48 protein-coding genes are annotated in these 57671 nt (G+C 69.6%); 7 read left to right on the top strand and 41 right to left on the bottom strand.

Translation table 11 applies throughout. From position 1 onward, the window contains the following. Nucleotides 1-16 precede the first annotated feature (16 nt). The gene (locus tag VS93_RS13290) at nucleotides 17-661 is read left to right on the top strand and encodes an HNH endonuclease family protein (protein WP_046470261.1); all 645 of its coding nucleotides are present in this window, start codon (nucleotides 17-19) and stop codon (nucleotides 659-661) included. Between the two features lie 79 nt (nucleotides 662-740). Here VS93_RS13290 and lhgO read toward each other — a convergent pair whose 3' ends face one another. The 33 genes from lhgO to VS93_RS13130 all read right to left on the bottom strand — a co-directional run bounded on the left by lhgO (nucleotide 741) and on the right by VS93_RS13130 (nucleotide 38687). Beyond that, nucleotides 741-1955 carry an L-2-hydroxyglutarate oxidase gene (gene lhgO / locus VS93_RS13285; RefSeq protein ID WP_046470260.1) on the bottom strand — a complete coding sequence of 405 codons (1215 nt, stop codon included), beginning with the start codon at nucleotides 1953-1955 and terminating at the stop codon, nucleotides 741-743. A 42-nt stretch (nucleotides 1956-1997) separates the two neighbouring features. Then, entirely contained in the window at nucleotides 1998-2306 is a 309-nt protein-coding gene (locus VS93_RS13280; protein ID WP_052745730.1) for a DUF742 domain-containing protein, read from the bottom strand. 231 nt (nucleotides 2307-2537) lie between these two features. Next, on the bottom strand, nucleotides 2538-4532 hold the full coding sequence (locus VS93_RS13275) for a sensor histidine kinase (protein WP_052745729.1): 1995 nt from the start codon (nucleotides 4530-4532) through the stop codon (nucleotides 2538-2540). Between the two features lie 267 nt (nucleotides 4533-4799). Then, nucleotides 4800-5729 (bottom strand): sirohydrochlorin chelatase, encoded by a 930-nt coding sequence (locus VS93_RS13270; RefSeq protein ID WP_046470257.1) that lies wholly within the window; start codon nucleotides 5727-5729, stop codon nucleotides 4800-4802. A gap of 127 nt (nucleotides 5730-5856) precedes the next feature. After that, nucleotides 5857-6453: a GTP-binding protein gene (locus tag VS93_RS13265; RefSeq protein WP_046470256.1), complete on the bottom strand. Its 597-nt coding sequence runs from the start codon at nucleotides 6451-6453 to the stop codon at nucleotides 5857-5859. Continuing rightward, nucleotides 6434-6787: a DUF742 domain-containing protein gene (locus VS93_RS31630; RefSeq protein WP_394298819.1), complete on the bottom strand. Its 354-nt coding sequence runs from the start codon at nucleotides 6785-6787 to the stop codon at nucleotides 6434-6436. Before VS93_RS31630 ends, VS93_RS13265 begins: the two co-directional genes overlap by 20 nt. A 161-nt stretch (nucleotides 6788-6948) precedes the next feature. Further along, the gene (locus VS93_RS13255; protein WP_046470255.1) at nucleotides 6949-7377 is read right to left on the bottom strand and encodes a roadblock/LC7 domain-containing protein; all 429 of its coding nucleotides are present in this window, start codon (nucleotides 7375-7377) and stop codon (nucleotides 6949-6951) included. Then, nucleotides 7377-7868, bottom strand: a complete 492-nt coding sequence (locus tag VS93_RS29175) for a hypothetical protein (protein ID WP_156184816.1) — start codon at nucleotides 7866-7868, stop codon at nucleotides 7377-7379. The genes VS93_RS13255 and VS93_RS29175 overlap by 1 nt, the downstream gene beginning before the upstream one ends. Beyond that, nucleotides 7865-10129: a sensor histidine kinase gene (locus VS93_RS13250; protein WP_156184815.1), complete on the bottom strand. Its 2265-nt coding sequence runs from the start codon at nucleotides 10127-10129 to the stop codon at nucleotides 7865-7867. Before VS93_RS13250 ends, VS93_RS29175 begins: the two co-directional genes overlap by 4 nt. 396 nt (nucleotides 10130-10525) lie before the next feature. Further along, nucleotides 10526-12001, bottom strand: coding sequence for an argininosuccinate lyase (argH, locus tag VS93_RS13245; RefSeq protein WP_046470254.1), 1476 nt, complete (start codon nucleotides 11999-12001; stop codon nucleotides 10526-10528). Nucleotides 12002-12057: 56 nt separating this feature from the next. Continuing rightward, nucleotides 12058-13257 (bottom strand): argininosuccinate synthase, encoded by a 1200-nt coding sequence (locus VS93_RS13240; RefSeq protein ID WP_046470253.1) that lies wholly within the window; start codon nucleotides 13255-13257, stop codon nucleotides 12058-12060. A 135-nt stretch (nucleotides 13258-13392) separates the two neighbouring features. Next, the gene (locus tag VS93_RS13235) at nucleotides 13393-13926 is read right to left on the bottom strand and encodes an arginine repressor (protein WP_046470252.1); all 534 of its coding nucleotides are present in this window, start codon (nucleotides 13924-13926) and stop codon (nucleotides 13393-13395) included. Further along, on the bottom strand, nucleotides 13923-14876 hold the full coding sequence (argF, locus tag VS93_RS13230) for an ornithine carbamoyltransferase (protein WP_046470251.1): 954 nt from the start codon (nucleotides 14874-14876) through the stop codon (nucleotides 13923-13925). The genes VS93_RS13235 and argF overlap by 4 nt, the downstream gene beginning before the upstream one ends. Further along, on the bottom strand, nucleotides 14873-16096 hold the full coding sequence (locus VS93_RS13225) for an acetylornithine transaminase (protein ID WP_046470250.1): 1224 nt from the start codon (nucleotides 16094-16096) through the stop codon (nucleotides 14873-14875). The genes argF and VS93_RS13225 overlap by 4 nt, the downstream gene beginning before the upstream one ends. Beyond that, nucleotides 16093-17013 (bottom strand): acetylglutamate kinase, encoded by a 921-nt coding sequence (gene argB, locus VS93_RS13220; RefSeq protein WP_046470249.1) that lies wholly within the window; start codon nucleotides 17011-17013, stop codon nucleotides 16093-16095. The genes VS93_RS13225 and argB overlap by 4 nt, the downstream gene beginning before the upstream one ends. A 35-nt stretch (nucleotides 17014-17048) precedes the next feature. After that, nucleotides 17049-18212 carry a bifunctional glutamate N-acetyltransferase/amino-acid acetyltransferase ArgJ gene (argJ, locus tag VS93_RS13215; RefSeq protein WP_046470248.1) on the bottom strand — a complete coding sequence of 388 codons (1164 nt, stop codon included), beginning with the start codon at nucleotides 18210-18212 and terminating at the stop codon, nucleotides 17049-17051. An 84-nt stretch (nucleotides 18213-18296) separates the two neighbouring features. Then, nucleotides 18297-19325, bottom strand: a complete 1029-nt coding sequence (gene argC, locus VS93_RS13210) for an N-acetyl-gamma-glutamyl-phosphate reductase (RefSeq protein ID WP_046470247.1) — start codon at nucleotides 19323-19325, stop codon at nucleotides 18297-18299. A 213-nt stretch (nucleotides 19326-19538) separates the two neighbouring features. Further along, nucleotides 19539-20981, bottom strand: coding sequence for an NAD(P)/FAD-dependent oxidoreductase (locus VS93_RS13205; RefSeq protein ID WP_046470246.1), 1443 nt, complete (start codon nucleotides 20979-20981; stop codon nucleotides 19539-19541). Between the two features lie 200 nt (nucleotides 20982-21181). After that, the gene (locus tag VS93_RS13200) at nucleotides 21182-21715 is read right to left on the bottom strand and encodes a MarR family winged helix-turn-helix transcriptional regulator (RefSeq protein ID WP_046470245.1); all 534 of its coding nucleotides are present in this window, start codon (nucleotides 21713-21715) and stop codon (nucleotides 21182-21184) included. A gap of 181 nt (nucleotides 21716-21896) precedes the next feature. Next, nucleotides 21897-23123 carry an aminotransferase family protein gene (locus tag VS93_RS13195; RefSeq protein WP_082126861.1) on the bottom strand — a complete coding sequence of 409 codons (1227 nt, stop codon included), beginning with the start codon at nucleotides 23121-23123 and terminating at the stop codon, nucleotides 21897-21899. Between the two features lie 412 nt (nucleotides 23124-23535). Next, a complete protein-coding gene (gene pheT / locus VS93_RS13190) occupies nucleotides 23536-26061 on the bottom strand; it encodes a phenylalanine--tRNA ligase subunit beta (protein ID WP_046470243.1) in 2526 nt (841 codons plus the stop codon). Further along, nucleotides 26061-27179: a phenylalanine--tRNA ligase subunit alpha gene (gene pheS, locus VS93_RS13185; RefSeq protein WP_046470242.1), complete on the bottom strand. Its 1119-nt coding sequence runs from the start codon at nucleotides 27177-27179 to the stop codon at nucleotides 26061-26063. The genes pheT and pheS overlap by 1 nt, the downstream gene beginning before the upstream one ends. A 125-nt stretch (nucleotides 27180-27304) precedes the next feature. After that, nucleotides 27305-28351, bottom strand: coding sequence for a sensor histidine kinase (locus tag VS93_RS13180; RefSeq protein WP_046470263.1), 1047 nt, complete (start codon nucleotides 28349-28351; stop codon nucleotides 27305-27307). A gap of 480 nt (nucleotides 28352-28831) precedes the next feature. Beyond that, nucleotides 28832-29665 carry a TrmH family RNA methyltransferase gene (locus VS93_RS13175; RefSeq protein ID WP_046470241.1) on the bottom strand — a complete coding sequence of 278 codons (834 nt, stop codon included), beginning with the start codon at nucleotides 29663-29665 and terminating at the stop codon, nucleotides 28832-28834. A gap of 24 nt (nucleotides 29666-29689) precedes the next feature. Continuing rightward, a complete protein-coding gene (gene rplT, locus VS93_RS13170; protein ID WP_046470240.1) occupies nucleotides 29690-30073 on the bottom strand; it encodes a 50S ribosomal protein L20 in 384 nt (127 codons plus the stop codon). Nucleotides 30074-30272: 199 nt separating this feature from the next. Beyond that, on the bottom strand, nucleotides 30273-30464 hold the full coding sequence (gene rpmI / locus VS93_RS13165; protein WP_046470239.1) for a 50S ribosomal protein L35: 192 nt from the start codon (nucleotides 30462-30464) through the stop codon (nucleotides 30273-30275). A 261-nt stretch (nucleotides 30465-30725) separates the two neighbouring features. Next, a complete protein-coding gene (gene infC, locus VS93_RS13160) occupies nucleotides 30726-31340 on the bottom strand; it encodes a translation initiation factor IF-3 (protein ID WP_046470238.1) in 615 nt (204 codons plus the stop codon). A 377-nt stretch (nucleotides 31341-31717) separates the two neighbouring features. After that, complete coding sequence (locus tag VS93_RS13155; RefSeq protein WP_046470237.1) at nucleotides 31718-32554, bottom strand: shikimate dehydrogenase; 837 nt, start codon at nucleotides 32552-32554, stop codon at nucleotides 31718-31720. Further along, on the bottom strand, nucleotides 32554-34683 hold the full coding sequence (gene mltG / locus VS93_RS13150) for an endolytic transglycosylase MltG (protein ID WP_046470236.1): 2130 nt from the start codon (nucleotides 34681-34683) through the stop codon (nucleotides 32554-32556). Before mltG ends, VS93_RS13155 begins: the two co-directional genes overlap by 1 nt. Further along, entirely contained in the window at nucleotides 34680-35159 is a 480-nt protein-coding gene (gene ruvX / locus VS93_RS13145; RefSeq protein WP_046470235.1) for a Holliday junction resolvase RuvX, read from the bottom strand. Before ruvX ends, mltG begins: the two co-directional genes overlap by 4 nt. A 140-nt stretch (nucleotides 35160-35299) precedes the next feature. Then, on the bottom strand, nucleotides 35300-37978 hold the full coding sequence (gene alaS, locus VS93_RS13140; protein ID WP_046470234.1) for an alanine--tRNA ligase: 2679 nt from the start codon (nucleotides 37976-37978) through the stop codon (nucleotides 35300-35302). Continuing rightward, a complete protein-coding gene (locus VS93_RS13135; RefSeq protein WP_046470233.1) occupies nucleotides 37978-38298 on the bottom strand; it encodes a hypothetical protein in 321 nt (106 codons plus the stop codon). Before VS93_RS13135 ends, alaS begins: the two co-directional genes overlap by 1 nt. Continuing rightward, nucleotides 38295-38687, bottom strand: coding sequence for a DUF948 domain-containing protein (locus tag VS93_RS13130; protein ID WP_046470232.1), 393 nt, complete (start codon nucleotides 38685-38687; stop codon nucleotides 38295-38297). The genes VS93_RS13135 and VS93_RS13130 overlap by 4 nt, the downstream gene beginning before the upstream one ends. Before the next feature lie 423 nt (nucleotides 38688-39110). Between VS93_RS13130 and VS93_RS13125 the strand changes: the two genes are divergently transcribed. Beyond that, nucleotides 39111-40655, top strand: coding sequence for a serine/threonine-protein kinase (locus VS93_RS13125; protein ID WP_046470231.1), 1545 nt, complete (start codon nucleotides 39111-39113; stop codon nucleotides 40653-40655). A gap of 24 nt (nucleotides 40656-40679) precedes the next feature. Here VS93_RS13125 and VS93_RS13120 read toward each other — a convergent pair whose 3' ends face one another. From VS93_RS13120 to VS93_RS13105, 4 genes are all read right to left on the bottom strand, one after another. Further along, nucleotides 40680-41999 (bottom strand): replication-associated recombination protein A, encoded by a 1320-nt coding sequence (locus VS93_RS13120; protein ID WP_046470230.1) that lies wholly within the window; start codon nucleotides 41997-41999, stop codon nucleotides 40680-40682. A 70-nt stretch (nucleotides 42000-42069) separates the two neighbouring features. Continuing rightward, on the bottom strand, nucleotides 42070-44091 hold the full coding sequence (locus VS93_RS13115; protein WP_394298818.1) for a SpoIIE family protein phosphatase: 2022 nt from the start codon (nucleotides 44089-44091) through the stop codon (nucleotides 42070-42072). 540 nt (nucleotides 44092-44631) lie between these two features. Then, nucleotides 44632-46404, bottom strand: a complete 1773-nt coding sequence (aspS, locus tag VS93_RS13110; RefSeq protein ID WP_082126858.1) for an aspartate--tRNA ligase — start codon at nucleotides 46402-46404, stop codon at nucleotides 44632-44634. A gap of 269 nt (nucleotides 46405-46673) precedes the next feature. Beyond that, nucleotides 46674-47357: an MBL fold metallo-hydrolase gene (locus tag VS93_RS13105; protein WP_046470227.1), complete on the bottom strand. Its 684-nt coding sequence runs from the start codon at nucleotides 47355-47357 to the stop codon at nucleotides 46674-46676. Nucleotides 47358-47946: 589 nt separating this feature from the next. Between VS93_RS13105 and VS93_RS13100 the strand changes: the two genes are divergently transcribed. Beyond that, nucleotides 47947-49179 carry a DUF349 domain-containing protein gene (locus VS93_RS13100; protein ID WP_046470226.1) on the top strand — a complete coding sequence of 411 codons (1233 nt, stop codon included), beginning with the start codon at nucleotides 47947-47949 and terminating at the stop codon, nucleotides 49177-49179. 51 nt (nucleotides 49180-49230) lie between these two features. Here the strand turns inward: VS93_RS13100 and VS93_RS13095 are convergent, their stop codons facing one another. From VS93_RS13095 to VS93_RS13080, 4 genes are all read right to left on the bottom strand, one after another. Next, a complete protein-coding gene (locus VS93_RS13095; RefSeq protein ID WP_046470225.1) occupies nucleotides 49231-49587 on the bottom strand; it encodes a cupin domain-containing protein in 357 nt (118 codons plus the stop codon). A 48-nt stretch (nucleotides 49588-49635) separates the two neighbouring features. After that, complete coding sequence (locus tag VS93_RS13090; protein ID WP_046470224.1) at nucleotides 49636-51822, bottom strand: RelA/SpoT family protein; 2187 nt, start codon at nucleotides 51820-51822, stop codon at nucleotides 49636-49638. Between the two features lie 604 nt (nucleotides 51823-52426). After that, entirely contained in the window at nucleotides 52427-52957 is a 531-nt protein-coding gene (locus VS93_RS13085) for an adenine phosphoribosyltransferase (RefSeq protein ID WP_046470223.1), read from the bottom strand. Nucleotides 52958-53089: 132 nt separating this feature from the next. Continuing rightward, nucleotides 53090-53317 carry a hypothetical protein gene (locus VS93_RS13080; RefSeq protein WP_046470222.1) on the bottom strand — a complete coding sequence of 76 codons (228 nt, stop codon included), beginning with the start codon at nucleotides 53315-53317 and terminating at the stop codon, nucleotides 53090-53092. A gap of 155 nt (nucleotides 53318-53472) precedes the next feature. Here VS93_RS13080 and VS93_RS13075 point away from each other — a divergent pair, with 155 nt between their 5' ends. From VS93_RS13075 to VS93_RS13060, 4 genes are all read left to right on the top strand, one after another. After that, nucleotides 53473-54342 (top strand): helix-turn-helix domain-containing protein, encoded by an 870-nt coding sequence (locus VS93_RS13075; RefSeq protein WP_046470221.1) that lies wholly within the window; start codon nucleotides 53473-53475, stop codon nucleotides 54340-54342. Beyond that, entirely contained in the window at nucleotides 54339-54527 is a 189-nt protein-coding gene (locus VS93_RS13070; protein WP_046470220.1) for a DUF397 domain-containing protein, read from the top strand. Before VS93_RS13075 ends, VS93_RS13070 begins: the two co-directional genes overlap by 4 nt. Before the next feature lie 112 nt (nucleotides 54528-54639). Further along, nucleotides 54640-54912 carry a hypothetical protein gene (locus tag VS93_RS13065; protein ID WP_046470219.1) on the top strand — a complete coding sequence of 91 codons (273 nt, stop codon included), beginning with the start codon at nucleotides 54640-54642 and terminating at the stop codon, nucleotides 54910-54912. A gap of 46 nt (nucleotides 54913-54958) precedes the next feature. Further along, a partial coding sequence (locus VS93_RS13060; protein WP_046470218.1) for a DNA methyltransferase occupies nucleotides 54959-57671 on the top strand: 2713 nt, incomplete at its 3' end.

Raw genomic sequence — 57671 nt, 5'->3', positions numbered from 1 at the left:
CTGCTTGGAGACTCATATGCCAGTGACCACCCGCCGTCTCGCCGGTGCGTCGACCGCCGGATTGGGGATGTTCGCCCTGTTGGTGGGCTCGGCCTCCCCCGTCCAGGCCGCCCCTCCCCCACCGCCGAGCCTCGCGGAGGCCCGATCGCAGCTCGACAGTCTCACCGTGGCGTCCGAAGAGGACGTCCCCGGCTACAGCCGCGACCTCTTCCCCCACTGGTCGGCGGTCGAGGGCAACTGCAACGCACGCGAAATGGTGCTGCAGCGCGACGGCGACAATGTCGAGGTGGGAGGCAACTGCTACCCCACATCCGGCTCCTGGACCAGCCCGTTCGACGGTGAGGTCACCGACGATCCCTCACAGGCCAGCGTCGACCATTTCGTCCCGCTGAAGGAGGCCTGGGACTCCGGTGCCGGCGATTGGTCCACCAGTCAGCGCGAGGAATTCGCCAACGATCTCGACACCCCCCAGTTGTGGGCGGTGAGCCCGTCCAGCAACAGCTCCAAAGGCGACAAGGACCCCTCCGAGTGGATGCCGACCGAGACCGGCATCCACTGCGACTACACGAGGAGCTGGATCAACGTGAAATACGAATGGGACCTCACCATCGATCCCGCGGAGGAGGGGGAACTGGAGGAGCTTCTCGACTCCACCTGCTGACCCTCTGACGGGCGCACCGGCGCGCGGGCGTTCCGCCCGCGCGCCGGTGCGCGTTACCTGCCCCGTAGTGCGCGACCCGTCAGCGGGTGCTCAGCACCTTCTCGCCCAGGTACTCGCCGATGGCCAGGGCGGAGGTCGCCGCCGGGGAGGGGGCGTTGCGGACGCAGACCACCCGGCCCCGGGTGTCGATGGCGAAGTCGTCGAGAAGGGTCCCGTCCCGGGTAAGCGCCTGGGCGCGCACTCCCGCCGGAGCAGAGCACAGGTCCTCCGCTGTGATCTCGGGAACCAGCCTGCGGGCTTCGCGCGCGAAGGCGGCGCGGGAAGCCGACACCACCATTTCGCGGGCGCCCACCGTCCAGTGGGCGCGGGCCAGCCGCCAGAGTCCCGGCCAGGCCAGGGTCTCGGCCAGGTCGCGCCGGAGAACGTCGCGGACCCGGTACCCCTCTCGCGCGGTGGCCAGGATGGCGTTGGGGCCGGCCATGACCTCTCCGTGGACGTGCCGCGTAAGATGCACGCCGAGGAACGGGTACCGCGGGTCCGGGACAGGGTAGATCAGGCCGCGCACGAGGTGCCGGCGCTCCGGGACCAGCTCGTGGTACTGCCCCCGGAAAGGGACGATGCGCGGATCGGTGTCCGCCCCCGCCATGCGGGCCAGCCGGTCGCTGTACAGCCCCCCGCAGAGGACGACGGTGTCGAACCACCGCTTCACGCGCTCACCCCGCGGATCACCGGTGAGCACCTCGGCGCCATCGGCGTCCTGGCCCAGCGCGATCACGGGACTGTCGAGCAGGACCCGGCCACCCGCCCTGCGGACATCGTCGGCGAGGGACTCCGCGACCGCGATGAAATCGGTGACGGCCGTATGCGGAGAATGCAGTCCCCCGGTTCCTTGGACGCGCGGTTCGAGCTCCCGCAGCCCTTCGGGACCGAGCCGGCGCACACCCGGGACTCCGTTGGCCTCGGCCCGGCGTTCGATGGCGTCCAGCCGCGCGGAATCGTCGGCGCTCCGGGCCACGAGGATCTTGCCGACCTCCTCGTAGGGCAACTCGCGCTCCGCGCAGTACTCGCGCAGCAGCCCTACCCCGCGCCGGCACAGCGTGGCCTTGAGCGAGCCCGGCCGGTAGTACAGCCCTGCGTGCACGACACCGCTGTTGTGCCCGGTCTGATGGGCGGCGACCCGATCCTCTTTCTCCAGCACGGTGACCCGCGCGCCGGGCCGGTTCACCGTGACCCACCGCGCCAGCGCCAGGCCGACGATCCCCGCGCCCACAATGCCGATCCGTTCGATACCCACGCGCCGCAAGGTAGCAGTGCGCTCCCTCCGGGACGCGCCGGGTCACAGGGAACGGAGCCCGGTCAGGACCGCCTGCAGGAGATCGTCCTCGCTGGGCTCGTTCGAGGGGACGCACAACACGAGGGCGCCCTCGGCGACCATCCGGGAGGCGAGCAGCCTCGTCACGCTCATCGGCAGTTCCAGGTGGGCGGCGAGCTCGACGACGGTGTGCGGGCGGCGCGCACGGTCGAGGATCTTCTCCCGCTCCGGCCGCAGGACGTCCCGGGGTTCCGGAGAGCGGGCGGCGGTCACCAGGCTCGTCAGCTCCAGCTCTGGGAGGGGAGCAACACCCTTCTCTCCCTCGTCCCCGATCTGGACGGCGAAGGGGCGGAGCAGCTTCCCGGCCCGTCGCCCTCCACCGCCCTCAACGGAGACGCTGCGCGCCGCAAACCCTCCGGCCCGTCGCCCTCCACCGCCCTCAACGGAGACGCTGCGCGCCGCAAACCCTCCGGCCCGTCGCCCTCCACCGCCCTCAACGGCTCCGCCGTCCGCGCGCGGGGCGTCTCGCGGGATGCCCCGTCCGGCTTCTCGTGCGCTCCTCCACTACCCATCACCGGTTCCACCTCCGGGAGATCTGGGCACGGCGGCGGGGCGCTGGCCCGGCAGCACCATCATCTCCTCCGTCACGTCGCCGTCGTCCGTGCTCACCGGCTCCAGCAGCTCCTGGGGCAGAACCACCGTGGCCCGCGTCCCTCCGTAGGGCGAGGGGAACAACCGCACCTTGACACCATGCCGGGCGGCCAACCGGGCCACGACGAACAATCCCAGGCGCGGTTCGTCCGGCAGCGCCATCACGTCGAACTCGGGGGCCTCGGCCAGTGTGCGCGCGGCCGAGGCGTACCCCTCCTCGGTCATACCGATGCCCCGATCCTCGACGTCGACCGCGATCCCGCCCGCGACCGGCCCGCAATTCAGGTCGACCTGCGAACCTGCCGGGGAGAACTGGGCGGCGTTCTCCACGAGCTCGGCGATGAGGTGTACGACATCGGCAACGGCCAGGCCCCGCAGCCAGACCCGCGGAGCCGAGGTGAGGCGGACGCGCTCGTAGTCCTCGGTCTCGGAAACGGCCGCGCGCAAGACGTCCACCAACGGGAGCGGGCGGCGCCAGCGGCGGGCGGACGAGGCCCCGCCGAGGATTATCAGGTTGTCGGCGTACCTGCGGGCGCGCGTGGCCAGGTGGTCCAGCCGGAAGAGTTTCTGCAGCTTGTCGAGGTCTCCTTCGTTGTCTTCGATCTCGTCGAGCAGGCGGAGTTGGCACTGCACCAGGGTTTGGTTGCGGTAGGCGATGCCGAGGAACACCCGGTTGACCCCCTTCCTGATCTCCGCCTGCTTCACGGCCGCGCCGACCGCGGTACGTTGGGCGGTGTTGAACGCATCGGCGACCTGCCCGATCTCGTCCGCACCGAAGGACAGCGCCGGCAGCTCTTCGGCCACGTCCACCCGCCGACCGCTCTGCGCCCGGGCGACGATGCCGGGCAGCCTGGTCTCGGTCAGGTTCAGGGCTTCACTGCGCAGCCGGGACAGCCGCCCGATGAGGCGGCGTGAGGAACGGGTCGCGATGACGATGGCGACGATCCCGGCCACCAACGTGACCGCGCAGCCGGCGAAACCGGCGGCGATCCGCCACAGCGCGGCGTCCCAGGCCGTGTCGGTGGCGAGCTCCGCCTGGGCGGAGACGAGATCGTCGAACGCGGGCGTCGCCCCTTGGGCCGCCTCCTCCCACTCGCTTCCACTGACCGGAATCTCGGAGTTCCAGGTGGCGGCGTCCCCGGGCTCCTCGGGCTGGCGTATGGGCGAACGGGTGACGACGCTCCTACTGAGCTGCTCGGTCTTGGCCCAGTTCCCCGACCCGATCATGTCCTCGTACTGCCGGCGGATCTCACCGCTCATGTCCTGCCGGGCCTCGGTGAGGGTGCCGCGGTAGGAGGCGGTGAGGTAGGTGAAATGCGCGGTCTCCTGATAGGAGAGGCCGTCCGCCGCGATGGCGCCGGCGAGGAGGGCTTCGGCCCGCGAGTACTCCTCACGGGCGCCCAGCAGTTCCCTGGCCAGCACGGACTCCGAGAGGCTCGCCCCGTGGTCCAGGCCGCGCAGCAGCGACGAGGTGAGGAGGGTGATGTCCTCGATCAGCGTGGTGTAGCCGAACAGCGAGGAGTCCCGGTCGGTCTCCCCTTCGCCCACCTCCGCCCGCAGACCGTCCAGCTTCCCGCCGTTCTCGAGGAAGGCGCGCGCCTTGCTGCGGACCTCGTCGTCGTCGCTGGAGCGCAAGGTGGACGCCCTTTCACGGGCTGTACCGAGGGAATCGTCGGTGCTCTCGCGCTGCTCCTCCAGCTCGCCCCGGACTCCCTCCGCATCAGGGTCTCCCAGATAGAGCTGGGTGAGCCTCCGTTCCTCCCGCAGCTCAGCCGCGATGGAGTCGAACACGGCAACACTGTCACGGCCGTTGACCACCGAAAGCATCAGAGTCCCGGCCTGGAAGGTGCCGGTCGCGGTCATGATCGCCCACAGCACAAGGAAGCTGACACTCGGGATCAGCACCATCCGCGCCAACTGCCTTCGGATGGTCTGCCTCGTTGCCGGTCCGCGTTTTCTGCCCATGGTTCCCCCAACCTGGCCGGACGCGCACGGCGGGCGCGGGTTCTCGCGGACGAGCACCGCGGCGCCCCAGAGGGAAACGACGCTACCGGACTCCCCTGCCTCCATGTGGTGAATTAATTACGATCGGTCACCTATTTCTGCGGGAGAGGCCGCACACAGGTGAGGCGGCCCCGGGTCCGGGGCCGCCTCACCTGTGTGTGCGATACCGGGTCAGCTCTCCCTGCGGTGCCGGGAGCCCGTGGGTGCGGGCAGATCCTCGACGGTGGGCGGCTCCTCGATTCCCAGCGAATTCAGTACCTCGGCATAACGCAGCGCCACGATCTTGGCCAATACGCTTCCCGCGCCGAGGGGCGCACTGGCGCGGGCTCCGTACTTCTCCGCGAGCGCGGTCACCCGCTCGGCTGGGAACTCGGGCCCGAGTGCGCTCGGCGCGATCACCGGCCGCACGCCTCCGCCCTCCTTGAGCTGGGCGAGAGCGCCCTCCAGGCTTGCCTCGTCCTCCAGATCGGCGGGCAGAACGGTGATGCCGAGCCGCGCGGCGAGCAGTACCGCGGTAACACCGGCGACGTTCACCGCCTCCTCGCCTCCCGCGGCACCGACGATGACACCGTCGGTCATGCTGGTGCTGGGGGCGACCACGCTGATCAACCGCATGCGGTCGGCGCGCACGTACCCGGCCTCGGCCAGGCGCAGGTGCAGCACTTCGGCGAGCATCGGGTGCGGCCCCAGACCGTCGGTCACGCGGACGTCGGCACCGGTCTCGTCCACGGCGGCGGAGATCGCTCTGCCCGTGGGCGGATGCGGGGCGGTCACCAGAGGAATCACGACCCCGGTCAAGGGGCGCCCTTCCTCAGGTGCGAGGTCGGCGAGGGCGTCGCCGAGACGGTGTTCCTCTCCCTCGGTGCAGCCGAACCGGATCGTGACCTCTGGTCGGTAGGAACGCACGAGGTTGACCATCTCCATGCCGATCTGCTCGGCATCAGAGTCCACACCATCCTGCGCACCCCTCCGAGAGGCGCCGGGAACAGCGAGTACAAGCGTGGGCGTGCCGACCCAACTGTCGAACGACAGTGGGTTGCGGTGCCGGCCAGAGCGACGTCGCGGAAGGTCGCGCGGGGGGAGTCTGTCCGGGTTCTGCATACTGTCAGGGTTCACGCGAGAAATGCTAACGACTCGTCGGCGATGATCATGCCCTCTGTTCGATTCCGATCGTGAAACGCAACCCTTCCACGACCGGTCATCACGTACCGCCGGAGCATAGTAGCGGTCACGGCGACATGGCGGGGCTGCGCCGCCGCATGACGTGTTCGACGAGGGCCACCAGGACGCATTTGCCCGAGCCGCGGTCCCGGGCGTCGGCCATGATGACGGGGACCTCTGCTCCGATGTCGATGGCCTCGCGCACCTCCTGCTCCGTATAGGGGCATTCGCCGTCGAAGCGGTTGACCGCCACCACGAACGGGATGTTCCGGCGTTCGAAGAAGTCCACCGCCGGGAAACAGGTTTCCAGGCGCCGGGTGTCGGCGAGCACCACCGATCCCAGCGCTCCGTCCGCGAGTTCGTCCCACATGAACCAGAACCGGCCCTGCCCGGGTGTGCCGAACAGGTAGAGCACCACCCGCTTGCCGATGGTGATCCGGCCGAAGTCCAGGGCCACCGTCGTGGTGGTCTTGTCCTCGACTCCGCCGAGGTCGTCGACCCCCATGCTGGCCTCGGTCATGACCTCCTCGGTGTTGAGCGGGGTGATCTCGCTGACCGAGCCCACCATGGTCGTCTTTCCGGCGCCGAAGCCTCCCGCGACGAGGATCTTCACCGCCGTGGGGATACCGGCTTCAGCGCCGCCGTCAGAGTCTGCGGATGCCATCGAGTACCGCCTGAAGTACGTTCATTTCGGGAAGGTCGGCCGCAGGCATGGGGTCCCGGGCGATCACGTCGCCCTCGGCGATGAGGTCGCCCAGCAGCACCCTGACCACGGTCATGGGGACGTCCAGTTGAGCGGAGATCTCCGCGACGGAGATGGGGCGGCGGCACAGCCGGAGGATGGCCGCCTGCTCGGGTTTCAGGGAGTCCCAGTCGGCGCCTTCGCGCGCCGCCATGACGATGCTGATCATGTCCAGCCCGGTGCCGCTTGAGCGGGTCCGGCCTCCGGTCATGGTGTAGGGCCGCACCAGCGGCCCGGTGTCGCTGTCCGGAGGCACGGAACCGTTCGAGCCCCCGGAAGCGGCTCCGTCCGCCGGGGGCCGCTCCTGCCGGCGGCGGAGCCCCTGGGTCGCAACCGTGTCGCGAGCCCGGGGGTCGCGCCGGATGCGCGCTCCCTCGGACCCCGCTGCCGGTTGCTGGTCTCGGGAATGTTTCATGATCACGTACCGCTCGCGATCGCGGTGGACTCGGGGAGCCGCGGCGCGGAGGTGAGGAACTGCCCGACGCGCTTGATGCGCATGTTCATCTCGTAGGCCACGAGCCCCACATCGGCGTCCTCAGTGGTCAGGACGGCCAGGCAGGCGCCCGCGCCCGCCGCCGTGACGAACAGGTAGGCGTGCTCCATCTCCACAACCGTCTGACGGACCGCCCCGCCGCCGAACTGCCGCCCGGTGCCGCGTGCCAGGCTCTGGAACGCCGAGGCCACCGCGGAGAGGTGCTCGCCGTCCTCGGCCGTCAGGTTCCGCGACAGGCCGATCAGGAGCCCATCGGCGGACAGCACGATGGCGTGCTCCGCACCGACGACGCGATCGACCAGGTCGTCGAGCAGCCAGTTCAAGTCGCCCGTGAGGTCGCTCTTCTCCACCATTACTCGCTCTCTCCCGTGTAATCGCCGGCCGGCCGGTCTGCGTGGCCCTCGCGTACACCCGCCGTGTACGCCGGTCGCCCGGGGAGCGGGCCCGAGCCGTTCCAATCGCGCTTCCCCGCGTTGTTTCCGTCGTCGATGAACGTGCCGACCTGCCATTCGGCGCCGTTCTCCCCCGGACACCGGGGCGCTTCCGCTGCCTTCTCCCCGGACTCCCTGGAGCCGTCCTCTCCCGGCCGTTCGCTCGTCCCGCTCTCCTGACCGGCTTCCCTCTCACGTCCGCGCCGCGTGCCGCTCTGGAACGCGCTGAACATCCGGCGGACGTCCTCAGGGGCACGCGCGGGCTCCTGGGCGCCGCCCTCGGGAGCCTCGTGCGCCCCGTCGCTCCGGAGCTGCGGTGCGAGGTTGGCCTGCCTGCGGCGCTTCGGCAGAGGAGGGCGGTCTCCTCCCTCCGCCGACACCGGCGGCTCCACACCACCGCTCATCCCGGTCATCGAGGCACCGGGACGTCTCCGCGGCAGGCCGGGTCTCTCCCCGGCGGAGGCTCCGCCGCCGGCGCGGACTCATTGCGCGGTGTCACGGAGTCCTCCTGCCGGCCATCCCGAGCGCCCGCCCCATCAGGAGCCAGGCCAGCGGGCGCCGTGTACTCCTCGCGGACCGGTGGTTCGCTCCGGTCGAGGCTTCCTCCGCCGGCCCGGTCGGCCACCCGGGGGCGGCCGGGCATGCGCTGCGCGGCGAGCAGGTCCCCAGGGCCCTCCTCGCGCGGCGACTCCGACTCGGCGGCCCTGACCTCCGCCGGTGTGCGGGCCGGGGCCTCGCCCGAAGCGATCAGCCCCGAGGGGACGAGGACGATCGCGCGGGTTCCTCCATAGGGCGAGGGGCACATCTGGACGTGGACGCGGTGCTTCGCGGCGAGCCGCGCCACCACGAACAGGCCCAGCCTGGCGTCCTGGTTCAGCGCCATCACGTCGAACTCGGGCACCTCGCTCAGCGTGCGGTTGGCCCCGGCCAGATCCTGCTCGCTCATCCCGAGGCCGCGGTCCTCGATCTCCACAACGACACCCTTGGGCACGGTCTCGCTGCGGATGTGCACGCTGGTGTGGGGCGGCGAGAACGCCGTGGCGTTCTCCACGAGTTCGGACAGCAGGTGGATGACGTCGGCGACGACGGAACCCGACAGCGACAGGCCCGGAACGGTCTGCAGCTTCACCCGCGCGTACTCCTCGGTCTCGGAGATCGCTCCGCGCAGGATGTCCACAAGCGGAATCGGACTGCGCCACTTGCGCCCGGGCTGCTGGCCGCCCAGGATGATCAGGTTCTCGGCGTTGCGGCGCCCTCGTGTGGCCAGGTGGTCGAGGTGGAAGAGGTTCTCCAGGAGATCGGGGTCGTCCTCTTCCCGCTCGACCCGGTCCAGCAGCCGGAGTTGGCGCTGCACCAGCGACTGGTTGCGGTGCGCGATCCCCAGGAAGACCCGGTTGGCCCCCTCCCTGACCTCCGCCTGCTTCACCGCGGCGGCCACTGCCGTGCGCTGGGCGATATTGAACGCGTCGGCGACCTGCCCCACCTCGTCGGTCCCGTGGTCGAGCTGCCTCATTTCGGTGTCCGGATCGACGTGTTCGCCGTTCTCCAGCCGCCGCACGATCCTGGGCAGCTCGTCGCGGGACAGCTCCAGGGTCTCCGCACGCAACCGTGCCAGCCGGTGGGTCAGCCGGGCCGCCGACTTCGAGGCCGCGCCGTAGGCGACGGTGCTCGCGAAGAGCGCGATGATGCCCCCGCCGAAGGCGAGGGTGAACATCCACGCACTCACGGCGTCAGTGGCGGAGATGACCTCGTGGGCCTGGGAGTCGGTGAGCACGGTGATGTCGGCGTTCGTTTCGTCGGCGGCCGCCCGCCACTGGTCGAGAGCCGGAGGCGGCTCCCCGGCGCCCTGGTCCTCGCCGTCGGCCCGCTCGGCGTCCGCGGCGAGGTCGTACTCGACGACCTCGTCGGCCAGGTCGTTCAGCCGCCCCCAATGCCCGCTTTCGACCAGGTCTTCGTGAGCGCGCGCGGCCTCTCCGCGCAGGGACGGGCCGATGGCTCCCATCCGCTGCCGGAGATCGGCGATGAGAGCGGCGAAGCGCGTCTGCTCCTCCGGTGCCAGCTCCCCTACCGTGATCGTCCCGCTCAGCAGCGCGTCAGCGCGCGTGAAGTGGTCCTGGGCGCGCATCAGGTCGACGGCGTCGGCACTGGCCGAGGCGGACGGACCGTCCTCCAGGAGGCGGCCCAGAGCATCGTAGACCCGGATTCCGCGGTCGACGATGCCGTCGTAGGCCGCGATCGCCGTCCCGGTGTCGAAGTCCCCGGACATGACGTGATCGCGTAATTCGTTCCGTCCGTCGAGGGCGGCGAAGAAGCCGCTCGCCGCCTCGGCGGCGGTGGCGTCGCCACGGCCGCGGAGACCGTCGCCGCGCGCTTCGATCTCCCGTACCGCGTTGTCGGTGACAGAGATCTGCCGCCGCAGCGCCTGCAACGTCTCTTCGGAAGGTGAACCGAGATACTCGGCCGCCGTCCGCCGCTCCTTCTGGAACTCGGCGACGGCGTGGTAGAGGTGGACGCTGCTCCGGCCGTCGCCGGTAGCCACGCGCAGCGAGACGGCCTGCGTGAGCGTCCCCGTGCTCAACACCGCGAACAGCACCAGGAAGGTGACGCTGGGAATGAGTACGATCCTGTTGAGCTGCGCTCTGATGCTGCGATCGGTGCCGCCCGACTGGCCCATTCAGTTCCTCCCACGGACACGGCCGTGGACACCCCGGACGGTCTCCGGAGGGGTCGCCTCGGCCACCGGAGAGAAGACACCGTAGTGGCGCCACTTCCCGGAAGCGCGATTGCATGGACGCGCGAGCCGTCGTTACTCCCCCGAATGACACGGGACCCGCCCCCTGTACCCTTCGTGCAGAGGACGATACCCATGGTGCCCACAGTTTCCGGACGCTACAGCATCACTCCGGAGCGTGAAGGCGCTTTTACCGAAATCCCGGTGGGCCCGCCCGCGCTCCGGGCCATCGGGTGGGACAACGCAACGGGCCGCGGCGCGGAGGCGCTGTGCCTCCGCGCCGCGGCCGCCGCCCCGGTGGTGCGGGACGCGTCCACGCACGGTGCGCGGGCTCGGGAGTCAGCCCGCGCCGGCCGCGTAGTCCCGGTGGTCGGCGATGGTGGCGCGCAGCCGCTCCATCTGCTCCTTGACGCGTACCGGTGCCGTGCCGCCCTTGCCCGAACGGGACTCCAGCGAGCCCGAGACCGTCAGTACGTCGCGCACCCCCGAGGTCAGCCGCGGCGAGATCGCGGCGAGGTCCTCCTCGGTGAGACCGGAGAGTTCGATGCCGCGCTCCTCGCAGACGCGCACGCACGCCCCGGCGATCTCATGGGCCTCGCGGAAGGGCACACGCTGCCGGACCAGCCACTCGGCGATGTCGGTGGCCAGCGAGAAGCCCTCAGGGGCCAGCTCCGCCATGCGCTCGCGGTTGAACCTCAGCGTGGCGACCATACCGGTACAGGCGGGCAGCAGCAGCCGCAGGCTGTCGACGGCGTCGAACACCGGCTCCTTGTCCTCCTGCAGGTCCCGGTTGTAGGCCAGCGGCAGTCCTTTGAGCGTCGTGAGCAGGCCGGTGAGGTCGCCGACGAGCCGTCCCGCCTTGCCCCGGGCCAGTTCGGCGATATCGGGGTTCTTCTTCTGCGGCATGATCGAGGAGCCGGTGGAGAACGCGTCGTCCAGCGTGACGAACGAGAACTCCTTCGTGGCCCAGATGATGATCTCCTCGGAGAGGCGCGAGAGGTCCACGCCGGTCATCGCACAGGCGAAACCGAACTCCGCGATCACGTCACGGGCCGCTGTGCCGTCGATGGAGTTCTCCGCCGCAGCGGGGAATCCCAGCTCCGCGGCGACCGCTTCGGGGTCCAGGCCCAGCGAGGAGCCGGCCAGCGCCCCGGAGCCATACGCGGAAACCGCGGCGCGCCCGTCCCAGTCGCGCAACCGCTCCACATCGCGGACCAGCGGCCACGCGTGCGCCATGAGGTGGTGGGCGAGCAGCACCGGCTGTGCGTGCTGCAGGTGGGTGCGGCCGGGCATGGCGACATCGATGTTCGCCTGCGCCTGGTCGGCGAGTGCCGATACCAGGTCCAGCAGCTCGCCCGCGATGGCGCGCGCCTGCTCGCGCAGGTACATCCGGACGAGCGTGGCGATCTGGTCGTTGCGGGAGCGGCCGGCCCGCAGCCGACCGCCCAGGTCCGCCCCGACGCGTTCGAGGAGCCCGCGTTCCAGCGCCGTGTGGACGTCCTCGTCCTCCAGGACCGGGGTGAACTCCCCCGAGGCCACGTCGGCCTCCAGACGGTCCAGCCCGGCCAGCATCCGCTGGAGCTCCTCGTCGGTGAGCAGGCCCGCCCTGTGCAGCACGCGCGCGTGTGCGCGGGAGCCGGCGATGTCGTGGCGGGCCAGGCGCCAGTCGAAGTGGGTGCTCAGGGAGAGCCGGGCCAGCGCCTCGGAGGGGCCGCCGGCGAACCGGCCGCCCCACAGCCGGGTGGCCTGGGTGTCGGGCTCATCAGCACGTCGGGTCCTTTCGGTGCCGAGAATGCGGGTCTCAGCCGTGTACATGTGTCCCGGCCCGCTGCCATACGCGTTCGGCCGGGACCGGCGGCGGGTGCGGGAGGTCAGGACATCCTCTGGTCGCGCAGGCTCGCGATCTTGGCGGGCATACTCCAGACGTCGATGAACCCGCGGGCCATGGTCTGGTCGTAGGCGTCGCCGGTGTCGTAGGTGGCGAGCTCGTAGTTGTACAGCGATGCCTCGCTGCGCCGCCCGGTGACGACGGCGCGGCCGCCGTTCAACTCCAGCCGGATGTCGCCCGTCACGTGCCGGTTGGCGTCCTTGACGAAGCCGTCGAGGGCGCTCTTCAGGGGGGAGTACCAGAGGCCGTCGTAGACGAGCTCGCCCCAGCGCTGGTCCACCCCCCGTTTGAAGCGGGCGAGCTCCCGCTCGACGGTGACGTTCTCCAGTTCCTGGTGCGCGGTGATCAGAGCGATCGCGCCAGGGGCCTCGTAGACCTCGCGGCTCTTGATCCCCACCAGCCGGTCCTCGACCATGTCGATCCGGCCCACGCCGTGGGCGCCGGCCCGCCGGTTCATCTCCTCGATGACCTGCAACGGGGTGAGTTCCTTGCCGTCGATGGCCGTGGGGACACCGGCGGTGAAGGTGATCACGACCTCGTCGGGCTCCCGCGGGACGGCCGGGTCATCGCTGTAGGAGTAGACGTCCTCGACCGGAGAGTTCCAGATGTCCTCCAGGAACCCGGTCTCCACCGCACGGCCGAAGAGGTTCTGGTCGATGGAGTAGGGCGACTTCTTGGTGACGTCGATCGGCAGGCCCTTCTCCTCGGCGAAGGCGATGGCCTTGTCCCGGGTCATCCCGGAGTCGCGCACGGGGGCCAGCACCCTCAGCTCCGGGTGCAGCGCGGCGAGGCCGGCCTCGAAGCGCACCTGGTCGTTGCCCTTTCCCGTGCAGCCGTGGGAGACCAGGGTGGCGTTGTGATAGCGGGCCGCGTCGGCCAGGTGCTTGACGATCAGGGGCCGTGAGAGCGCCGAGACCAGCGGGTAGCGGTCCATGTAGAGGGCGTTGGCCTGCAGCGCGGGGACGCAGTATTCGTTGGCGAACTCGTCCTTGGCGTCGGCCACGACGGCCTCCACGGCGCCGCAGTCGAGCGCCCGCTGCCGGATGACGTCGAGGTCCTCACCTCCCTGGCCGCAGTCGATGGCCACGGCCACGACCTCGGCTCCGGTCTCCTCGGCGATCCATCCGATGGCGACGGAGGTGTCGAGACCCCCCGAGTACGCGAGTACCACCCGCTCGGTCATGAGAGTTTCTCCTTGAATTCGGTCTGTCAGGTGCCGGTGCGCCTTCGTCCCCGCCCGGTGGGCGGGCGGCCCGGGGACTTCTGCGCCTGTGGTCGTTTTTGCGGCTGTTCTCGTTTCCGGGCCCGGTCGCGGTGTTCAGGGACGCCGGTTGGCGAGGCGCAACAGCGCCGAGGCCAGCTCCTCGCCTCCTTCGGGGGCGCGGGCGATCACCAGGATGGTGTCGTCGCCGGCGATGGTCCCGAGGATCGCGTGAATGTCGGTGTGGTCGATCGCCGATGCCAGGTACTGGGCCGCCCCGGGGGGAGTGCGGACGATGACCATGTTTCCCGAGGCCTCCGCCGAAACCAGCAGGTCCTCGGCGAGGCGGGTCAGGCGTGCGTTGGAGACGTGTTCCAGGTCGTAGCTGCCGGGGCGCGCCCGTTGCAGACGCTCGCCGCCCTCTCCGGGCAGGACGTAGACCAGGCTTCCGTCGACGGTACGGAGCTTCACCGCTCCCAGTTCGTCCAGGTCGCGCGAAAGCGTGGCCTGGGTGACCTGCACCCCGCTGTCGGCCAGCAGCCGCGCCAGCTCACTCTGGGAACGGACGTCGTTCCTGGTGAGCGCCTCGGTGATGCGGGCGTGGCGGGCGGCCTTGGTCATGGGCGCCGCCCCGTCACCGTCAACGGTCATCCTCGTCCGCCCCCTCGGCCGGGCGTCCCGAGCAGGAAGGCGAGCAGCGCCTTCTGCGCGTGCAGGCGATTCTCCGCCTGGTCCCAGACCGCGCTGTGCTCCCCGTCGATGACGGAGGCGGTGATCTCCTCCCCCCGGTGGGCGGGCAGGCAGTGCAGCACGATCGCGTCCGGAGCGGCGAGCCCGACCTTGGTGTCGTCCAGTGTGTAGGGGTGGAACGGGGTGTCGCGTTCAGCGGCTTCGGCCTCCTGGCCCATGGAGGTCCACACGTCCGTGGCGAGGACATCGGCGCCGCGCGCCGCCTCGGCCGGGTCCTCGATGACGCGGACCGATCCGCCCGTACGCTCGGCGATCTCCTCGGCCCGGGTGAACACGGCGGTATCGGGCCGGTACCCCGCCGGTGCCGCGACCCGGACGTGCATGCCGGCGGTCGCCCCGCCCAGCAGGTAGGAGTGCGCCATGTTGTTGCCGCCGTCGCCGAAGTAGCCGAGGGCGAGCCCGGCCGTGCGGCCCCTGTAGTCGCGGACCGTCTGCAGGTCGGCGAGGATCTGGCACGGGTGGAAGGCGTCGGTGAGCGCGTTGACGACGGGGACCCTGCTCACCCGCGCCATGGCTTCCAGACGCTGCTGCTCGAAGGTCCGCCAGACGACGGCGGCGACCTGGCGCTCCAGTACCCGCGCCGTGTCCTCGACCGGTTCACCGCGGCCCATCTGGCTACTCTGGGCGTCGATGACGAGGGGGTGCCCGCCGAGCTCGGAGACGCCGACCGCGAACGACACGCGCGTGCGCGTGGAGGGCTTGTCGAACAGCAGCGCGACGGTGCGCGGCCCCTCCAGCGGCCGGTGGCCGAAGCGGTCCTTCTTCAATGCCTCGGCCAGGTCGAGGACCTCGGCCTGCTCCGCGGGTGTGAGGTCGTCGTCTCGGAGGAAATGCCGGGTCGCAGGGGTCATGCTGGGGTCTCCTCTGCTGCGGACTGGTCGAGGATCGCCGGCAGCGCGCCGGTGAATTCGAGGATCTCCTCGCGGGAGATCGTGAGGGGCGGCGCGATGCGAAGGACATCAGGGGTGACCGCGTTGACCAGGAAGCCGTGCTCCGCGGAGCGGGTCTGGACGTTCGCGGCGGCCTGCGAGGACAGCCGCACACCGCGCCATAGCCCGGCACCGCGCACCTCCGCCACCAGCGGGCTGTCCACTGAGGTGATCTCCTCGGCGAGGAGCCCTCCGAGCTCCGCGGCGGCGGCGAGGAGCCCGTCGGTCTCAATGGTGTCGAGGACGGCCAGCGCCGCCGCGCACGCCACGGGGTTACCCCCGAACGTGGAGCCGTGGTCCCCCTTGGCGAACGCGGTCGCGTACCGGCCGAACCCCACGCAGGCGCCGATGGGCAGGCCGCCTCCCAGTCCCTTGGCCAGGGTGAGGACGTCGGGCAGCACCCCTTCGGCCTGGTGGGCGAACCAGTGGCCGGTCCGCCCGATGCCACTCTGGACCTCGTCGAGGACGAAGGCGGCACCCGTGGCGTCGCAGATACCGCGGACCTCGGCCAGGTAGCCGTCGCTCGCGGGAAGCACGCCCGCCTCGCCCTGGACGGGTTCGACGAAGACCGCGGCGCAGGAGTCGTCCACGGCGTCGCGCAGCACGCCGGGATCGCCGTAGGGCACGAACCGGACGTCCACGCCGAACGGCCCGAAGGGGGCGCGGAAGGCGGGTTTGCCGGTGAGCGCGAGGGCCCCGGAGGTGCGGCCGTGGAACCCGCCGTCGGTGCTGACGATCGTCGGCCGGCCCGCTCCGGCCGCGCGCTTGACGAGCTTCAGCGCTGCTTCGTTGGCCTCGGCTCCGGAGTTGGCGAAGAACACCCGGATATCCCCCGGATCGCTCGCTGTCCCGTCCCGGAGCAGGGCGATGAGCCGCTCGGCGAGTTCCACGGCGCGCTCGTGCACGAACAGGTTGCTGGTGTGCGCCAGGGTGGCGGCCTGCTCCGCGACCGCCTTCACCAGCACCGGATGGCCGTGGCCGAGCGCGGAGACGGCGATACCGGCGATGAGGTCCAGATAGCTGCGGCCGTCGGTGTCCCAGACCCGGCACCCCTCGCCGCGGGCCAGCGCGATCGGCGGCGTCCCGTAGTTGGGCATGAGAGCCGCCTCGAAGCGCGCCCGGAGTTCGCTTCCCGACGTCACGTGTCCTCGCCTTCGTAGATGTCGACGGGCTCGGTGGGCTCATCGGCCTCGGCCACGACCATCGTTCCGATCCCCTCGTTGGTGAACACCTCCAGCAGCATGGAGTCGGGGATGCGCCCGTCGAGGATGTGCGCCTGGGGGACCCCGCACCGCACCGCGCGCAGGCAGGCCTCCATCTTCGGCGCCATTCCCGACGACAGCTCGGGCAGCATCCCCTCCAGCTCGCTGGCGGTGAGCATGCTGATCAGCTCCTCGCAGGCCGGGTAGTCGGCGTACAGCCCTTCGACATCGGTCAGCATGATGAGCTTCGCGGCGTCCAGCGCGATCGCGATCGCCGCGGCCGCGGTGTCCGCGTTGACGTTGTACACGCCCTCATCGGAACGGGCGATGCCGGAGACGACCGGGACCCGGCCGTCGTCCAGCAGCGTCTGCACCACACCCGGTTGCACCTCGACGACCTCGCCGACCAGGCCGATGTCCACGGGCGAGCCGTCGACCATGGCCGGTTTGCGCTCGGCGGTGAGCAGGTGGGCGTCCTCACCGGAGATACCGACGGCGAACGGGCCGTGCGCGTTGATCAGACCGACGATCTCCCGGTTGACCTGGCCGACCAGAACCATGCGGACGACGTCCATGGTCTCGGAGGTCGTGACCCGCAGCCCGCCGGCGAACGAGCTCTGCACGCCGAGCCGATCGAGGTGTTCGGTGATCTGCGGTCCACCGCCGTGCACGACAACAGGGCGCAGTCCGGCGTAGCGCAGGAAGACGATGTTCTCGGCGAACCGGGACTGGAGCCGAGGGTCGGTCATCGCGTTGCCGCCGTACTTGACCACCACCGTCTTACCGTGGAAGCGGCTCAGCCACGGGAGTGCTTCGATGAGGGCGTTGGCCTTGCTCTCCGCGTCACTCATCCGCATCGCGGGCTCCTCTCCAGGGCTGTACTCACGCGTGCTCACGTGCTGTAGGCCGAGTTCTCGTGGACGTACTCGACCGTCAGGTCTGTGGTCCACACGGTGGCGGCCGAACTGCCGGCGGAGAGGTCAACGGTAACGGTCACCTCGCGCGGCCCCAAGTCGACCTTCGAGCGGTCGTCGCCGACAGCGCCGCGGCGGCAGACCCACACCCCGTTGATGGCCACATTGAGCTGTTCGGGTTCGAACGCGGCGTCGGTGGTTCCGACGGCGGCGAGGACTCTGCCCCAGTTGGGATCCTGCCCGTAGATCGCGCACTTGAACAGGGCGTTGCGGGCGATCGTCCGGGCCACGGTAACGGCGTCGTCCTCGTCGGCCGCGCCGACGACCTCGATCGCGATGGTCTTCGAGGCGCCCTCGGCGTCGGCGATGAGCTGACGGGCGAGGTCGTCGCAGACCTCGGTGAGCAGCGCGCCGAACTCCTCCTCGTCGGGTACGGCACCGGAGGCGCCGCTGGCCATCAGGACAACGGTGTCGTTGGTGGAGAGGCAGCCGTCGGAGTCGATGCGGTCGAACGTGCGGGCGGCCGCGGCGCGCAGCGCGCGGTCGCACTGCTCGGGTGTGAGCTCGGCATCGGTCGTGATGACCGAGAGCATGGTGGCCAGTGCCGGGGCGAGCATGCCGGCGCCTTTGGCCATCCCCCCGACGGTGTACCCGGCTCCGCTGCCGGACTCCCGTTTGAAGGCGATCTTGGCGACGCTGTCCGTGGTGCGGATGGCGTCCGCCGCGTCGAGCCCGCCGTCCCGAGCGGCCGCGGCGATCGCGGCGTCGACCCCGGACAGCAGTTCCGGCATCGCCAGCCGCTCGCCGATGAGGCCCGTGGAGCAGACCACGACCTCGCCGGAGGAGTCCTCCAGCGCCGCGCCGGCCCGCTCGGCGGTGGCATGCGTGTCCTGGAAGCCGGGCGCGCCGGTGCAGGCGTTGGCGCCACCGGAGTTCAGGACGACGGCGCGCACCCGGCCGCCTTTGACGACCTGCTCCGACCAGAGGACGGGGGCGGCTTTGACCCGGTTGCGGGTGAACACGGCAGCGGCGGCGCGCGACGGGCCGTCGTTGACGACGACGGCGACATCCCGGGCACCGGCCGGCTTGAGGCCGGCGCTGACTCCGGCGGCCCGGAATCCGAGGGGGGCGGTGACGCTCACGGTGGAACCTTTCGTTCGCGCCGTCCTCCCGTTCCGGGCGGATCGGCGGACAAGAATGACGTGCGGCGGCCTCGCGGGGGTGCTCTACGGAGCGAGGCCCGCCACGGGCAGCCCAGTGGTCTCGGGCAGGCCGAGCGCGATGTTCGCGCTCTGCACGGCGCCGCCCGCAGTGCCTTTGGTCAGGTTGTCGAGGGCCGCGATCGCGACCAGACGTCCCGCGGCCTCGTCCACCGTGGCCTGGATCAACGCGGTGTTGGCCCCCAAGGTCATGGCGGTGGTCGGCCACGTCCCCTCTGGCAGCAGGCGCGCGAAGGGCTCGGCCGAGAGTCGTCGTCGGTAGGCGTCTCTGACCCGGTCCTCCGTGACACCGGGATTGACCGGCGCGGAGCACGTGGCGAGGATCCCCCGGGGCATCGGGGCCAGCACCGGGGTGAAGGACAGCGTGACGGCGGTACCGGCGATGGCGGAGAGGTTCTGCACGATCTCCGGGTTGTGCCGGTGCGTGCCGCCAACGCCGTACGGAGCGACCGACCCCATGATCTCGCTGCCGAGCAGGTGCGGCTTGGGCGCCTTCCCCGCGCCGGAGGTCCCGGTGACCGCGACCACGACGACATCGGGCCGGACCAGGTCCTCGGCGAGCGCCGGGAGCAGCGCGAGCGTGGCCGTCGTGACGTGGCACCCGGGCACCGCGATGCGACTGGCCGCGGCGAGCGCCTCGCGCCCCCCCGGCAGTTCGGGCAGACCGTACGGCCAGGTACCGGCGTGCGGGGAACCGTAGAACCTCTCCCACGCAGCGGGGTCGGAGAGCCGGAAGTCGGCGCCGCAGTCCACGACGAGCACACCCTCGCCGAGCCGCTCGGCGATCTCCTTGGACTGGCCGTGCGGCAGGGCCAGGAAGACGACGTCGTGCTCCGCGAGGGTGTCCGCGGTGGTCTCGGTCAGGACGCGGTCGGCCAGCGGAAGGAGATGCGGCTGGTGCTCGCCCAGGCGGGTGCCGGCGTTGCCGCCCGCTGTGAGCGCCCCGATCTCGATGCTGGGGTGCGAGATCAGGATGCGCAGCAGCTCACCTCCCGCGTAGCCGCTAGCGCCGGCGATGGCCGCCGTGAACCCCATTGCTCCGTCTCCCCGTGCTCTCCCGTACGCGGAACACTACTTGAACCATCATGCACTCTAATGCAAGAGTATGCAACCTATATACGTGAAGCCGTCGCCCACCGTTCCGTTGCCCCTCCCCTTGCCGCCGTCCGGGAGGCACACCGCGTCACAGCAGGGGCATGCCGGGCCACCGCTCCCCGCCGCTTGGCGGGCACACCGCGGGCGGCCTCGCTACCGGCCGGCGATTCTGCCGGCGATCCCCGCAAGACGGGAGGTGTGCGACACCCGGTCGGATTCGCGGCGATCGGCGGTCCGGTAGAGGCCGTGAACGACCTGGGTTCCGATCCAGCGCAGCGGTTCGGGCTCCCACCCCCGGGGCCGCCGGCCCACCCAGGGCAGCCGGGTCAGCTCGGAGTCGCGCCCCAGCACGAGGTCGCGCAGGGTCCGCCCGGCGAGGTTGGACGTGGTGACGCCGCTGCCCACGTAACCGCCGGCCCAGCCCAGGCCGGTGTCGCGGTCCAGGTGGACGCTGGGACACCAGTCGCGCGGCACGCCGAGCACCCCGGACCAGGCGTGGACGATCGGGACCTCGGAGGCCACCGGGAACAACCGCGCCAGCACGCGCCACAGCTCGGCTATGGTCTGCGGCTGGGTGGTGCCGTTGTTGTCGTGGGCCGAACCGAAGCGGTAGGGCATCCCCCGTCCACCGATCGCGATGCGGTCATCGGCCGTGCGCTGCGCGTAGATGTAGGCGTGCGCCGCATCCCCCAGGACCTCGCGCCTCTCCCAGCCGATGTGCCGCCACATGTCGGCCGTGAGCGGCTCCGTCACGATCATGGAGCTGTTCATCGGCAGCCACTCGCGCCGCTGGCCGGACAGGTCCGCGGTGAACCCCTCGGTGGCCCGGATGACGTGATCGGCGCGGACCGCGCCGTGCTCGGTGACCGCCATCGGCCGGGTGGTCGGGCTGCGCGGGTGGATCGCGGTGACGGCGGTGTTCTCGAAGATGTCCACACCCAAGCCCTCGACCACCTTCGCCAGCCCGACGGCGAGCTTGGCCGGCTGGACACGGGCGGCGTGCGGGCTGTGCGCGGCGACGACCGCCCCGTCCACCTGCAGCCGCGGCGCGTGCGAGTGCTCCAGCAGGTAGACGTCCTCTGGCCAGTAGCCCCATTCCTGCAGGTAGGCGACCTCGTTCTGCAGACGGGTCCGCTGCGCCGGATTGGTGGCGACGACGCGCATTCCCCCCTTGACGATGTCGGCGTCGATCCCCTCGTCTTCGGCGACACCCATGACCTCGTCGACGGAATTCATCATGGCGCGCTGCAGCGCGATCATCGCTCCCTTGCCGCGCAGCCGCGCGCAGCGTTCGCGCGAGCCGGCGAACTCCGCGGACAGCCAACCGCCGTTGCGTCCCGAAGCGCCGAATCCGGAGAATTCGCGTTCCAGGAGCGCGACGCGCAGCCCGGGGTCGGCCTTCTTCAGATAATAGGCGGTCCACAGTCCGGTGTACCCGCCGCCGACGATACAGATGTCGTAATCGACGGTTCCGGACAGAGTGGAACGTCGCTCGGGAAAACCGATCTCGCGGTACCAGAAGGAAATGCCCCCATTGCGAAATTCCGTCGATCGGGGAACGACACGCATTTCGGCGGCACTGGCAAAGAGTTTCATCCGGAAGGCTCCCCGACTGGTCCGACGCTGCCGCTCTCATCCCGCACCGCGACCATCCGGCCGCCCGTGCCCTCCGGCATGGCACCGCCGGTTCACGGACGTTTTCTCGCGGGCGTATCCGGGGTCACGAACCGGCGCACTCCGGGCTTTTCACACCGCACCCGGCCATTGCTTGACGCACCGGCCCGTCGCCCTTCGACTCAGGTCAACTTACCTGGTACCGGGACCGCTCGGCGCGCGTTCTCCGGGCCGGCCGCCGGCGTGGAGCTGTCGCGCAGCGTCCGGGCCAGCTCCGCGAGCCGGTGGACCCCGTCGAGGCCGAGCACGCCGAGCACGTGTTCACGCAGCAGGGCGACGTGCCGGGAACGAGCGTGTTCGGCCAGTTCCCGGCCCTCAGGGGTGAGGGCGGCGTAGACGACGCGCCGGTCGGCGGGGCAGGCCTGGCGTTTGAGATATCCCTTGGCCTCCAGCCGGTCGGCCAGTTTGGTGAAACCGCCGCTGCTCAGGGAAACCTCGCGGGCGAGCCGACTCATCGGCAGCCGGTGGTCGGGGGAACGCTGCAGCCGGATCAGCACCTCGAACCAGGGGCCGGACATGTCGTCCCCGCTGGGGTCGATGCCGCGGAGCAGCAGCGGATCGGTCGTGTTCAGCGCCTCGTGGAACAGACCCCACGCTGTGATGAGATCGTCGTCGCTGATCTCGACGCTCTCCCCGCCATTGACCTGAACGCTCATACTCGCCGCCCCGCTTCATCAACCGGCTTTCGATACTAGCAAGAAGTATCTTGCTGGATAAAAACCGGCGGGCCCCCGAGACCGTCCCGCGAAGGCCGCAGCCCAACGGCAGAGGGCCGGCGCCGTCCCGCGGCACCGACCCTTCCCTTCAAGCCCCGTCGCTCCCTTTCGTGCCCGGCTCCTAGTGGCGCTGCGCCACGGCGTCCAGCGCTGAGCGCAGCGTGGAGACGAGGTGGTCGATCTGCTCCCAGGTGACGATCAGCGGCGGTGAGATCAGCAGCGCATTGGGGATCGCCCGCAGGATCACGCCACGCGCCCGGGCCTCGGCGAAGATCTCCGCGGTCGTGATGCCGCGCTCCCCCAGAGCCTCCGCGGTGAGCTCGACGGCCGCCATCACCCCGACACCGGAGCGGACCTCGGCGACCAGCGGGTGATCGGCCAGGGTGCGCACCGCCGCGTCGAGTTGGGTCTCGATCTCCAAGGAGACGGTGAACAGGTCCTCGCGCTCCAGGATGTCCAGATTGGCCATGGCCGCCACGCAGCAGGAGGGGTGCCCGGCATACGTCGTCCCGTGGACGAACGGGTTTCCGGGCCGGTCCCAGAACGGCTCGGCGATCGCCCCACTCACGATGACCCCGCCGAGCGGGAGGTAGCCGCTGGAGACCCCCTTGGCGAAGACGATCATGTCGGGGCACACGCCGAAGCGCTCGATCCCGAACCAGTTGCCCATGCGCGCGAACCCGCAGATGACGCTGTCGACGACGAAGAGGATCCCGTACCGCCGGCACAGCTCGGCCACACCCTCGAAGTAACCGGGGGCGGGGGCGTGGACCCCCCCGGCCCCGATGACGGGTTCGGCGAAGAAGGCGGCCACGCGGTCCGGCCCGACGCGCAGGATCTCCTCTTCCAGCGCTTCGAGCGAGTTGTGCGGCACCACCGAGGTGTCCTCGATCAGCCGCCCGTAGCCGCTGCGGAACCGCTCCATGCCGATGATGCTGGTCCCGAACCCGTGCAGGCCGTGGTACCCGCCGGTGCGGCTGATCAGATGGACGCGCTCGGACTGCCCCTGTACCGCCCAGTACTGGCGGGCGAGCTTGGCGGCGGTGTCGATGGACTCGCCGCCCCCGCAGGTAAGGATGACCCGCGGGTCGGCGACCGGGGCGTGGGAGGCCAACCGCTCACTGAGCTCCAGGGCGGGAGCGTTGGCGAAATCCCCGTAAACGGTATAGGCGTCCAGCGTGCTGAGCTGCCGGTGAACGGCGTCGGCGATCTCAGTGCGGCCATGGCCGACATTGCAGTACCAGAGACTGGCGGTGCCATCGAGGTAGCGGTCACCGCTGTCGTCCCACAGCCAGGCTCCCTCGGCCCGGGAGACCACGAACTTCGGCCCCTGGGCAACGGTATTCATGTCGCAGAACGTATGCCAGAAGCGGCTGGGCTCCAGCTGCTCCATCGATTTTCGCGCATACGAAACCACTGTTTCGGTCACAAGCGACCTCCGAGCCGAGTGTGCGTGAGAACGCAACAAGAAAAACGCCGAATGAAACAGCTGTTCCGCGAAGGCTTAGGAGCCCGTGTTCGCGGCAGGTAACTGCAGGCTAAGTTCCCACCGGGCCCGGGTTCAAGAGACGAAACAAGAAATAGTCCCCGGATTTACAGGGATCATGCTCCTTCCCCCTGGAGGCCCGTCTTGAAACCTACTCTCACCTGGGAGAACGGTCGAAAGTTTTTTCTCCTCGCGACGCGTCGCGGCCCTCGTTCCGTGGCTTTTGCCGCGGAACGAGGGCCCTCGCCGTACGCCGGGGCAACCTCCCGGAAATCTAGCCGCGGAGGACCGCCCCGGTACGCTCGGCCGCGGCGGCGACCGCCGCATCACGCGCGGCAGTGGTCTCCTCGACCGTCAATGTCCGGTCGCCCGCCCGGAAGCGCAGGTTGTAGGCAAGGGACTTGCGCCCCCCGCCCACCTGCTCTCCGGTGTAGACATCGAACAGCCGGAGGCTTTCCAGCAGCTCGCCGGCCCCGGCCCGGAGGGCCTGCTCGACCTCGCCCGAGGGCACCGACTCCTCGACCACCAGGGCCACGTCCTGGGCCGCCACAGGGTAGGTGGAGACCTCGGGCGCGCGGAGGCCGGAACGCGCCTCTTCGAGCTGGTCGAGCTCGACCTCCATCGCGACGGTGCGGGCCGGCAGCCCGTACGCCTGGATGACCCTCGGATGCAGCTCACCGGCGTGTCCGACGAGAGTCCTGGACGCGCCACCATCCATGTTGTCAACAACGTTGTTGACAACATACAGCGCGGCGCAGCGTCCGGGATGCCACGGAGCGCGCTGATCGGCCTGGACCGCCAATTCCACTCCGGCGGCCCGCCCCACCTCGCGCGCGGCCTCGATGGCATCGGCCCAGATCGCCGGGCGCCCCCTGCCCCACCAGCCGGCGGGTTCCCGGTCGCCGGCCAGCACAGCCGCCACCCGGCGCGGCTGGTGCGGGACGGCGGCCTCCAGAGCGGCGAGCTCCTCCGCGGTGGGGCCGCGGTCCACCGGCGGCATCGGCGCATGCTCCGGGGCGTCCGGCTTGGGCAGGTAAACCAGTCCCATCTCGAAGAGGGCTACGTCGGAGAACCCCCGGCCGACGTTGCGGACGAGCGTCCTCAGCAGTCCCGGCAGCAGCGTCGTCCGCAGCAGCGGCTCGTCGTCGTTGAGCGGGTTGGCCAGCTTCAGCGTGCTGCGCCGCTGGTCGCCGGCTGCCAGCTGCAGACCGTCGAAGTCCCGCTCGCCGAGGAACGGATAGCTGAGCACCTCGACGAAGCCCGCTCCCGCGAGCGCGCGCCCCACCGCTCGCCGCGTCCGCTGGCTGTCCGTGAGCCCGCGGCCCGCCGGTGCGCGCGGCGGGACCGAGGGGATGGCCCCGTACCCCTCAAGCCGGATGACCTCCTCGGCGAGATCGTTCGGGTCGGTGAGATCGGGGCGCCACTGCGGCGGGGTGACCCGAAGCGTCTCACCGGAGGCCTCCTCGGTAACCTCGCACCCGACCTCCCGGAGCCAGCGGGCCGAGGTTCCCGCGGGGTAGTCCGCCCCCGCCACGCGGGCCGGGTGGTCCGCGTCGATGGCGATGGACTCCCGGGCCGTACTGAGGTCGACGTGGGTGTACCCGCCGTCGACGACCGCACCGCCGAACTCGGCCAGCAGCGCGACCGCGCGCGTGGCGGCGGCGACCTGCAACTCGGTGTCGACGCCGCGCTCGAAACGGCGCGAGGACTCCGAGGAGAGCTGGTGCCGCCGCGATGCGCGCGCGATGTGCGTGGCGGTGAAATGCGCGGCCTCGATGACCACATCGATGGTGGTCATGTCGATCTCGGTTTCGAGGCCGCCCATGACCCCGGCGATGTTGATGGGACCCGATTCGTCCGTGATCAGGATGTCGTCCGGGTCCAGCGTGCGCTTGACGTGGTCCAGCGTCTCCAGCTTCTCGCCCTTGCGGGCCAACCGGACCTCGATCGGCCCGCGCAGCTTGCCGCGGTCCCACGCGTGCAGCGGCTGGCCGAGCTCCATCATCACGTAGTTGGTGACGTCGACCGCCAGCGAGATGGGGCGGACGCCGGTCAGGGCCAGGCGGCGCTTCATCCACAGCGGGGTCGCGGCATCGGGGTCGAAGCCGGAGACACCGTGGAGCACGTAGCGCGAGCAGATCTCCGGGTCGGCCACCGTCGCCGGGTATCCCGCACCGGGAGTACCGATGGCCGCGACCTCCGCCGGATCGCGGAACCCCACCCCGTACACAGCGGCGGCGTCGCGGGCCACACCGCGCATCGACAGCGCGTAGCCGCGATCCGGGGTGACCGCGATATCGAGGACCTCCTCGCGCAGGCCGAGCAGGCCGACGGCCTCCGCACCGGGCTGGCCGGTGCCTTCGGGCAGCACCACGATGCCTTCGTGGTCCTCCCACAGCCCCAGCTCCGTCGCCGAGCAGATCATCCCCTCGGAGAGTCTGCCGTAGGTCGTGCGGGAGCCGATCGCGAAGCCGCCGGAGAGTTCGGCCCCGGGCAGCGCAACCACCACCAGGTCGCCCTCGGCGAAGTTCCGAGCGCCGCAGACGATTCCCTGCGGCTCGCCGGTTCCGTTGGCCGTGCCGACGTCCACTCGGCAGTAGCGGATGGGCTTCTTGAACTCGCTGAGCTCCTCGATGGCGAGGACCCGTCCGAGCACGACCGGGCCCGTGATGTCGGCCCCCGCCTCGTCGACGGTCTCGACCTCCAGGCCGGCGTCGATCAACCTGGCGGCGAGGCCCCGACCTGTGACGTCGACCGGCAGGTCAACGTACTCCCGGAGCCAGGAAACAGGGACGCGCATCAGATCTCCATCCCGAACGCCGAGGTGAACCGGATGTCGCCCTCGACCATGTCGTGCATGTCCTCCACTCCGTGGGCGAACATCAGGGTCCGCTCCACGCCGAGGCCGAACGCCCAGCCGCTGTAGCGGCCGGTGTCCACACCGGCGGCGGTGAGAACACGCGGATTCACCACACCGCAGCCGCCGATCTCGATCCACCCCTCGGACCCGCAGGTCCGGCACGGGGCGTCCGGGTCGCCCACCGAGGCGCCGCGGCAGACGAAACATTCCATGTCCACCTCGGCCGACGGCTCGGTGAAGGGGAAGTAGGACGGCCGGAAGCGGGTCCGCAGGTCCGCGCCGAACATGCCGTGCACGAAGGCGTCGATCGCACCGCGCAGATGCGCCATGGTGATGCCCTCGTCCACCACCAGTCCCTCCAGCTGGTGGAAGACCGGGCTGTGCGTGGCGTCCAGTTCGTCGGTGCGGAAGGTCTTGCCCGGCGCCACCACATAGACCGGGGGCTCCCGGTCGAGCAGCGCGCGGATCTGCACCGGCGAGGTGTGCGTACGCAGCACCAGGCCGGACTCGCCCCCGGAGGGGGCCTCCAGGAAGAACGTGTCCTGCATCGTGCGGGCCGGATGGTCCGGGAGGAAGTTCAGCGCGTCGAAGTTGAACCATTCGGCCTCGGTCTCAGGGCCCTCGGCCACCTCGAACCCCATGCCGACGAAGATGTCGGTCATGCGCTCGGCGACGGTCGTCAGCGGGTGCCGCGCCCCCCGCGGGACGCGGTCCCAGGGCAGCGTGACGTCGACCGCCTCCTCGACGAGGACGCGGTTGTCACGCTCCTCCTCCAGGACCGTCTGGCGCTCTTTGAGCGCTTCGGCGACGTCGCGCCGGGCGCCGCCGACCCGCTTGCCCGCCTCGGCCCTGGCCGACGGAGGGAGCGCGCCGATCTCCCGGTTGGCCAGGGCCAGCGGCGAACGGTCACCAGCGTGCGCGATCCGGACCTCTTTGAGCTTCTCCAGGGAATCGGCCGCGGCGATGGCTGCGAGGGCCTCCTCCCGCATCCGGGCGACCTCGTCCGGCTGCAAGGGGGTCACCTCGACCGGGTCATAGGAACTATTCGGTGCAGACATGGTTGGTTGCCTCGCCGCTCCCGCCCGTCACGGCGGAGCGGCCGTTACGGCCCGCCGCTGGTGCGGCGGACGCAAGCCGACAAGGAAAGGAAGCTGGGAAAGGCCCGCTCCCGGTGCCCCGCCGCTCAGGCGAACTCGGGGGCCCCGGCGGGCATGGTAAATCGGAACTCCGCACCACCGCTGGGGGCGCGCCCGACCGTGATCGCACCGCCGTGGGCCTCGATCAGGCCCTTGACGATGAACAGCCCCAGGCCGGTGCCGCCACGGCGCTTGGTGCGCCAGAACTGGCGGAAGACGCGCGGAATGGCATCAGGGGCAATGCCCTTGCCTTCGTCGCGCACCGACACCGCTGCTCCTCCCTCGTGCGGCTCAATCACAATAGTGACAGTACCAGCGCCGTGCCGCATGGCGTTTTCCACCAGGTTCGCCATGATCTGTTCGAGCTTGTCGGCGTCCAGCCACATCTCGGGCAGCGGGCCGTGCATCTCCAACCGGAAGCGGTCCTCGGGGTCGCCCCCGGCGATCCGGCCGGAGACGACCCTGCGGGCGCACTCGGGCAGGTCGACGACCTGGCGGCGCAGCTCCAGACGGCCGGTTTCGATCCGCGACACGTCGAGCAGTTCGGTGATCAGCCGCGTGACACGGTCGGCATCGGCATTGACCGTCTCAAGCATGAAGGTCTTCTGCTTCTCGGTGAGGCGCTCCCATTTGGCCAGCAGCGTGGCTGTGAACCCTTTGACGCTGGTAAGGGGCGACCGCAGTTCGTGCGCGACCGTGGACACGATCTCGGCGCGGTTGCGTTCGCCGCGTGCGCGATACGAGGCGTCGCGCAGAGTGACCACGAGCCGGCAGACGTCGCCGCACGGGATGTCCCGCACATAGCGGGCGGCCATCAGGATCTCGCGGCCATCGGCGAGGAACAGGGTCCGCTCGGGCTGCCGGGTACGGGTCCGCAGCCCGCCGTAGGGGTCGCTGTGCTTCCACCAGTCGCGGCCGTCGGCGTCATGCAGCGGCAGGACGTCGCGGAAATCGCGGCCCAGTGCCACCCCCGCGGAAAGGCGGATGAGCCGGGATGCCATCCTGTTGAAGGTGACCACCTTGCCGCGATGGTCGGCGACGAGCACACCATCGGGCAGGTCCTCAGCGGAGAGCGTCGGCACTTCCCCCATCATGCTCGCGCTTTCCGCTCGGTTCACCGCCGACTGGTCGCCACCCACGACCGCCTCCCCACGCCCTATGTGACCGTTCGGCGCCGCTGGAAAAGCGGCTTTCGCCTGTTCGGGTACGGTGCCGTACCGCCGTGCCATTCACCGCATGCCACACCGACCGCCCGCCGCACCGTGCCTGCGACGCCACCGAAGGTCACTACCCGATGCCCGCGCCTGTTACGCGCAAGCATGCCGTAATGGAGCCTCCTTATGCGCGACCGACATGACCGGTACACCATCCCGCTCTTTAGGAACCTTGAGCGTATCGGCAACTGTGGGTAGGCAAGCAACCCCACGAGGCCGGAAACTCGCGGAACGATCGGCACACTCCGTAGCCGGCTCCGAGCTGACCAGGCACGAAATAGGCAACAACGCGTTCTACCCGAGTTACGGGTTGTTACGCCTTTCGCGCATAACCGCTCGTGGAGACCGCGGCGGACGCGGTCACCGGGAGGCGGTACCGGATCCGGTTGTGGCCCGCTGCTGGCGAGCCGTGGTGTAGAGACACACAGCAGCGGCGGTGGCGAGATTGAGGCTTTCGGCGGCACCGTAGATGGGAACGCTGATCGCGCCGTCGGTGGCCGCCACGGTCTCCTCCGGCAGCCCCCACGCCTCGTTGCCGAACACCCACGCCACCCGGTGGTCGAGCACCCCGGTGTCGGCGGCGGCGTGCAGATCGCAGTCGCCCCGACCGTCAGCGGCGAAGACGCGCGCGCCATGGGAACGGAGCTGGTCGAGCGCATCGAGAACCGGGACGCCGACGACGACCGGCAGGTGGAACAGGCTTCCCGCCGAGGCGCGCACGCACTTGCCGTTATAGGGGTCGACCGATGCGTCGGTGAAGACGACGGCGTCGGCTCCGGCCGCGTCCGCGGTGCGCAGCACCGTGCCCGCGTTGCCGGGGTCGCGCACGTGGGAGAGCACGGCCGCCAGCCGGACCCCGGTGACCTCGGCCAGCGGGACGTCGACGAAGTCGCAGACGGCGATCACCCCTTGGGGAGTCACCGTCTGCGCGAGCTCGGTCATGACCTCCAAGGTGACCCGGTGGACCGGAATCCCCGAGGCGGAGGCGCCGTCGACGAGGTCGGCGTTCCGCTGTACGGCCTCGCCGGTGACGTACAGCTCGTGCACTCTGGCGGGCGCGGCCAGCGCTTCCCGGACAGCCTGCGGACCTTCGGCGAGGAAGCGCTTCTCACGCTGCCGGAAGGCGCGCTTGGCGAGCCGACGAGCCCCCTTGATCCGGGGTGATCGGATGCTCGTGAACTCGTCGCCCGCCATCGCGTCTGGATTCGGTGAAGCTCGTCAGGCCGTCGCCTGGGAGGAGGCGGGGGCGGGCAGCGCCTGCTTGGCGGTCTCGACGAGCGAGGCGAAGGCGGCCTCGTCGTTGACCGCGAGCTCGGCGAGCATGCGGCGGTCGACCTCGATACCGGCCGCCTTCAGGCCCTGCATGAAACGGTTGTAGGTGAGCCCGTTGGCGCGGGCCCCGGCGTTGATGCGCTGGATCCACAGCCGACGGAACTGGCCCTTCCGGTCCTTGCGGTCCCGGTAGGAGTAGGTCATCGAGTGGAGCATCTGCTCCTTGGCCTTGCGGTACAGGCGCGACCGCTGGCCACGGTACCCGCTGGCGCGTTCGAGGACGACCCGGCGTTTCTTCTTGGCGTTGAGAGCCCGCTTCACGCGTGCCACAGTGACTCCCTCGTAGGTTGCCGGTAGGCGGTCATCGCGCTACCGGTCGGCCTGATCCGGCAACACCCGGTTGGCCGTTCGGACGTACTCGTCCGCCGCGACGCCGGTGCTCCTCGGTGTCCGGCACCTTCGGAGCGCCCCGACCCGGCGGAATTCGATCGGTGAGGACGGCGTCTACGAGCCGTGTCGGCGAACCGCTTCAGCGGAGCAGCCTCTTGATCTTCTTGCTGTCGGCCTTGGCGAGTTCGACCTCGCCGGTAAGACGGCGGGTGCGCTTGCTCGGCTTGTGCTCGAGAAGGTGGTTCTTGTTGGCCCGGCGACGCATGATCTTGCCGGAGCCGGTCACACGGAAACGCTTCCCGACTCCACTGTGCGTCTTGTTCTTCGACATAGTCGCCGTCGTCTCCTACTCACTCGGCGCGCCACCGAGAATCGGTGGCGCGATTTCGAAAGGATCACTTCCCACTGCGCGAAGCGATCGGCACGTGTTGTCGCGGGTCGTGCGGCCCCGAGAGACCCCAGAGCCGCGTTTCGCACGACCCATGCCCGCCCCGCGGGTCAGACCCGCGCGGCAATGCCGCACACTCTCCCGCTCGTCACCGGGCAGACGCTGACACAGTCGAAGGCCGCCGCCGTCCGGATCGACCGGGGATCAGTTCCCCTGTCCGGCTCCCTCGTGGCGCTGCTGCCGGCTGCCCTTGCCTCCGGCGGCGCGGGCCTCGGCCTTGTGATCGGAACGGCGCTTGTGCGGACCGATCACCATGACCATGTTGCGGCCGTCCTGCTTGGGCTGAGACTCGACCTGTCCAAGCTCCTGAACGTCCTCGGCCAACTGGCGCAGCAGACGGAAGCCCAGTTCCGGGCGGGACTGCTCACGCCCGCGGAACATGATCGTCACCTTGACCTTGTCTCCGCTCTTGAGGAACCGCTCCACGTGACCCTTCTTGGTCTCGTAGTCGTGCGGGTCGATCTTGGGACGGAGCTTGATCTCCTTGATGATCGTGTTCGCCTGGTTCTTGCGCGATTCGCGCGCCTTGACCGCGGACTCGTACTTGTACTTGCCGTAGTCCATCAGCTTGGCGACCGGCGGGCGGGCGGTCGGTGCGACCTCGACAAGGTCGAGGTCGGCCTCCTGGGCAAGGCGCAGTGCGTCCTGCACGGGCACGATACCGACCTGCTCCCCGTTAGGACCGACGAGACGGACCTCGGAAACCCGGATGCGGTCATTGATGCGGGGCTCGGCGCTGATGGGACCCCTCCCTAGCATTGTCGTCATCACTCGTACGTCGGGGGGTCGCCCGGTTCCCTGTGGCCCCAAAAGCGAAAACCCCGCCAGCGGGTGCAAGCGGGGTGATCCACCGGAGTACGACGACGGCGACGGAGAACACGTCTCCCCGCCGGAATACCCGCCACCGGACGCCGTGACCGGCGCCGCCGACGTCCAACGTCGTCTACCGGAACCTGCTCGGGTCTGCCCCCGGCAGGTGGGAGGATCCGCCTCCGCTTACGTGCCCGGCGCATAAGCGCCGGATCAGTTCGGAGTACTACTCTACCAGGAAATCCGGCCACACCGGCCGGACCACCCCCCGTCGCTGCTTCAACACGGACGCGGCGAAGGCTATTCCCGGAAACTACCAGTAGGCCTCATTCGCCGGATTCCGCGCGACGGCGGAGCTCCGCCTCGCCCGCCGCACGCATCGCCTCGATCGGGGCCCGCTCAACGCCGGTCATCAGCTCCACCTGCCGTCCGGCCTGGTGCAGCAGCATCGGAAAGCCCCCGACAACAGTCCGCCCGGCCGCAGCGACGGCGCCGGCCGGAACGGTCGGCCACGGGTTGTAGACGACATCGAACAGCGCCGCCCGGCTCGCGGCAAGGTCGGAGGTGTAGGCGTCGGCGGCCCCGCGCGGAACCGTGCTGACGACGAGGTCCACATCGAGGTGTTCCTTGATGTTCCGCAGGGGCTCCACACCGATCCGCAACCGCATTCGCTCGGCTGCCTGCACCACCCCGGCCGCGCGGGCCGGATCGCGGGCCAGGACGGTGATCGCCCCGGGCGCGGTCGCGCCGAGAGCACGCAACGCGGCCAGGGCGGAGGCCGCGGTGGCGCCGCCGCCCACGATCACGGCCGAACGCACCTCGCCGATCCCCGCCTCCCGCAACGCGGTCACCATCCCGGCCACATCGGTGTTGTAGGCGTGCCGACGGCCGTCCCGGAAGACGAGCGTATTGGCCCCGCCGACCTCCGTGACCGGCTCGCAGACGTGGTCGGCCAGGGTCATCGCCGCGCGTTTCAGCGGCATCGTCAAGGAGAGTCCGGCCCAGGAGTCGTCACAGCCCTTCAGGAACGCGGCCAGCCCGCTCTCGTCGCACTCGAAACGTTCGTAGTGCCACCCGGTCAGGCCGAGCCCGGCATAGGCCGCGGTGTGCAGCACCGGCGAAAGCGAGTGCCCGATGGGGGAGCCCAGAACGGCAGCGCGCATCAGGAGTCACTCCGGTTCCGCTCGAACTCCTGCTTGAGCTGCTGGAACTCCTCGTTGGTTTCGGCGAACTCGGTAATCCCCGCCTCCGGGTCAGTGGCCACGAAGTACAGCCAGTCGCCGTCGGCCGGTTCAAGGGCCGCCTCGATCGCGTCCTGCCCCGGACTGACGAACGGTCCCACCGGAAGCCCCTTGCTTCCGTAGGTGGCGTAACCGCTGTCGTTCTCCTCGCATTTGCGGAGCTGATCGTTGGTCAGCGCGATGCCGTACTCGTTGAGCTCGTAGAAGCAGGTGCTGTCCATGCCCAGTTCCATGTCCGCGTTGAGGCGGTTGTAGACGACCCGGGAGATCTTGGGCATGTCGTCGACTCCGCCCGACTCCGCCTGGATGATCGCGGCGTTCGCCATGATCTCGTTGGGTGTCATGCCCTGCTCCTGGGCCCGCCCCTCCAGATTGATCTCCTCGGCGGCGTCGTAGAAGCGATCCACCATCATCTTGAGGACGTCCTCGGCCTGGGCGTCCGGCGCGATCGTGTAGGTGTCGGGGTAGAGGTAGCCCTCCGGCCCCTCCTCCGCGTACCCGGGCAGGGCGAGAGACCCGGTGTCCTGGTACGCCTCCTGCAGGTCCTCGAGTTCGATGGCGGTGTTCTCGGCGACCTCCTGCAGGATCTGGCTGGAACGCAGGCCTTCGCGGATCGTCACCCGGTTGTCGACGCGTGTGGCCGGGTCGAGCAACATGGCCACGGCCGTATCCGCGCTCATCTGCGAACGCAGCATGTAGGTGCCGGGGGTCAGCTCGGCTCCGCTCAGCGCATTGGTGAAAGCCCGCCTGCTGGCGACGACCCCCTCGTCCTCCAGGGTCTGGCCGACCTCGGCTCCGGTCTGGCCGTCCTGGATGGCGATCTCGACCTCGCCGCTGCCCTCACCGTCGTAGTCTGGAGGGAAGACATAGGAGCGTAGGACGATCCCGCCGGCGACCAGCGCCAGCGCCAGCACCCCGGCGGTCGCCGCCATGGCCATCTTCGTCCGGCGCAGCTTCCTCTCCTTGCTCCCGCGTGCGCCTTTCTTCGCCCCGCTGCTACCGCGACGCGCGCTGGAAGCCGATTCCTTCCGGGACGTGCGGCCGCCGCGGCGCCGTTCCTTACGCCCCTGTGCCTTGCGCGTACGCGCCCGGTCGTCCACGCCGCCCTCCTCTTCCTCACTGTCTTCGCTCAGCAGGAAGGCTTCGTGCTCCTCTGCGGGCTCCTCGTCGCCGGAGTCGCCCAGAGGGACGGCGTCATCACGATCGGCACGGCGACGCCGGCGGCGCGGGGCCTTCTCGTCGTCGCCCCTCGCGGCGCGTGCCGATGCCGGCGCGTCCGGTTCCGCCGGATCGGAGAAGTCCCCCTCCGGACCGTGGACACCACCGGGCGCGTGCTCCTCGGCAGCCCTCCGCCGACGCCGACGGGGTAATGCGGGGTCCTGCTCCGACGGCTCGACCGATGACCGGTCCGCCGTACGGCGCGTAGAGCGATCGCCCCCGGCATCGCGTTCGCCGGGCACGTCGTCCTCCTGGGCGGGACCGTTCCTCCTACGGCGTCCCCGGGACCGTTCCAGGAGCTCCTCCTCCCCTACGGTTCTGGCACCACCGCGCTCCACTCCCGGAGCGGAGCCGGAGCGTCCGACGGTGTAGGGCCGCACCGGAGTCCCGGAGTCCCCGGGTTCGGCCCGCCGGTCCCACTGCCCGCTGTCCCCCGGCGCCGGGGTGGTATCGCGGGATCCGGTGGACCGCGGCCACGGGTCGGTGAGCGGATCCCTCTCCTCTCGCGAGAGCCGGGTCCGCGGGGCGGTGTACTCCTGGTGGTCCCGCGAGCGGGCGGAATACTGCTGCGATGTGCTCCACCTCGGATCGGTCAGCGGGTCGGAGTCCCCGCTCCGGGGGGCGCCTCCCCGCGGTCGAGGATCGGTCAGCGGGTCATGGCCGGAACCCGGCTCCGGTCGGCCGTACTCCGCCCCCGGCGGAGCGTGCTCCTGCCCGGGATAGCCGGCCGCGTGGGGCTCCCGCCCGTACTCGTCGCCGGGCACGGACTGCCCGCGCCGCGTGCGGAAGCCGCCCCGGTGGGGGTGGTCCGCGTAGGGATCGTTGTCGCTCATTCACTTCCCCCCACTATCTCTCCCGGGGGACGGCCGCTCTGGCGTTCCGTGTCGAGTGCGCTCTGCAGCAGGACCGTCGCCGCGGCCTGGTCGATGACCGAGCGCCGCGCCTGTCCGCCCCGCGCGCCTCGCTTGCCGAAGGAGGCCCCCTCGTACAGCTGGCTCTGCGCGGTCACGGTGGTCAGTCGCTCGTCGACCAGCCGCACCGGCACCGGGGCGATCTTGCGGGCGAGGGCACAGGCGAAGGAGCGCGCGCCGCGCGCCGCAGGCCCTTCCTCACCCGAAAGAGACGCGGGGTAACCGACGATGACCTCGACCGCCTCGTGTTCGCGCATAAGCGCCGCGATGCGGTCCAGATGGTCTCTACCGCGCCGGATCGTCTCGATCGGAGTGGCCAGTACGCCACTGGGGTCACTGCCGGCGACCCCGATACGCGTCTTGCCGGGATCCACCGCGAGACGTACGCCGTGCCTCAACGAGCGGGCTCCTCCGGACGGGGAACGGCGTGGGCGATATGTGGCGTCAACTCAGGGCTTCCTTTTCATCGATGAAGCAACGGTCTCAGTGCGCCCCCGATCGTGCCGGCCAGCCGCTGGCCGACACGTGTTCCTCGGAATCAGCCGGTTTCGGCGACCCGCTGTTCCACCGCACGCAGGGCGGAGTCCACCGCCGTCGGGTCGGTGCCTCCCCCCTGGGCGACGTCGGGCTTACCGCCCCCTCCGCCCCCTAGAACACGGGCAGCGACCCCGACCAGTTCACCGGCTTTGAGTCCCTGTTCCTGCCCGGCCTTGTTCACCGCTGTCACCACGACCGGCCGGTCCTTGGGGACGGCGGCCACCGCGACGACGACGGGCCGCTCCTCCCCAAGGCGGCCGCGCACGTCGAGCGCCAGCCTGCGCAGATCGTCACCGGTCGTTCCCTCAGGCGCCTGGTGGGTGACCAGCAGCGCCTTTCCGTGCTCGCGCGCGCCGCCGGCCAGCTCCCCCGCGGCCTGCAGCACCTGGGCGGCACGCAGCTTTTCGATCTCCTTCTCCGCGTTGCGCAGCCTTGAGACGATCGCCTCGACGCGCTGCGGCAGCTCTTCCCTCGGCGCCTTCAACTGCTCGGAGAGCTGGCTGACCAGCATTGACTCTGTGGAGAGCCGGCGGAAGGCGTCGAGACCGACGGCCGCCTCGACCCGGCGTACGCCGGATCCGATGGAGGACTCCCCTAGCAGCTTGACGACACCGAGCTGCCCGGTGGCCCCCACATGGGTTCCCCCGCACAGCTCGCGCGAGTAGTCGCTCATCTCCACCACACGGACCCGGTCGCTGTACTTCTCGCCGAACATGGCGAGCGCTCCCATCGACAGCGCCTCATCCAGTGAGGTCACGAAGTCGTGCACCTGGATGTCCCCTGCAAGGACGGTGTTGACCTCCTCCTCGACCTCGGCGATACGGGAGGTGCCGAGCGCCTCGTTCGCGGTGAAGTCGAACCGGAGCCGCCCGGGCTGGTTCTCCGAACCGGCCTGGCCGGCGGACGGGCCGAGCGCGTTCCGCAACGCGGAGTGGATCAGGTGGGTGGCCGAATGCGACCGCGACACCGAAGCGCGGCGCTCCGAGTCGATCCCGGCGTGCACCTGGTCGTCCAGCACGATCTCGCCCGAACGGACCGTGCCCCGGTGCACGAACAGGCCGGGGATCGGCTTCTGCACGTCCTCGACGTCGACGACTCCGCGGCCGTCAGCGGCAACGGTGCCCTTGTCCGCGAGCTGGCCGCCGCTCTCGGCGTAGAACGGGGTACGGTCGAGCACCAGTTCCACCTTGTCGCCGGCGCGCGCGGCGGCGACCGGCTCGCCGTCGACGATCAGGCCGAGGACGCGGGCCTCGCTCTCATGGTCGGTGTAGCCGAGGAACTCGGTGGCGCCGGATCCTTCGAGGAGCCGGCTGTATATGCCGATGTCGGCCTGGCCGAGCTTCTTGGCCTTGGCGTCGCGCTTCGCGGCTTCTTTCTGCTCCCGCATCAGGGAGTGGAAACTCTCCTCGTCAACGGTCAGCCCCTGCTCGTTCGCCATCTCCAGGGTCAGGTCGATGGGGAAGCCGAAGGTGTCGTGGAGCTGGAAGGCGTCGGCCCCGGAGAAGACGGTGCCGCCCGCCGCCGCGGCTTTCTCGGCCGCCCGGTTGAACAGCGTCGTGCCGGAACGCAGCGTATCGGCGAAGTTCTTCTCTTCGAGGTCGATCACGTTGTGGATCCGGTCGGCGCCGGTGCGCAGCTCCGGGTAGATGTCGCCGAGCGCGGCGATCGTTGTCGCGGTGAGATCGTGCAGGTAGTCGCGGTCATCTGCGCTCCCGGAGAGCAGCCGCAGGTTGCGGACGGAGCGCCGCAGGATCCGCCGCAGGACGTAGCCGCGCTTCTCGTTGCCGGGCTGGACACCATCGGCGACGAGCATCGTGGCGGTGCGCATGTGGTCGGCGACCACGCGCAGGCTGACGTCGGCGCGCTCGCTCTCGCCGTAGCGGGTCCCGGTCAGATCCGCGGCGCGGTGCAGCACGGCACCGAGGGTGTCGGTCTCGTAGATGTTGTCGACGCCCTGCAGGACCGAGGCGAGCCGCTCCAGGCCCATGCCGGTGTCGATGTTCTTCCTGGGCAGCTCCCCGAGGATCGGGAAATCGGTCTTGCCCTCTCCCGGCCCGCGCTCGTACTGCATGAAGACGAGGTTCCACAGCTCGATGTAGCGGTCCTCGTCGGCGGCGGGGCCGCCGTCCGCCCCGTGCTCGGGGCCGCGGTCCCAGAAGATCTCCGAGCAGGGGCCGCAGGGGCCGGGAACCCCCATGGACCAGTAGTTCTCCTCCATGCCGAACCGCTGGATCCGGTCGGCGGGGACCCCGACCTCGCGCCGCCAGATCTCCTCCGCCTCGTTGTCATCGAGGTAGACGGTGACCCAGAGCCGGTCAGCGGGCAGCCCGAACCCGCCGTCGGCCTGCGAGCGGGTCAGCAGGTTCCACGCGAACGGGATGGCGCCTTCCTTGAAGTAGTCGCCGAAGGAGAAGTTGCCCAGCATCTGGAAGAAGGAGGCGTGCCGCGACGTCTTGCCCACTTCGTCGATGTCGATGGTGCGGACGCACTTCTGGACACTGGTGGCGCGGGGGTAGGGGGCCGTCCGCTGCCCGGTGAAGTACGGCTTGAACGGCACCATGCCAGCGTTCACCAGCAACAGCGTGGGATCCTCAGCGATCAGACTCGCCGAAGGGACCACGGTGTGCCCGTTCTCCTCGAAGAAAGCGAGGAAGCGGCGAGCGATTTCTGCCGTCTCCATCAGCGGCCGTCCTTCAGGTCGTTGGCTTCGATTATGCCGCGGGCTTCGGTCACGTGGCCGGGCGGGCCTCCCCCGTGGCCGAGGGCATGCTGCTCTCCCGCCGGGTGGTGGCGCCGGAGCAGTTCGGTCTCACGGCGGTCCATGGCGTCCTGAACGTCCTCGTTGAACTCGCGGAGTGCCGCGCGATAGCCGGCGACGCGGCCCTCGACGCGGTCGGCGATACCGCCAGGGCTCCACGCACGTGCCGTGCGGTTGAGCTTGTGGACAACATACCCCCCGAGCGCCGCGCCTGCGACCAGATAAAACAACCGGCCGGTCACGGGCGTTCCCTCCGCCGACGGCTGCGCACCAGGGCGAGAGCCCGCCGCTGGCCGAGGACCCGGCCCACCCCGTAGGAGAAGGAGGCCATCTTCACCAGGGGGCCGGTCACCACCGAGCGGGTGAGCGCGGTCATGGTGGACACGTCCTCTGTGGTCGTGGCGACGTTGGCGGTGATCTCCTCGACGCGGTCGAGTGAGGCCCCGGTGCGCTCGACAGTGGAGGCGACGTCCTCCAGCAGCGGTCTGGTGCGCTCACCGAACTCCGACACGACTTTCGTGGTCTCCGACAACAGCCGCGTGAGCTTGACGAGCGTCACGCAGAGAAACGCGACCAGGACCGTCCAGACCACCGCGGCGATGAGGGCGGCTACCTCTCCTCCGGTCAGCATGCGGGCTCCGTAGACGATTGGCGTCGTTCGATCTTCGAACTGGGGGGTCGGGAGGGGCCGAGCGCCCCTGCCGGCGGCCTGGGGCCGCGCCGGAGGGGGTGGCCGGTCTCCCCTGGTGTCCCTCTGGCCGTCAGGCCGACGGGACCGGAAGATCCGAATAGGGTCGACCCTATCGCGTCCAGCGGTGTCGTTACCCCCGCACCCCGCAGCGCGTCCCGCGGATCCCCGCCCCGGCCGGCAGGACACGGGGGGAGCGGTAGGACGGGGATGCTCGATACCTTTTGATTACCCGATCCGGAGGTGCGCGAGCATCGACGAACATCGGCGGATGACCGAGAATCGGATCCGGGTAGCCACCTGAGCGAGCGCGCACGCGGCTGCGGTGCGTTTGGCCAACGAGCACGACGCGAAGACAGGACCCCAATGAGCCGACGTTCCCAGAAGGAAATCTCCGTTCTGGTACCGCCGAACCTCGTCCCGCTCACCTCCGAGGATCCCCGGCGAATAGGCACTTACCTCGTCATCGGACGCATCGGCTCGGGACGCACCGGAACCGTCTACGCCGCGGTCGCGCCTTCGGTCGACACCGACCCGCTCATCGCGGTGAAGACCCTGCACCCCGAGCAGGTCACCGACGACCGCACCCGGACCGCACTGGACCGGCGGCTGCGCGCCCTTTCGGCGGTGGACGGCCGCTGCTACATCCCGCCGATCGCCTTCGATGCCTCCGCGACGCCCCCGTGGCTGGCCATGAGATACGTCTCAGGCATTCCCCTGGCCCAGTACGCGCGGCGGCGCGGCGCCTTGGGGCAGGGGCGGCTCATCGCACTCGCGGCCGGATTGGCCGAGGGGCTGTCCGCGCTGCACACCAGGAACGTCGCGCACGGCGATCTGAAACCGAGCAACATCCTGCTCAACAGCTCCGGCCCGCGCATCCTCGACTGCGCTCTGCCCGGGGACGAGTCCGTCCTGCGGCACTCCGCCGCGTGGATGAGCCCCGAGCGGCATCGGGGCGACCCGCCGACACCGGCGGCCGACGTCTTCGCCTGGGGCGCGGTCGTGGCCTTCGCCGCGACCGGACGGCTGCCTTTCGGGCTGGGCGAGCCCGATGTGGTCGCGGCGCGCGTGTGCGAGGAGGAGCCCGCTCTCGACGGTGTGCCCGGCGTGCTGCTCCCCCTGGTGGAGCGCGCGCTGCAGAAGGACCCCGTCGACCGGCCCACGGTGCGGGAGCTGCTCGGTTCCACCATCGCGATCTGGGAGACCACCAGCGAGGGCGGCGACAGCGGTCCGCAGGGCACGGCCGTGACGCGGGTGCTGGCGCGGGAGTGGCAGGGCATCGTGGAACCGGCGCGGCTGCCCCGGTTGGTCCGGCTCGACGCTCCCGATCCCGGACGCTTCAGCCGCGCCCCCCTTGTCGTGGGCGGCGCCCTGCTCGCACTCGCTCTGGTCAGCGGCGGGGTGTGGACGGCGGTCACCGCGACGCTGCCCGGCGGCAGCGATGCCGGGCAGCAGGCCGCGGCGTCGCCGTCGCCCGAGGTCAGGCCGGAGGAAGACCCCACCCCGACGGTGCGCTTCGACCCGACACAGCAGGAGAACCCGGAGGACGGCCCGTGGGTCTATACGCGGGTCGAACCGGTCGACGAGGGGCTCGATCCGGAACACGCCGCTTTCCTCACTCCCCGCGACTGGAGCGCGCAGTGGGTGGAGGCTGACGACGGAGAGAGCGAGGAGGCGGTCATCGCCGAGGACGCCGAGGTGTTCTGCGCCAACTTCTGTACGCCCGGGCCGGGGCACATCGACGACAACGACCGTGGCACGTTCGAGATGACCGGCCAGGAGTTCATCGACTACCTGGCCTGGGGTGACGTGGTGATCGCCGAGGTGGAGTTCGCCGAGGACGCCGGCGGCGACGAACCGCGGGAGATCGTCAGGGTCACCGAGGTCTTCCCGGCACCGCCCGATGGGTGACCGTGCGCCCGCGGAACGGGCGGATCAGTCGCCGCGCAGGACGCCCTTGATGCGGTCCAGGATCTCGCTGTAGCGCCGCTCCGCGCCGTGTGTGGTGGGACGGTAGTACTCGCGTCCGGCGATCTGGTCCGGGGCGTGCCGCTGGGGCGCGACGCCGCCCGGATAGTCGTGTGCGTACTTGTAGCCCTCGCCGTGCCCGAGTTCCGCGGCCCCCTTGTAGTGGCCATCGCGCAGGTGCGGGGGGACCGGGCCCGCCCTGCCCGCGCGGACATCGCCCGCGGCCTCGTCGATGGCACTGATGACCGCGTTGGACTTGGGGGCGAGTGCGATGTGGATGACCGCCTGGGCCAGGTTGATGCGCGCTTCGGGCAGTCCGATCAGCTCGACGGCCTGGGCCGCGGCCACCGCCACCTGCAGGGCGCTGGGATCGGCCATGCCGACGTCCTCGCTGGCGTGCACGACGATCCGCCGGGCGATGAACCGGGGGTCCTCCCCTGCCTCGATCATCCGCGCCAGGTAGTGCAGGGCGGCGTCGGGGTCGCTTCCGCGCATGCTCTTGATGAACGCGCTGATGACATCGTAGTGCTGGTCGCCGGAGCGATCGTAGCGCACCGCGTGCCGGTCGACCGCCCGCTCGACGTCGGCGACGGTGATCTCCTCGCGGCCCCCTGCCACCAGGGCTGCCGCTTCGAGGTAGGTCAGGACGCGCCGCGCGTCGCCGCCGGCGAGCCGCACGAGGTGCTCCTCCGCCTCGCCGCTGAGGGTGTGACGGCCGTTCAGGCCGCGCTCGTCGGTGAGGGCCTCTGCGAGTACGGCGCGGACGTCGTCGTCGGTGAGCGACTCCAGGGTGAGCAGCAGGGAGCGCGACAGCAGCGGGCTCACCACGGAGAAGAACGGATTCTCGGTGGTGGCGCCGATGAAGCTGACCCAGCGGTTCTCCACGGCCGGGAGCAGCGCGTCCTGCTGGGTCTTGTTGAAGCGGTGCACCTCGTCGACGAACAGCAGGGTCCGGGTGCCGCGCATGCCCATCAGCCGGCGGGCGTCCTCGATGACGGCGCGCACCTCCTTCACTCCCGCGCTGACGGCGGACAGCTCCACGAACTTCCGGTTGGTGACCCGGCTCACGACGGTGGCCAGTGTGGTCTTGCCCGTCCCCGGAGGTCCCCACAGGAAGAGCGACATCGGGGCGTCGTCCTCGACGAGGCGCCGCAACGGGCTCCCCTCGCCGAGGAGGTGACGCTGCCCGGCGACCTCGTCGAGCGTCCGCGGACGCATACGCACCGCCAGCGGCTCCTGAGCACGCTGGGCTTCGGCCCCGGCGTCGTCGAACAGTGTTTCGGACACGCCTTCCAGCCTAGACGCCCCGGGGGGCGGGCCACTGCACCGCGACGCGGCCCGGGCGACGCGATGCGGCTCAGACCATGCGGGCGATGAGGAAGGCGATGTCGTCACCGCGGCCGGCCGGGGTCAGGGAGGCCAGCGAGGTGGCGGCGGCGTTGACGTTGGTGGCCATCGCGCGCAGCGCCTGGCCCACCCGCTGCAGGCCGTCGTCCATGTAGACCCGGGAACTCTCGACCAGACCATCGGAGCACATGAGCAGGGTCTCGTCGGCGACCAGGCGGCGCGTGGTGACCGGGTACTTGCTGTCGGAGTCGACGCCCACCGGCGGCCCGGTCTCGGGCTGCCAGATGTCGAACGCCTCGCTCGTAGCGATGAGCGCCGGCGGCTGCCCTGCCCACGCGGCCTGCATCTCACCGCTGTCGAGGTCGAGCACGAGGTAGCCGCATGTGGCGAAGACGATCTCGCCGGTCTCGGTGAGCAGCCGGTTGGTCTCCGCCAGGACGACACCAGGGTCGACCTGGTTCGTCGCGTAGGCCCGGAAGGCGACACGGATCTGCCCCATGGCGGCGGCGGCCTCGACACCGTGCCCCTGCACGTCACCTACCAGCAGGCCGACCCGCCGGTCGGGCAGCCGGATAACGTCGTAGAAATCGCCGCACACCCGCCAGCCGGCCCGGGCCGGCAGGTAACGGGCGGCGACGTTGATGTCGTCGAAATCCGGCAGCTGCGGGGGGAGCATGCGGCGCTGCATGGCATCGGCGAGCTCCAGTTCGGCCTGCTGGCGGCTGACGCGCTGCAGTGCCTGCCCGGCCAGCCCGGCCAGCGTGAGCATGAGGGCGCGCTCGTCGGGGGTGGCGTGGTGCGACTGGTCCCAGGCGACCTGCCAGACCCCCAGTGCGACCCGGCGGTCGCCGAAGATCGGGACGGTCGCCCATGACTGGGCGGTGGTACGGCGCAGCAGGTCGTGTACCGCGGGAAAGCGCTCCAGTACCTCCGCGCGGCTCTCGAAGAACCGGGGCTGGCGGTCCTGGGCGACCGCTCCCATGGGGAAGCTGACATCGGTGGCGTCGCGGCCGTCGATCATCGCCGTGGTGCCGGTGCGTTCCACCGTGGAGGGCGCCGCCCGCAGCACCCCGTCCTCGACCAGCATCACGATGGCGCTGGTCCCGCCGAAGATCGGGACGAAGTCCTCGGCGAGCAGCCCGGTGACCTCGTCGATGGTCGTGGCCGAGACGAGCTTCGCGGCGAGTTCGGTGACCTGCCGGCCCTGCGCGGCCTCGATCCTGCGCCGGTCGGCCAGGCGGCGGACGAGCTGGACGCGGTCGGTCACGTCGTCGATGAACCCGACGAGGCGGGGCTTCTCCCCTCCGAGGTAGCGGGCACGGGCGCGCAACCAGCGTTCGTCGCCCACCTGGTCGAACATCCGGAACTGCTGTTCGTAGTCGCGCCCCTGGGAGGAGGTCTCCATGGCGTCGCGCAGCCGCGCGATGTCGTCGCGGTGCACCCGCGACAGGCACTCCTCCAGGGTTCCGGCCTCCCCGGCGAGCAGCCGCCCCAATGGAGAGGGGCCGAACAGCTCACTCAGCCGCCCGGTACGCAGGTCGAGGGTCCACAGGGCGGTGTCGGCGTTCTCGGTGCGTAGCTCGGTGATGGCCCGCAGGGTCTCTTCGTCGCGCAGGGGCGCGCGCAGCAGCACCACGACGCCCGCGGCCTCCCCATCGGTGCCGCCGGGGAGCGCGCGTGGCTCGACCACCACGCGGCGGACCCCGGCCTCCGGAACACGCAGGTTCAGGCTGCGCTCACTGACCCATCCGCCCATGAGCGTGCCCCGGTGCAGATCCCAACCGTGCTCGACATCGCCCTCGGCCAGCAGTTCCGGCCAGGGGCGTCCGATCACTTCGGTCTGCGTTCGTCCGGCGAACTCGCTGAAGGCGTGGTTGACCACGAGGATGCCGCCGGTGCGGTCGGCGGCGAGCATCGCGGTCGGCGCATGACGAAACGCTTCGCCGTCGCGATCCCCCATATCGCTCCGGGCGACGTCGGGCGTTGCCGCGGAACCGGCGAAGCCGTCAGTTGGGCCGGTAGAGCCGTTCACGTATAGATCATCCCTGTGTCGTCCCGGATGTTCATTCCGCGTTCGCGGCTCTCCCCTGAACATCCGATTCGGCCTAGTTTAACGGCGGATCGCTTGTTCGAGCAGGTGGTGGCCAGATGTCCACACCTTCCCACTCCTCCCCGATGGACCGCTTCCCCTCTGACCGGACCGGGCTTTCGCCATCATCAATGCGAAAGGCGGCCAGGTTAAGGGCAATCAAAGCGAATCCTCGGCCCCTTCCGGATAGCATTCGCCGGAATCGTTACTCCGATGTGACGGCTTTCCCGTCCACCTCTCAGGGACCATCACCCACGATAGGGCACCCCGTAACGGCGAGAAGTGCGAAAAATCATCCTTTTGGCGGTGTTTGCCCAGCTTTGGAGTTGCATGGGGTTGCAAAAGCGCGCGTTCTTCGAACGCCCGCTCGGCACCGCCCCCATTGACCGACCCGCACCCGGGCAGGTGCCCGCAAAGGCCGTACGGGCGCCTTCGCGGGCCGTCATCACCACCGCGGCGCGGCGGCTCCGGAACAGCCGGACCTCACTGCCGTTTCTTCTCCTCAGGCGGGAGCGCAACACGGATGTGGACGTCGGAAAGCTGGTGGTTCGCAACGGGAGCAGGGGCTCCCATCATCAGGTCCTCTGCGTTCTGGTTCAGCGGGAAGGCGATGGTCTCCCGGATGTTGGGCTCGTCGGCGAGGAGCATGACGATCCGGTCGATCCCCGGAGCGATACCGCCGTGCGGCGGGGCCCCGTACTTCAATGCGCGCAGCATCCCGCCGAACTTCGCCTCCACCTCCGCTTTGCTGTACCCGGCGATGTCGAACGCCTTGTACATGATCTCCGGCGAGTGATTACGGATGGCGCCGGAGGAAAGTTCGACCCCGTTGCAGACAATGTCGTACTGCCAGGCGAGGATGTCGAGAGGGTCCTTGTTCTCCAGCGCTTTGAGCCCTCCCTGGGGCATGGAGAACGGGTTGTGGCTGAACTCGATCCCGCTTTCCTCGGTGAACTCGTACATGGGGAAGTCGACGATCCAGCAGAACCGGTAGGCCCTCTCCTCGAAAAGGTCGGCACGCTTACCGACCTCCACCCGCAACGGCGCCATGATCCGGTTGATCTCGGCCTCGTCCTCACTCGCGCAGAAGAACAGCCCGCTGCCGGCGTCGCCGCCCGTCTCGGCGAGCAGGTCCTCGGCGATGTCCCCGACGAACTTCGCGATCGGCCCGCTGAGCCGGCGGTCCTCGCCGACCTTCAGCCAGGCGAGCCCCTTCGCCCCGAGATCGACCGCGGCATCGCCGATACCGTCGAAGAACGACCGCGGCTTTTCCGCGATGCCCGGAACCGCGAGCGCCCGCACCCGCTTTCCGGCGAACGCCTTGAAGTCGGTCTTGCCGAAGAGTTCGGTGACGTCGACCATCCTCAGCGGCACACGCAGGTCCGGCTTGTCCGTGCCGTACCAGGTGAGTGCGTCCCGGTAGGCGATGCGCGGGTACGGCGACGTGACCTCGCGGTCCGGGGCGAACTCTGTGAAGACGTCCGTCATCAGCTTCTCAATGACCTCGAAGACCTCGTCCTGCTCGACGAAGCTCATCTCGACGTCGAGCTGGTAGAACTCGCCGGGTGACCGGTCCGCGCGGCTGTCCTCGTCCCGGAAGCACGGCGCGATCTGGAAGTAGCGGTCGAAACCGGCCACCATGAGCATCTGCTTGAACTGCTGGGGGGCCTGCGGCAGAGCGAAGAACTTGCCCGGGTGCAGCCGCGACGGGACGAGGAAGTCCCGAGCGCCCTCAGGACTGGAACTCGTCAGGATGGGGGTCTGGAACTCATTGAATCCGAGATCGGTCATCTTGCGCCGGATCGAGGCGATCACCTGGGAACGCAGCAGAACGTTGCGGTGCATGCGCTCGCGGCGCAGGTCGAGGAAACGGTAGGTCAGCCGCCGCTCCTCGGAGGTGGAGTCCTCCGGGAAGACCGGGAACGGCAGCTCCTCGCACGTTCCGAGGACCTCGACCTCGGCGGCCTCGACCTCGATCTCCCCTGTGGCCAGCTCCGGGTTGACGTTCTCCTCACTGCGCGCGACAACGGTGCCGTCGACGCTGATAACGGTCTCCTTGGGGATGCGCGCGAGCTGCTCGAACACCGGAGACTCGGGCCGGGCGAGCAGCTGGACGACCCCGTAGTGGTCCCGGAGGTCGACGAACAGCAGACCGCCGAGATTGCGACGGTTGTGCACCCACCCGGAGAGACGAACACGTGCCTCTACGTCGTCGCTCGTGAGCTGTCCGCAGGTATGAGTCCGATAACGATGCATGAGCTACCAAGTATCACTAACTACGCGGCTGACAGAAAAATCCAAGAACCAGAGGTTGACCTGGGGAGGGATGCCGCGGCCAAGCCCAACAGGCTAGTGAAATCCTACCGCCAATGCGGGTGGCCATCCGGCCCGCGCCCGCCACGGGGGATCGTGCGGGCCTCATCAGCGGCGATCCACCGCCTCCGCGCACTCACCGGGAGGGCGGCCGAACCGGCGGGCACCCGCGACCGCGGGGCCGCGCCCGGTGTTTCGACACCGGGTCCCGGTCAACGGTCCGGGGTCTCCCTCAGGAACGGGTTGTCGGCGCGCTCGCGGCCAATGGTGGTCTGCGGCCCATGGCCGGGAAGGACCGCGGTGTCGTCGGGGTGGTCGCGGCAGACCTGTTCCAGGCTGCGCAGGATGGCGGGGTGGTCGCCGCCGGGGAAGTCGGTGCGGCCGATCGATCCGGCGAACAGCAGATCGCCGGTGAACAGCACCTGGGGATGGTCCTCCCCCGCGGCCAGCGCGTAGGCGACCGAACCGGGCGTATGCCCCGGCACGTGCTCCACCGCGAACTCCAGCCCGGCGTAGGACAGCTTCTCCCCGCCGGCGAGCTCCTCCAGTCGGGGCGGTTCGACCATGTCGACCTCGCCCAGCAGCGCGGACAGTTGCCCGGCCAGACCGGGATCGAGCCCTTTGGCGGGGTCTGTGAGCAGCGCCCGATCCCCGGGATGGACGCACACGGGCACGCCGTAGGTCTCGGACAGCTCCGTGGCGGACCAGACGTGGTCGAAGTGGCCGTGCGTGAGCAGCACCGCCGAGAGCGTGAGATCGTGCTCCCCCAGCAGTTCCGCCACCCCCTGGGCGGCGTCCTGTCCGGGATCGACGACAACGCACTCCGCGCCCGCCTCCGGAGCGGCCACATAGCAGTTCGCGGCGAGCGGTCCGGCGGGAAAAGCGGCGATGAGCACGGTGCGAGCTGACCTCGATTCCGTATCGGGACGGGCGCGGGAAGGACCGCCATGACAGCAGGTCCCCGGAAGAGCCTACCGATGCCGGGAAGGGGCGTGCGACCGCACCGCGGCATCTCCCTTCGCCGCTGGTCGTCCGGCGGTCCGGGAGAACCGGTCGGCCGCCGCTCACCTCTTCGGCGCGGCCCTATCCCCTGGTGATCCGGTCATTTCATCACCATTCGATCACCGCGCCCCCCGCACGCCTTTGCCAAACGACCTGATAGTGCCATATTGGTCGTCATTGGTCGTCGTCAGGTCGGTTGCCCCGGTCGACGTCCCTGCATATCGGCTGTCCAAAACGGTTCCAGACAGCCGGTGCGGCGCTGCGGCCCATGCCCCGCCCATCGGGCATGACCGTCGGGTATACCCACTGAGGAGCGACAATGGACGGCATCAGGCACAATACATCGGTATCCGGCGCATGGTTACGGATATCGTGACTAGTTACGACAGTTCCCTCACCACGTGCACCGTGTGACCGGGATTCACTGTCGCGACAATCGGAACCTGGCAACCGGTGCCAGGCTCGTTACCGCAGGAGGACACGGTGACCACGGACCCCTGGGGCCGCGTAGACGACGACGGCACGGTCTACGTGCGCACGAGCGAGGGCGAGCGTGTCGTCGGCTCGTGGCAGGCCGGCGCGCCCGAGGAGGCCCTCGCGTTCTTCCGCCGCAAGTACGACGCCCTGGTGACCGAGGTCGAGCTGCTGGAGAAGCGGCTGACCAACACCGACCTTTCCGCCTCCCATGCGCTGGCCAGCATCGAGAAGCTGCGCACGGCCGTAGGGGAGGCCAACGTGGTGGGCGACCTCGAGGCGCTCTCCCGTCGGCTCAACACGCTCACCGAGCGGGCCGAGGAACGCAGGGCCGAGCAGAAGCAGGCACAGGAGCAGGCCCGCCACGAGGCCCGGGACATCAAGGAGCGGATCGCCGCCGAGGCCGAACGGGTCGCCGAGGAGACCACCCACTGGAAATCCGGCGGCGAGCGCATGCGCCAGCTCATCGACGAGTGGAAGGCCGCACCCCGCGCCGACCGCGCCACCGAGCAGGCGCTGTGGAAGCGCATGTCCGCTGCCCGCAACGCCTTCTCCAAGCGCCGCAAGGCCTACTTCGCGGGGCTGGACCAGCAGCGTGAGCAGATCCGCCAGGAGAAGGAGAAGATCGTCTCCGAGGCCGAGACCCTGGCCGACTCCACCGACTGGGGCCCCACGTCCGGCCGGTACCGCGATCTCATGCAGCAATGGAAGGCGGCCGGCCGCGCCGACCGCACGAGCGAGGACAGGCTGTGGGCCCGTTTCAAGGCCGCCCAGGACCAGTTCTTCCAGGCCCGCAACGCGGTGTTCGCCGAACGCGACGCCGAACTGCGCAGCAACGCCGAGGCCAAGGAGCAGATCCTGCAGGAGGCCCGCGACGAGCTCTCGGGAATCAAGGACCCCCGCGAGGCCCGCGCCCGGCTACGCCATTACCAGGAGGCATGGGAGGACGCCGGGCCGCTGCCGCGTGACTCCCGCGACCAGCTCGAAGGCGCGTTCCGCCGGCTTGAGGAGTCGGTGCGCAAGGCCGAGGAGCAGGAGTGGCAGCGCAGCAACCCCGAGGCGCGGGCCCGCGCCTCGGACACCGTGGCCCGGCTGCGCGACTCCATCGGTCAACTGGAGGACAAGCTGGAGAAGGCGCGTTCCGCCGGCAACGACCGGAAGGTCCACGAGTTCGAGGAGGCGATCAGCGCGCGCCGCGCCTGGCTCGACGAGGCCGAGAAGGCGCTGAACGAGATGAGCTGAGCGGGCGCCGCCAAGAGGGGGTCCTCCGGCCGCCGCGGTGCGGGCGGGCCTTCAGGCCTCGCCCCGCCCGGCCCCCGGTCCCGGCATCACGACGTTGAGGAGCACGGCCGCGTCCTCCACCGCCTCAAGGCTGTGGTCCTCTTGGGGGAGGATCAGCATGTCCCCGGAGCGCGCCTCCCACTCATCCTCTCCGGCGACCAGCCGCACCCGGCCGCGCACGACGATGAGGGTGGCCTCGCCGGGGTTGGGGTGTGGGGACAGCGAGTTGCCGCGGGTCAGCGCGATCAGCGTCTGCCGGAGGATGTGCTCGTGCCCGCCGAAGACCGTCGATGAGCTGCGGCCGGAGGATGCCTTCGACGCCTGCTCCAGGTGGTTGCGCGCCAGCGCGTCCAGCGAGAACTTCCTCATAGCACTCAGTCTCGGTGTTGTGGCACCGCCGGCATAACCCGAAACGCCTCAGTTCTTCATCCGGTAGACGTCATAGACCCCGTCGACACCGCGGACGGCCTTCAGCACGTGGCCCAGATGCGTGGGGTCGGCCATCTCGAAGGTGAACCGGCTCAACGCGACCCGGTCCCGGCTGGTCTGCACGGTCGCCGAGAGGATGTTGACGTGCTGGTCGGACAACACCCGGGTGATGTCGGACAGCAGCCGTGAGCGGTCGAGGGCCTCGACCTGCAGGGCGACCAGGAACATGGAGTCCTCGGTGGGCTGCCATTCCACGTGGACCATGCGCTCGGAATCCAGGGAGCGGGTGTTCACACAGTCACTGCGGTGCACCGAGACACCGTTTCCCCGGGTGACGAAGCCGACGATGGAGTCACCGGGCACCGGCGTGCAGCACTTCGACAGCCGCACCCAGACGTCGGCCTCTCCCTCGACGACGACGCCGGGGTTGCCCGCCGGGCGCTGCCGCGGCGCCCGGCGCGTGGGCAGGGACGACTCGGCGATGTCCTCTTCGGCGCTCTCGATGCCCCCGAGCGAACCGACCAGCTTCTGCACGATGTTCTGCGCGCCGATGTGCCCCTCGCCAACGGCCGCGTACAGCGAGTCGACGTCGTTGTAGCGGAGGTCGCGCGCGAGGGCGATCAGCGCTTCGCCGCTGAAGAGGCGTTTGATGGGGAGCTCCTGCTTGCGCATGACGCGGGCGATGGCGTCCTTGCCCCGCTCGATCGCCGCCTCGCGGCGCTCCTTGGTGAACCACTGCCGGATCTTGTTGCGCGCCCGCGCGCTCTTGACGAAGTTGAGCCAGTCGTGGCTGGGCCCGGCGTCGGAGGTCTTCGCCGTGAGGATCTCGACCGTCTCGCCGTTGTGCAGCTCGCTCTCCAGCGGCACCAGGCGCCCGTTGACGCGCGCGCCCACCGTTCGGTGTCCGACCTCGGTGTGCACCGCGTAGGCGAAGTCCACCGTTGTGGCGCCCTGCGGCAGCGAGATGACGTCGCCCTGCGGGGTGAAGACGAAGACCTCCTGCACCGACAGGTCGAAGCGGAGCGACTCCAGGAACTCCCCCGGGTCCTTGGTCTCCTGCTGCCAGTCGATGAGCTGGCGCAGCCAGGCCATGTCGCCGGCGCCGTTCTTGGACTTTCCGCCGCTCTCCTTGCCCCCGTTGCCGCGGTCCTCTTTGTACTTCCAGTGGGCCGCGATGCCGTACTCGGCGCGGCGGTGCATCGCCCGGGTGCGGATCTGCAGCTCGACCGGGTTCCCCGAAGGTCCGATGACCGTCGTGTGCAGCGACTGGTACATGTTGAACTTCGGCATCGCGATGTAGTCCTTGAACCGGCCCGGCACCGGATTCCACCGCGCGTGGATGGTGCCCAGCGCCGCATAGCAGTCGCGGACGCTGTCGACCAGGACCCGGACGGCGACGAGGTCGTAGATCTCGTCGAAGCCGCAGTTGCGGGCGATCATCTTCTGGTAGATCGAGTAGTAGTGCTTGGGTCGGCCGCGCACCGTCGCCTTGATCTTGGCTTCGCGCAGGTCGGCGGAGACGGCCTCGAGCACGTCCTGCAGGTAGACGTCGCGGCGCGGAGCCCGTTCGGAGACCAGCCGGGCGATCTCGTCGAACCGCTTCGGGTAGAGCGTGGCGAACGCGAGGTCCTCCAGCTCCCACTTGATGGTGTTCATGCCCAGGCGGTGGGCCAGGGGGGCGAAGATCTCCAGCGTCTCGCGCGCCTTCTTCTCCCGTTTGGCCTGCGGGAGGTAGCGCAGCGTACGCATGTTGTGCAGTCGGTCGCACAGCTTGATGACCAGCACCTTGATGTCGCGCGACATCGCCACGACCATCTTGCGCACGGTCTCGGCCTGGGTCGCCTCGCCGTACTTGACCTTGTCCAGTTTGGTGACGCCGTCGACGAGCTCGGCGATCTCGTCCCCGAAGTCGGTGCGCAGCTGGTCCAGTTTGTAGCTGGTGTCCTCGACCGTGTCGTGCAGCAGCGCGGCGGCCAGCGTGGGCTCCTGCATCCCCAGCTCGGCGAGGATCGTCGCCACCGCGAGAGGGTGCGTGATGTAGGGGTCGCCGCTCTTGCGCTTCTGGTCGCGGTGGTGGTGGGCGGCGACCTCGTAGGCGCGTTCGATGAGGCGGACGTCGGCTTTGGGGTGCGTCGCCCTGACGGTCTTGATCAGTGGTTCGAGAACCGGGTTCATGGTCACCCCCCGCTGGGCGCCGAGTCGCGCGAGGCGGCGGCGTACTCGCACGGTAGATGACGGGCCGGGCGGCGGCTCGGCACGTGTCTCGTCCGCGGGTTCCGGGCCAGAGGGCGCCGCGGACTCCGGTCGCCCCTGGACCGCCTGTCCGGGGCGCACCGCCTCATCCGCTTTCTCCCCTCGTGCTTCCCCTTGAGAGCCTGGTCTTCGCTGCTGGTCTTCCTGGCCGTGTTCTTCCCACCCGCGCCCGGCGTGACCGTGATCGGGCCGGTCCGCCTCAGCGCCGGGATGCTCGGGTACGGGGGCCGGCGGCTCGGGACGCTCGGGTACCGCACCGGTCGAAACCGCTTCACGTGGCATGCCCATTCCTCCCCCGCGACTCGCCCCGGCGGGGTGTGCCGGGGACGTCGTCGCCACCCGGCCCGCCGGTGGACGTCTGCAGTCGTGAGCGATCAGCTCACTTATTCCAACGCATCGTTACAGTATCGTTATGCCCGCGCGGCCGGATACCTTCGGATGCGCGTACCTCCGGTGGACGGAGCCTCCGCAGGAGCAGGGCGGAGCAACGGTTCGTCCGCGGATACAGGTGGGCCCGGGCCAGGGCTCAGACCGCGGAAAGGGCGTGCAACTCCACATCGGACAGCTTCTGGCGGCCCTGGAGGAACACGAGTTCCATCAGAACCGAGAGTCCAACGACGGTACCACCCGCCCTGCGGACCAACTCCATCGCGGCCCGCGCGGTGCCGCCGGTGGCGAGCACGTCGTCGACGACGAGCACGCGGTCACCCGCGGTGATCGCGTCGGCGTGCACCTCGACCGTCGCTGTGCCGTACTCCAGATCATAGGACTCGCTCAGCGTTTTCGCGGGCAGTTTCCCTTCTTTGCGCACCGGAACCATCCCCGCGCCGAGACGCAGGGCGACGGGGGCGGCCAGCAGGAAGCCGCGCGCCTCCAGGCCGACGACGCGGTCGACGCCGCTGTGTTCGTGGTGCGCCGCTATGGCGTCCACCACGGCCTGGAACGCCTCGGGGGCGTCCAGGAGCGGGGTGATGTCCTTGAAGAGCACACCGGGGCGGGGGAAGTCGGGGATGTCGCGGACGTGCCGTCCGATCAGTTCGGTCAGATCAGCGGACATGGCCTCTTCGTTCTTCTCGGCTGGGCCGCACGCGGGGACGGCGGCTCGAAGACTCGGACGAGACGACGGTACCGGCCCCGCCGCAGGCGGGGCCGGTACCGGGTGCGGGGGTGAGCCGGGACGGTTCTGCGCCTACCCGGGAAGCCCCTCCCCGGCACGGGCCTCGGCCGCTGCGGTGCGCGCCCGGGTGAGGGCGGAGATGATCGGGGCGAGCATCTCGTAGCTGATGTCCAGGATGGCGCTGCTATCGGCGCCGAAGGACAGTTCCACCTCCTCCCCGCACTGGCCGACCAGCCACCTGACACTGGTCTCGTGCGGGATGGCGATCATGGCGCAGGTCCGCAACCGGTGGTCGTACATGGGGCACCTCGCTTACAGCGATAGGGTCGGCGCGACAACAGACACCGACTCAAGGGGCATATGCTTACTTCTTAAGAGAGTAATGAGCATATGCTTTTTTGTCATCGATTCCTGTCAGTAACATGTCCTTGGACGTCCACCGGAGGCCGCACAGAATGAGCACCGGTAAGCCGACCGTGGCCCGCCGTCAGCTTGGCTTGATGCTCAAGCGGCTGCGGGAAGATGCGGGCAAGTCGCAGGCGGACGCCGCTCGGGCTGTCGGCAAGGACCAGACCCGGTTGAGCCGGGTCGAGGTCGGCGCGGGTTCGTTCAGCACGGACGAGTTGGCGGCGCTGCTCGACTTCCTCGAAGTCAACCAGCATGATCGCGAGGCCGTACTGGCACTCGGCACGGAAGCCCGTAGGCGCCGCCCCCGCCGCTCCTACACCGACAATCTTCCCGGCTCGTTCCAGCGCCTGGCGGACCTGGAGGCCGACGCGGTCGCGATCTGCTCCTACGAAAGCGGCATCATCCCCGGCCTCCTGCAATCACCCGACTACATGCGAGCGGTGATCCGCGCCTGTAACGGTGTGTGGTGGGAGGCATCGGAGCGGGAGGTAACAGCCCGGATCGAGTTCCGCCAGGAGCAGCAGCGCCGGGTGATGGAGACCGACACACCTAAGCGGCTCTCCTTCGTCTTCACCGAGGACGCGCTCCATCACGAGGTCGGCGGCCCTTCCGTGATGCGCGGGCAGATCCTGCACATGCTCCAACTGGTCGAGAGCAAACCGACCCTCACCCTCCAGGTGATGCCAGCGACTATTAGAGACAATCCCCTGCTGGGCGGCGGCATCCTCGTCCTGGAGTTCGAGAACGCCCCTCGGATCGGCTGCGCGTCAGTGGTTTTCGGCCCCTGTACTTACCATGACCGCGAGGCGGACACCGGGGCGCTGCTACAAGCATTTCGTCGATCGTCCGAGCTGGCACTGAGCGCGGAGGAATCCCGTGATCTGCTGGTCCGGCACCTGAAGGAGAACTGGGCATGAGACGTGCCACGAGCTGGTTCAAGAGCGGCTACAGCTCCGGAGCAAGCAACAACTGCGTAGAGACGCGGATAGCGCATAAGAACGTGGACGTCCGCGACTCCGCCCACCCCCAAGGAACTACCCTCACCTTCGACAGCACCGCATGGCGGGCCTTCCTCGGATCGGTACGGAACAACGAACTGTAAGGCAGGACCATCGGGAAAGGCCCTGGACCGTCGGCGCCGGTCGTTAAGCTCGGTCGGGGGCGGGAACCTTTCGCCCCCGAGTCCGCAGCGGCACTCAGCAGATCGGAGCGCCATGTCTGAGTCGAATCCCGGTGGATCGGGCCACGAACCCGCTGAGAACCCCGCCCGCGAGGCGGGGATGCGGTGCGTGTCCACCCTGCTCACCAACCTGGAACAGCTCATCAGGACCGCCGACGAGGGAACCCGGGCGACCGCCGATGAGCCCGAGACCGAACAGCTGCACCAGGTGCTGGAGCACGCCGCGAGCGAGCTCCGCAAGACACGCGAGCACCTTTTCCAGGAAGGGCTCTTCGGCGAAAGCAAAGAACCCAAGCTGTTCTACTGACGGTCTCACTCCCCCACCCCCACCTCACGCCAGGAAGTGATCGCCCATGGCACCGGTCGGCAGTGTGCTCAGCGGCCCGGAGATCCAGTCGCGCCTCGCCAAGTTCGTCAAACGCTGGCAGGACTACTCCGGCAGCGAGCGCAGCGAGGCGCAGACGTTCCTCAACGAGCTGTTCGAGGCCTACGGCGGCGACCGCAAATCGGCCGGTGCGGTCTTCGAGGACAATAAGTCCTCGGAAGGGATCATGGACCTGCGCTGGCGCGACCTGCTCATCGTGGAGATGAAGGCGCCGGGCGAGACCGACCGCCTGGAGAGGCACCGGAAGCAGGCGCTGGCCTACTGGCGGGAGTCCTCCGACCCCGCCAGCGACAGCCCCGCCACCCGGTACGTAGTCCTCTGCTCGTTCCACCGGTTCGAGATCTGGGAACCGGGCCGGTTCCCCACCCGGCCGCGCGCCGATCTCACGCTGTCCGAACTTCCCGACCACTACGAGAAACTGCTGTTTCTCACCAACGCCGACGATGAGGCGCTGTTCCACATCGCCGGCCGCGAACTCACCCGAAACGCGGCCGAACTGATCGGGCGGGTGAACCACTCCCTGATGACGAGGGAGGCGGCGCGACCGGAAGTGGTGCAGGACTTCCTGCTGCAGATGGTGTGGCTGTTCTTCGCCGAGCGTTTCAACATGATCTCGGGGTACCCGAGCCTGCAGATCCTGCGGGAGGCCAAGCGGCGCAGGGCCTTCGCCCCAGCGCTCCTGGGCGGCCTGCTGTGGTCGCTGAACCAGGAGGATCCGCATCTGCGCCACGGTGTGCTGAAGGGCACGGCCTACGTTAACGGCGAGCTTTTCAGCAAGCCCGCTGTGATCGACCTTACCGAGGAGGAGATCGATCTTCTTCTGGAGGCCGGTGAGTACGAGTGGCACAAGGTCAATCCGACCATCTTCGGTTCGCTGGTGGAGAGCTTCCTCGGGGAGAAGCGCGGTGCACTGGGCGCGCACTACACTCACGAGGCCGACATCATGAAGATCGTCCGGCCCACGATCGTGCGGCCGTGGCGGGTGCGCATCGACGCCGCGACGACGTTCCGGGAATGCCACCTGCTGTTGCAGGAACTCTGCGATTTCCGCGTGCTCGATCCGGCGTGCGGCTCCGGCAACTTCCTCTACGTCGCCTACCGGGAGCTGCGCGGACTGGAGCACGCGCTCAAGGAGAAACTGTGCGCGCTGGCCAAGAAGGACGGCCACCCCATCCCCGGTGACGCGCTTCCGTTCTACCCGCTGGGCAACCTGTATGGCATCGACCTGCTGCGGACCGCCGTGCAGGTCGCCCAGCTCACCCTGTGGATGGGGCACCGCCAGGTCGCGGTCGAGTTCGAGCGCGCCGAATCGTTTCTTCCGCTGGTCAACCTCACGACGCTGCGCGACCGGGACGCGCTGAAGGCGGATTGGCCCGAGGTGGACTGCGTCATCGGCAACCCGCCGTTCCTCGGTTCCCAGAACCTGCGCCGCGAACTGAAAGACGAGTACCTGAAGTTCCTCAAGACGACGTTCGGGGTCGGGCTCAAGGACTTCTGCGTCTACTGGTTCCGCAAGAGCCACGACCACCTGAAGCCGGGGCAGCGCGCGGGGCTGATCGGAACGAACTCGATCCGGCAACCCTCGGCGCGGGAGGCGAGCCTCGGGTATGTGACGGAGAACGGCGGGGTGATCACCGACGCGGTCTCCAGCCAGGTGTGGCCGGGCGAGGCCAAGGTTCACGTGAGCATCGCCAACTGGATCAAGGAACCGGAGGAACCCCCCACGGAGTTCCTGCTGGACGGCGAGCCGGTCTCCGGAATCTCCTCACAGCTTCGGGCATGGGAGAGGTCCACCGACACGGCCCTGCCCCTCGCCGCCAACAGGAACCGGGCCTTCCAGGGACCGATTCCGGTGGGGGACGGCTTCATCCTGGAGCAGGAGGAAGCCGAACGTCTGCTCCAGCGTCCCGAAGCCCAGTACTCCGACGTCGTCCGCCCCTACCTCATCGGCGATGACATCACCGACGACCCCCGGCAGCACGCCCGCAGATGGATCATCGACTTCGGTCTGCGACCACTCGAAGAAGCCAGGAAATATCCCGCGGCGGAGAAGATCGTACGAGAACGCGTAAAACCGAAACGGGACACCAATCCTCGACGGGCACGCCGAGAAAATTGGTGGCTCTTCGGAGAAAAGGCCGTAGGTATGCGCAACGCTCTGAGCGGTCTAGAGCGCTATATCGCTACCGCGCGGATGGCGAAGCGCGCGGTTTTCTCTTGGCAAGACTCGTCTACCTGCCCTAGCGACCTAACGGTGGTATTCGCCCTCGACGACGACTACTCCATGGGGGTCCTGAGCTCGGCCGCTCATACGGCGTGGGCGTGGGCCACCTCTGGCACGCTCAAGGCCGACCTTCGCTATTCGCCGTCGAAAGCTTTCCTGACCTTCCCCTGGCCCGATCCGGTTTCGGACGAGCAGTACGAGCGCATCGCCGAGGCGAGCCGGGCGGTCATCGGCCGCCGCCAGGGGATCTGCCTGGCCGAGGGGATCGGGCTCACCGAGTTGTACAACCAGGTGGACGAGGGCGCCTATGCCGACCTGCGGAAACTCCATCTGGAGCTGGACCGGGCGGTTGCCGTGGCCTACGGCTGGCCGGTGTCGATCGCCCAGGACCATGCGGAACTCGCGGCCCGGCTGCTGCGGCTGAACGAGGAGATCGCCACCGGGAAACGCCCCTACG

The sequence above is a fragment of the Allosalinactinospora lopnorensis genome (assembly GCF_000981225.1).
Taxonomy (GTDB): domain Bacteria; phylum Actinomycetota; class Actinomycetes; order Streptosporangiales; family Streptosporangiaceae; genus Allosalinactinospora; species Allosalinactinospora lopnorensis.
This window is presented reverse-complemented; position numbering and strand designations above follow the sequence as displayed.

Coding starts and splice junctions, on each gene's coding strand:
- VS93_RS29175 (WP_156184816.1), bottom strand. CDS start 7,868: ATGACCGGGATGAGCGGTGGTGTGGAGCCGCCGGTGTCGGCGGAGGGA.
- pheS (WP_046470242.1), bottom strand. CDS start 27,179: ATGTCTGCACCGAATAGTTCCTATGACCCGGTCGAGGTGACCCCCTTG.
- argH (WP_046470254.1), bottom strand. CDS start 12,001: ATGTACACGGCTGAGACCCGCATTCTCGGCACCGAAAGGACCCGACGT.
- infC (WP_046470238.1), bottom strand. CDS start 31,340: ATGCTAGGGAGGGGTCCCATCAGCGCCGAGCCCCGCATCAATGACCGC.
- pheT (WP_046470243.1), bottom strand. CDS start 26,061: ATGCGCGTCCCTGTTTCCTGGCTCCGGGAGTACGTTGACCTGCCGGTC.
- argB (WP_046470249.1), bottom strand. CDS start 17,013: ATGCGGATGAGTGACGCGGAGAGCAAGGCCAACGCCCTCATCGAAGCA.
- VS93_RS13095 (WP_046470225.1), bottom strand. CDS start 49,587: ATGAGGAAGTTCTCGCTGGACGCGCTGGCGCGCAACCACCTGGAGCAG.
- VS93_RS13130 (WP_046470232.1), bottom strand. CDS start 38,687: ATGCTGACCGGAGGAGAGGTAGCCGCCCTCATCGCCGCGGTGGTCTGG.
- VS93_RS13085 (WP_046470223.1), bottom strand. CDS start 52,957: ATGTCCGCTGATCTGACCGAACTGATCGGACGGCACGTCCGCGACATC.
- VS93_RS13175 (WP_046470241.1), bottom strand. CDS start 29,665: ATGGCGGGCGACGAGTTCACGAGCATCCGATCACCCCGGATCAAGGGG.
- aspS (WP_082126858.1), bottom strand. CDS start 46,404: ATGCATCGTTATCGGACTCATACCTGCGGACAGCTCACGAGCGACGAC.
- VS93_RS13065 (WP_046470219.1), top strand. CDS start 54,640: ATGTCTGAGTCGAATCCCGGTGGATCGGGCCACGAACCCGCTGAGAAC.
- VS93_RS13290 (WP_046470261.1), top strand. CDS start 17: ATGCCAGTGACCACCCGCCGTCTCGCCGGTGCGTCGACCGCCGGATTG.
- VS93_RS13255 (WP_046470255.1), bottom strand. CDS start 7,377: ATGGTGGAGAAGAGCGACCTCACGGGCGACTTGAACTGGCTGCTCGAC.
- argC (WP_046470247.1), bottom strand. CDS start 19,325: ATGGGGTTCACGGCGGCCATCGCCGGCGCTAGCGGCTACGCGGGAGGT.
- VS93_RS13200 (WP_046470245.1), bottom strand. CDS start 21,715: ATGAGCGTTCAGGTCAATGGCGGGGAGAGCGTCGAGATCAGCGACGAC.
- VS93_RS13090 (WP_046470224.1), bottom strand. CDS start 51,822: ATGAACCCGGTTCTCGAACCACTGATCAAGACCGTCAGGGCGACGCAC.
- VS93_RS13235 (WP_046470252.1), bottom strand. CDS start 13,926: ATGACCGTTGACGGTGACGGGGCGGCGCCCATGACCAAGGCCGCCCGC.
- VS93_RS13205 (WP_046470246.1), bottom strand. CDS start 20,981: ATGAAACTCTTTGCCAGTGCCGCCGAAATGCGTGTCGTTCCCCGATCG.
- VS93_RS13180 (WP_046470263.1), bottom strand. CDS start 28,351: ATGATGGGGGAAGTGCCGACGCTCTCCGCTGAGGACCTGCCCGATGGT.
- rpmI (WP_046470239.1), bottom strand. CDS start 30,464: ATGTCGAAGAACAAGACGCACAGTGGAGTCGGGAAGCGTTTCCGTGTG.
- VS93_RS13125 (WP_046470231.1), top strand. CDS start 39,111: ATGAGCCGACGTTCCCAGAAGGAAATCTCCGTTCTGGTACCGCCGAAC.
- VS93_RS13250 (WP_156184815.1), bottom strand. CDS start 10,129: ATGGGCCAGTCGGGCGGCACCGATCGCAGCATCAGAGCGCAGCTCAAC.
- VS93_RS13275 (WP_052745729.1), bottom strand. CDS start 4,532: ATGGTGCTGATCCCGAGTGTCAGCTTCCTTGTGCTGTGGGCGATCATG.
- VS93_RS13155 (WP_046470237.1), bottom strand. CDS start 32,554: ATGCGCGCTGCCGTTCTGGGCTCCCCCATCGGGCACTCGCTTTCGCCG.
- VS93_RS13080 (WP_046470222.1), bottom strand. CDS start 53,317: ATGTACGACCACCGGTTGCGGACCTGCGCCATGATCGCCATCCCGCAC.
- alaS (WP_046470234.1), bottom strand. CDS start 37,978: ATGGAGACGGCAGAAATCGCTCGCCGCTTCCTCGCTTTCTTCGAGGAG.
- VS93_RS13070 (WP_046470220.1), top strand. CDS start 54,339: ATGAGACGTGCCACGAGCTGGTTCAAGAGCGGCTACAGCTCCGGAGCA.
- VS93_RS13270 (WP_046470257.1), bottom strand. CDS start 5,729: ATGCAGAACCCGGACAGACTCCCCCCGCGCGACCTTCCGCGACGTCGC.
- VS93_RS13195 (WP_082126861.1), bottom strand. CDS start 23,123: ATGAATACCGTTGCCCAGGGGCCGAAGTTCGTGGTCTCCCGGGCCGAG.
- VS93_RS13265 (WP_046470256.1), bottom strand. CDS start 6,453: ATGGCATCCGCAGACTCTGACGGCGGCGCTGAAGCCGGTATCCCCACG.
- VS93_RS13240 (WP_046470253.1), bottom strand. CDS start 13,257: ATGACCGAGCGGGTGGTACTCGCGTACTCGGGGGGTCTCGACACCTCC.
- VS93_RS13075 (WP_046470221.1), top strand. CDS start 53,473: ATGAGCACCGGTAAGCCGACCGTGGCCCGCCGTCAGCTTGGCTTGATG.
- argF (WP_046470251.1), bottom strand. CDS start 14,876: ATGACCCCTGCGACCCGGCATTTCCTCCGAGACGACGACCTCACACCC.
- mltG (WP_046470236.1), bottom strand. CDS start 34,683: ATGAGCGACAACGATCCCTACGCGGACCACCCCCACCGGGGCGGCTTC.